Origin of the sequence: Dolichospermum sp. UHCC 0406 (genome assembly GCF_009712025.1) — a bacterium.
GTDB lineage: Bacteria > Cyanobacteriota > Cyanobacteriia > Cyanobacteriales > Nostocaceae > Dolichospermum > Dolichospermum lemmermannii.
Genome location: NZ_VILA01000010.1, coordinates 109,578 through 167,248, shown reverse-complemented (window position 1 = coordinate 167,248; position 57,671 = coordinate 109,578). Strand labels below are relative to the sequence as shown.

The following is a 57,671-nucleotide window of genomic DNA, read 5'->3' as shown; positions in this document are numbered from 1 at the left end:
CAGCTACAGCCCAAAAGGTTGATAATACAGACAAAAATCCCAGTCCCCAAGGATTAATTTGGGCGGGAATGCCAAATCAATTGTTAGTGATTAACCAAAAAGTGGTATTGTATTACGGTCTGTAACTCCCCTGCGCGGACGTAACGTGACATCAGTTAAATTTGCCAGAGATTGACAATTATCAGTTGACAATTAACAATTGACAATTATCAATTATCAATTATTTATGGCAGTTACTACCCAACAATTAACTCAATGGAAACAACAGGGAAGGGCGATTGTTGCGTTAACTGCCTGGGATTATGCGATCGCTCAACTTTTGGATCTAGCTGGTGTAGACTTGATCTTAGTTGGTGATTCTCTTGCCGTCGTCCTTGGTTATGAAACTACCTTACCAATAACTTTAGATGAAATGATCCATCATGCTAAAGCTGTGCGGCGTGGTGTCAAAAATGCTTTAATAGTAGTTGATTTACCATTTTTGACCTATCAAGAAAGTATTTCCCAAGCTATGCACTCCGCCGGTAGAGTGTTGAAAGAAACGGGGGCGCAAGCGGTAAAATTAGAAGGTGGCTATCCCGCAATGGTAGAAACCATTACCCGGTTAGTGCAGTCGGGGATTCCGGTTATGGGTCATGTGGGATTAACACCCCAGTCAATTCATCAATTAGGGTTACGACAACAGGGAAAAACCCAGGAAGAAGGTGAGAGAATTTTTCATGAAGCGATCGCTCTCGAACAAGCCGGGGTTTTTGCTATAGTATTAGAACATATTCCTGCAAAACTAGCGCTGCAAATTACTCAAAAACTCCGTATTCCTACAATTGGAATTGGTGCAGGTTCTAGCTGTGATGGTCAAGTATTAGTCACTTCTGACATTCTCGGACTTTCGGAAAAACAACCACCATTCGCCAAGGTTTATACAAACTTACGAGAAACAATTACCAAAGCTGTCCAAGATTACGCTGTGGAAGTGCGAGAAGGAGAGTTTCCTAAATGAGTTTGTTGGGCTTCGCCCCGCTTCGCTAACACGCTCCAGGCGCAGAGTCTCAGAGAGTGAGAGTTTGAGAGAATGTAGAGAAGTTTCAATGAACGTCTCTACATGAGTTTTGCAAAACTCCCAATTAAACCAATTTCAAATCAGGATATTCAGCAAATAAATCATCTGATGTGAGAGTATCCCCTGACGCTTGGGGAGTCCACAAAATTTCAATTGCTAACAGTTGTTCACCACCAAGACTACCAATTTGACGTAAAGCTTGACGCAAATCATCAGCATTATTAATAGCGGGAATTTCACATTTACCCAAAGTTGCTGCTAATAAAGTGACAATAATATATTCTCCTGGCCCTTCACTAATCAAACGAGTCGGGTTATCTTCACCAGATAAAGCTTCTTTATTCAGAACAGCCTTGAGTTGATTATTCACATTAGAAAGAGTTTCTTCGCTAAATTTACTGCGTTCGGCTAAAGATAACCGATTAAATTGGGATTCTGCGGAATTTAACTTTGCTTGTTGAGTTCCACCACCTGCATATACCCAATATTCAGGGTGACGCAATAAAGCCAAACTAGCTTCTTGTAAAACTTCGCTTCTTCCCGCTGGGCTATTGGTATCAGCAGTTTCCGCAATTCGATTGAGTTCGGGTTGTAAATCTCTTGCTTGGGCTAGTAAACCAACTTGTAACCGGGTGACAGACACCGAAGGGTTGCTGCTATAGCTGACTTCTTCCGTTTCTCCACTGGTAACACGGCGAAATGTTTGGACTAAAAAATTCGCCATGGCAAAAAAGATCAAAATCCCAAACAACCCGCCAAAACCGCCACCAAAACCCCATAAGGGCAAAAGAAACGGAAATCCGAAACCACCGCCATAGGGAGCATAGTAGCCGCCATTACCGGGCATACTTGTCCGGGGTGTGTAGGTACGGCTAGAAGGCATTCTAAAAGAACCACCACCAATTCTGCCACCACTGCGGGCTGCTAAGGCATCATTAGCATGACTGAACGCCAAAGTTAACACTAAGCTGAGGATAAAGGCGGTTTTAAATAGGGGTTTGAGGAATCCTTGTAGTTTTTTACTCATAAGACATTTATTGTGACAACTGTATTTTGATGATGACTTCCCCTGTTTTGAAGAAGTAACGCTGTCTATAATCTACCGTGTCTTATCTTTAATTAGGGAGGAAATAGGGAGGGATTTCTAGAGTTGATAACCGTACTCAGTCAATTTCTCCAACAAAATCTTTCATCAAATCTCACAATTCAATCTGATCAATCATAATTTATTGAGTTTTTGAAAAAATTGGTGATTGTTTTTCTCTTTTTATTACCAGTTGCAAAAACTCAGATTTCTCACAACTGAAATAATTTAATATTACCAATTTTGAACTTTATTTATGACTGTCAAGTAAATCATGGTGAGAGAAAATTCCCTTCAATTTTAAATTAGTGAAGACATTTATAGAATTTACTAATTCTCGTTGTTGAGAACTTAAATTTAATGCTTCTAAAGCTTGATCAATATTATTACCATTATGTAATTTGTGAGCAAGCAAGTTACGTTGAGATAAATCTAAAATTGCGGCAATTTCTTTATTTCGACGCTGACGAATCGCCTGTAGTTCTTGATTTTCTTGGGGAGTAAAATCATATTCAGATAATTTGATATTATCCCTAATTTCTCCAGAGTTAGTAAAAAAGTGATCTGCGAAAGCAAAAGGAACTTCCCAGGAGAAAAGGACAACAGCAAAAATAAGAGCCAAAGTCAAGAACCGTTGTATCAATTTATTGATCATGTTGATTTTGATGTTAATAACAGCTTAAATTAAATTCTAACCAGGGAAAGATTAGCCTAGACAATTTTCCTATTTCTGGGTACGACTTGCCAAAGAGAAACAAACATTGATCAGCATTTATTCAATAGAACAAAGTTACTAGTTGTTAAATGGCATAAATCCTGAGTTCAAGACAGTGACAAGGAAATCAGGCTGTTTCTATATTCGAGGTGAGCTAAAACAGATAATGTTTTCTCTATGACTAAATTCAGAAATTGATCATCAGGATAATTATTTTGCCGATAGATTGTAAAAAAATGTAAAGCCTGTATATTTAAATTAGATAATACATATTTTTGCCAGTTCATCATAAATTAGAAGTTTCAAAATTCATATCATACACATAGATTTTTAACTATTCATTCCGTCAACTTGTTATCAGTCATGTCATTACCTGAACCTCAAACCGATATTAAAGACATTTCTCCCTCACCTCCCAAGTCAAATCGGTGGCTGCGGTTGGTATTAGCCGCACTGTTATTGATTGGGGGTGTCAGCGGGATAGCATGGAAATTGCTAAATCCTGAAAAACCAACTCCAGCAGTGGCTAATGCGCCACCTCCAGGGGTTAAAGTTAAACTATCACCAGTGCAAACAGGTACAGTTGAAGATAGTACGGAATATATAGCCAGTTTAGAATCGCGGCGTTCAGTCAATCTCCAACCGCGAATTCAAGGTCAAGTTTCCCAAATATTCGTCAAATCAGGAGATTCAGTTACCTCCGGGACTGCGATTCTGCAAATAGATTCTCAACAACAACAAGCCGCACTTAGTAGTTTATCTGCTGCTGGTCGAGGTTCACAAGCGCAACTAGAAAATGTTCGCGCTACTCTTAAATCTTTGCAAGCAGAACGGTTAGCAAATATCGCAGATGTGCGTTTAAACCAACAAGATTATAATCGCTATTCTGAATTAGCTGCACAAGGGGCTGTATCTCGTCAGACTCAAGATTTATATGCTAACAAACTAGCGACGGCAAAAGCCCAACTAGGGGCGATAGATTCCCGTATTCAAGCTCAAATAGCTACCATATCCCAGGTAGAAAAATCCTTAGTCCAAGCTGATGCCAATATTAAACAACAACAAATTCAACTTCAGTATTACACAATTACTGCTCCCTTCACTGGAACTGTTGGTGATATTCCCGTTAAAGTAGGGGATGTTGTGAATACTTCCACACCATTAGCAACTATTACCCAAAACCGACCTTTGGACGTTAAAATTCCTGTCCCTTTGGAAAAAGGTACACAATTACGTCCAGGATTACCAGTTGAATTAATTAACGCTCAGGGTAAAATCATCGGCAATAGTAGTATTTTCTTTATTTCTCCCAATATTACAAATAACTCTCAATCAATATTAGTTAAGGCACTTTATAACAATGACAATGGGCAACTACGAGCCGATCAATTAATTCGGGCTAAAGTGATTTGGAATCAACGTTCTGGCGTGCTAGTTCCCACAACAGCAATATCTCGAATTGCTGGGGAAACCTTTGTATTTGTAGCCGAAACTGGAAAATCTCCTCAAGGTGTTTCTCAATTAATAGCTAAACAAAAACAGGTGAAGTTAGGCAAGATTAAAGGGAATGATTATCAAGTAATTGAGGGATTACAACGGGATGAAAAATTGATAATTTCAGGAATACAAAACCTCAGAGATGAACTTCCAATAATTCCTGAAAATTGACAATAGCAAGATCCCCGACTTCTTCAAGAAGTCGGGGATCTTTTTAATCACCAATTACCAATTACCAATTTATGTTTGTTAACTTCTTTATTAAGCGACCTGTATTTACCAGCGTCTGCGCTATTATCATTTTACTTGTTGGTGCAATCAGTATTCCCACATTACCTACAGCCCAGTATCCAGAAATTAGTCCCACGCAGATTATCGTCAATTCTAATTATGTTGGTGCTAGTGCGGAAATTGTTGAAAGTACCGTCACAACGATTTTAGAACGGCAAATTAACGGTGTCGAAGGCATTAAATACATGACTTCGAGTAGTAGTAATGATGGCAGTAGTACGATTACTGTCACATTTGATGCTTCGCGGGACAAGGATATTGCTGCCGTTGATGTGCAAAACCGTGTTACTTCCGCTCAACCGCAGTTACCAGATACTGTGAAGCAAACAGGAGTGACTGTGAGTAAACAGTCTAACAATATTTTGTTAGCGATCGGTTTGTACAGTGATAATAAAGCCTTAAATAATGTCTTTTTAAGTAATTATGCAGATTTATATCTGGTAGATGCCCTCAAACGGATTAAAGGTGTCAGTGAAGCGCGGATTTTTGGGGAACGTCGCTATGCAATGCGCCTATGGCTTGACCCGAATAAATTGGCTAGTCGGAATTTAACTACTGGTGATGTTATTGATGCCCTGAATGAACAAAACCTACAGGTAGGTGCGGGACAAATTGGACAACAGCCAGCCGTAGATGGTCAAATGTATCAAATTGACTTGAGGGCAGTTAGTAGGCTGACGGAAGTTGAGGAATTTGACAATGTAGTCATTAAAACCGCTGGTGACGGTAGTTTGATTAAGTTAAAAGATGTGGGAAGGGCGGAATTGGGAGCGCAAAACTATAGCTCATTTCTGCGGTTTAAGGGGAATGAGGGTGTGGGTTTGGGGATATTTCCGGCACCAGGAAGTAATGTTTTGGACGTGGCTAATTTAGTCAAAAAGGAAATAGCGCAATTGTCGCAAAGCTTTCCGCCAGGGATGAAATATCAAGTGGCATTTGACACCACTACGATTGTAGAAGAATCTTTGGCAGAAGTGGTAAAAACTCTTTTAGAGGCGATCGCTCTGGTAATTCTCGTTATCTTTATTTTCCTACAAGATTGGCGGACTACGTTAATTCCTGTGATCACCATTCCTCTATCCTTAATTGGTACTTTTGCCTTCGTCAAAGCCTTTGGATTTTCTATCAACATCTTGACCATGTTTGGTTTAACCCTGTCCACTGGTATGGGAGTTGATGACGCAATCATTGTGGTAGAAAATATCTCCCGCTTAATTCAAGAAGAAGGAATGTCAGCCCGTCAAGCTGCTTTAATCTCCATGCAAGAGCTATTTGGGGCTGTAATTGCGACTTCTTTAGTATTAATGGCGGTATTTGTCCCTGTCGCCTTTTTCCCTGGATCAACTGGAGAAATTTACAAACAATTTGCCCTGACGATCGCCTTTTCTATCGCCATTTCCACATTTTTGGCTCTCACCCTCACCCCTTCTCTTTCCGCCTTGTTATTACGGCAAAGACCCGCACCTAGAGGGATTTTGGGTTGGGTATTTGGTATAATTAATTGGTTTTTAGAAGTCATGGGTTGGGGATATGAGCGCTCTTTAAAATTTTTGGTAAAAATAAAAGCGATTGTTCTCCTGTTATTTATCGGTTCATTAGGTGTCACTGCTTGGCTGTACATGACCGTACCCACAGCATTTCTCCCCGACGAAGACCAAGGTTATTTCATTACCATTATCCAAGGGCCAGAAGGTTCTTCACTCAAATACACCAGTAAAGTCATGAGTGAGGTAGAAGCAACAATCCTCAAATTACCAGAAGTTACAGGAACATTTGCAATTGGTGGTTTTGGTTTTAGTGGTAGCACCGCTAACAGTGGCATAATTTTCACAACTCTCAAATCCTGGGACGAACGTAAACAACCAAATCAATCAGTCCAAGCAATTATTGGTAATTTAAGAAAAAGCTTTTCAGGAATTACCGAAGCTAGAGTTTTCCCGGTTAATCCCCCCGCAATTCGCGGTTTAGGTAGTTTTAGTGGTTTCCAATTTCAGTTACAAGATATAGCGGGAACTAACAGCTTAAATTCCATGCTGCAAACCGTTGGTCAGTTCATGATGCAGGGAAATCAAACCCCCGGACTGCAAGCTGTATTTAGCACCTTTACCGCCAATACACCGCAAATCTTAATTGAAGTTGACCGGAATAAAGCGAAATCTCTGCAAGTTTCCATTGACGATATTTTTAAAACCCTGCAAACTTATTTGGGTTCACGATATGTCAATGATTTTAATTTTCTTTCTCGCACATATCGGGTGTATGTTCAAGCAGATGCTCAGTTTCGTTCCAATCCTGATGATATCGGTTTATTAAATGTGCGTTCTCAGACTAATCAGATGATTCCTCTGAGTAGTTTAGTGAAATTAACGCCAACAACAGGAGCGCAAACTATTAATCATTATAACTTATTGCGTTCCATTGAAATTAATGGTTCTGCTGCTCCTGGTACTAGTTCTGGACAAGCAACTTTAGCTATGGAACAACTAGCTAAAAAGATATTACCCACAAGCATGGGATATGAATGGTCGGGTATTGCTGCTCAGGAAAAAGAATCCGGTGGACAAGCACCAATCATTTTTGGTTTAGGTTTACTTTTCGTCTTTTTAGTATTAGCTGCTCAGTATGAAAACTATGTTGACCCTTTGATTATTATGTTGTCAGTTCCCTTAGCTATTATGGGAGCTTTAGCATCACAATCATTAAGAGGTTTAAATAATGATGTATTTTGCCAAGTTGGGTTAGTCATGTTAATTGGTTTAGCCAGTAAAAATGCAATTTTAATTGTCGAATTTGCTAACCAGTTGCAAGAACAGCAAGGTTTATCAATTACCAAAGCAGCAGTAGAAGCAGCACAAGGTCGGTTACGTCCCATTCTCATGACTGCTTTTTCGACTTTGTTGGGAATTTTTCCCCTAGCAACTGCTACAGGTGCGGGTGCTGCGAGTCGTCAATCTCTGGGTACTGCTGTATTTGGGGGAATGTTTGTAGCGACTTTCTTGAGTTTGTTTATTGTGCCAATTCTCTATATCATCATTGGCAAAATTCGTCAACGTTTACAACCAGTTCATCATGCTCCCCATTTAGAAGTGCGTGAAGAAGATCATGTTTCCATAAGATAGCATTCTCTCGTTCCTAGTCTAGAACACCGTAAGGGCGAAGCATTCGGGCGATAACCTATGGTTCAAACCATTGATTTTCTGTCCGTAAGGGCGAAGCATTCGGGCGATAACCTATCGTTGAAACCATTGATTTTCTGTCCGTAAGGGCGAAGCATTCGGGCGATAACCTATCGTTGAAACCATTGATTTTCTGTCCGTAAGGGCGAAGCATTCGGGCGATAACCTATCGTTGAAACCATTGATTTTCTGTCCGTAAGGGCGAAGCATTCGGGCGATAACCTATCGTTGAAACCATTGATTTTCTGTCCGAATGCTTCGCCCCTACTAATTGATAAGTAAGAAAAATATATCAGACCTATAAAGATTATGTTCTTTTATATTTCCCAACTCCAGGCTATCATCAAAATCATAAGCAAAGGTGATAGTCATGACCGAACAGATATTAGAAAAACAAATAGATCACAATAACGGAATTGATTTAGAAGCAGCTTTCCAAGAATCTCATATCCAAGAAATTTTGGATAAGTTAGACCAGGAGTTAGTTGGATTAAAGTCCGTCAAAAACAAAATTAGAGAAATGGCGGCTTTGTTATTGGTTGACCGTATTCGTAAAAGCTTAGGTTTGAATGCAGGTGCGCCCAGTTTGCACATGACATTTTTAGGTAATCCTGGTATGGGTAAAACCACTGTAGCAATGCGAATGGCAGAAATCCTCTACCGGCTGGAATATATCCGTAAAGAAAATGTCATGTTGGTGACGCGAGATGATTTAGTTGGTCAAGGTATGGGACAAACAGCGCCCAAAACCAGGGAAGTATTAAATAATGCCATGGGCGGAGTTTTATTAGTTGACGAAGCCTATACTTTATACCGTCCAGATTATCCTGGGGATTTTGGTTTAGAAGCCATAGAAATTCTCATGCAGGTCATGGAAAACCAAAGAGATGATTTGGTCGTTATTCTTGCTGGTTATAAAGACCAGATGGACAGATTTTTTCATAGTAATCCAGGGATGAATTCCCGCCTTGGATTACATATTGAATTTAACGATTATGGTGTTGATAGTTTAATGACTATTGCCCAATCTATAGTCACAGCCCAAAACTATTGCTTTAGTCCAGATGCCGAAAAAGCCTTCCGCGAATATTTAATTAAACGGAAGACTATGCCCCATTTTGCCAATGCTAGAAGTGTGCGTAATGCTATAGATAGAGCGCGTTTACGTCAAGCAAATCGGTTATTAAGTAGTGGTAAACTGTTAAATAAGCAGGATTTAATTACCATTGAAGCAGTAGATATTCTCGCTAGTCGAGTATTTAGAGAAGGTGTTCCTGATTGCGAAACTGAAAGTTGATTAAATTCAGATTTTCAGATCCCCGACTTCTTGAAGAAGTCGGGGATCTTGTGATTTACTTTCTCATTTTGTTAATTTCTGCTTGTAATTTTTCAATTTCTTTTCTGAGTTTTTCCGCTTCATGATCAGGTGTTTCCGGTGTCACATCAACCGAACCATCAGCAGAACGCTGATAATTACCCCTTTTAATTTCCTGGTATTCTTCTGATACTGCCCAACTGCGTAAATAATGCAACCGTTCCACAGGAAAAGGATGACTCAGCATCATTCCTTGTGCGCCATTGTATAATAGAAACTTATATACTTGATTCAGCCCATCATCATCTAGTGCCTGATATTTTTCCGACTGCTGAATAAACTCTTGTAAACTACATTCATGGGCATATTTGTTACTACCTCCAGACAGTTTCATCATGGATGACATGACTGGGTTTAAATCATCCATCACTAATAAAGCCGCTCTATCTGCTGATAACTCAGCTTTGCGTCGCCACTCAAAAAAGGCATAAATCAAGGCTTGACTGACAAAATTACCTAAACCGAATGTTAGTTCACCAATGACGGAAGCGGCATTCATCGCCCACATCGCCATTTGAATTAAAATGGTATGACCACATTTAATATGTCCCAGTTCATGCGCTAAGACCGTCCGTAGTTCGGTTTCATTGAGTAACTCCAGTAACCCAGTGTTGACGACTATATAAGGATGTTCTTGTCCTAAAGCATAACTATTAACTTGGGCATCTTGAGCAATAAACAATCCCGGTTCACCGCTGATGTCCAAATCTCGAACACATTCCCGGAATATCTGGTAAATCGTGGAATATTGCCGCGGTCCGACTTGAATGGAGTTACCCATTAAATAGACAAATTGGGGGCGTTCATAGACAAATTCTACAAATTTACGGGCGATTAAATCAAAGCCGGGTAAATTGCGTAAAGCTTGTTCTGCTTGACGGTCTAAGGGATGTCTGAAGGCTTCGCTGGAAATTCCTGGGTAAGTTGGCATAATTTAGGAGATTGGTGATTGGTGATTGGTGATTGGTGATTGGTCATTGGTCATTGGTCATTGGTAAAACAACGGACAACGGACAACGGACAACGAACAACTGTACGGGCGAAGCATTTGGAGAACTATTTTTGGCAATGACCGATAATTTATCTTCCAAATGCTTCGCCCCTACTGACAACGAACAACGGACAACGAACAACTGACAACGAACAATTTTTATGGAATTAAAAGCACGTGATTGAAGCTGAAGTTCATTTATCATTACATAACTTCCTGCGATCGCAGGACGGGTTTCCTTCCTGGCCTCATCATTTAACGATGGCTAGGTTAGTGGCACGTGCTTTACGGTTGGGACGTAGTGCCTTAATCCAAGTAGGGGCGGTTTGTGGACATCAAGGGCGATATCGCACCAGTTTTATCGCTTCTGCTTTAATGTGGCATGGTTCTATAATTATTGTCGCTTCCGAAACTGTCCAGCAACGGTTGTTAAAGGTAGAAATTCCCCGACTCCAGCAGTGGCTACCAGCGAATAAACCCATTAGAACCGGTGACACTTGGCCAAGTCCTGATTTTCAGGGTTTGTTGTTGACTTCCCCTGAAGCTTGGTTAAAAGGACAATTGGCTGATAACAATCCATTTCCTGCGAATATTCCCACAATTATTGATGGTGTTGACGATTTAGAAGATTGGGTACGTTCTCAACTGACTCAAAGCATTGAACCCCATGATTGGGATCAATTAATGCTGGCTTATCCCTATCAAGCAGATTTAATTCGGGAAGTTAGGGTAGAACTAACATATAAATTATTTCAGCATCCAGAAAATCCCTACTCCTGTTATCTGATTTCTCAACCAGAAATTGAAATTTTACAAGAGTTATATTTAGCTTTAGATAAAAACAATCTTCCAAATGTTTGGCGAAATTTTTGGCAACAATTCCCAAATTTGGAAAATTCTTCTTACCCTACTTTATTTTGGTCAACAATTTCCCGTCGTCAAGGTTTATTTTCTTTATATTATGCTCCAATTGAATTGGGTAAAATCCTCGCCCCAATTTGGCAACGTCAACCTGTAGTATTAATTGGTAGTGCTTTAGAACCGCAAGCGGAAGCACCTCTTTTCCATCAACGTTTGGGTTTAGAGGATGTTACTTGCTTGAAATTTGCTGCTGATAGTCAAGGGGAAGCAATTCAACTTTATATTCCTTATAAGTTGCCTTTACCAAATACACCGGAATTTCAACAAGCATTAATTCATCAAGTTCGCACTTTGGTATGTTTGAGTGCAACTGCACCAGGAATGACGGTAATATTAATTGGGGATGTACCGCTAAAAGCCAGAGTGGGGACAATTTTGGCTTCTGAATTTGGTTCACGGGTGCAGGTAGAAAAAACTTGTTTAGATGAAAATGGGATTTTAATTACTGGTTGGGAATTTTGGCGCGAAAATCAAAGTGTTTTACCATCACCCAGATTGTTAATTATTGCAACTTTACCTTTACCATCTTTGGAAAATCCTTTGGTAGCTGGTAGAGTGGCTCATTATAAGCGATCGCACCAAGACTGGTTTCGACTATATTTATTACCCACAGCCATGAACGAATTACAAAGAGCGATCGCACCTGTCCGCGAAAATCAAGGTATAGTAGCTTTACTAGATAGTCGTGTCGTTAACCGCAGCTATGGCGTGCAAATCCTCTCTGCACTTAGTCCCCTAGCCCGCTTAAACTATCTCGATCCTAGTTTGTTTTCTGCGAATAATGAAGATGATTCTGCTTAATTAATTTCCATGACGAATTTCTATTAAAATTTAAATTGAACTCAAAAAGAAACTAAATTATTAAATTATGGGTGAAGCAAAACGCCGTAAACACTCCCTAGGTGAAGAATACGGACAAGACACTACTAGAATATTACCTTGGGTTCCCATCAATAAAACCCAAGCTTCACAATTTGTGGCTATCACTACTCGTGGTGCATGGATAGGTATTGGTAGTATGGTTGTCGCGTGGGTAATCATCCGTTTTATCGGTCCTGCTTTCGGTTGGTGGGAAATTGTTGGGTAATTGGTAATTGGTAATTGGTAATTGGTGATTGGTGATTGGTGATTGGTTGATTTTCTTTCTTCTTCTTCTTCTTCCTTCTTCCTCCTTTCTTTCTTTCTTTCTTCTTTTCTTTCTCCTTTTCTTTCTCCTGACTCCTGACTCCTGACTCCTAAAAAACAATGCTCTTACATTTAAGCACTTGGCCGGAAGTTGAAACTTATCTGCAACAATCTCAAGGAATAATTTTACCCATTGGTTCAACGGAACAACATGGACCCACGGGATTAATTGGGACTGATGCAATTTGTGCAGAATCTATATCAAAAGGTGTCGGGGAAGCAACCCAAGCAATGGTAGCACCAACTATTAATGTGGGTATGGCATTACATCATACTGCTTTTCCCGGAACAATTAGTTTACGTCCTAGCACTTTAATTTTAGTAGTTAAAGATTATTTAACTTGTTTGGTAAAAGCTGGTTTTACCAAGTTCTATTTTATTAATGGACATGGAGGAAATATTGCGACTCTCAAAGCTGCTTTTTCGGAAACTTACGCTCATTTAGAAGATTTGCAAATTCCCAATTCCGCAAAAGTGCAATGTCAAGTTGCTAATTGGTTTATGGGTGGTTCTGTGTACAAACTTGCCAAAGAATTATATGGTAATCAAGAAGGTTCTCATGCTACCCCTAGCGAAGTAGCTGTTACCCAATACGTTTATCCAGACGCAATTAAAAAAGCATATCTTGATCCAGAAGTTGCTAGTGGACATAAAATTTATAGTTCCGTTGATTTTCGTTCTCGTTATCCAGATGGGAGAATGGGTTCAAATCCTGATTTAGCAACCCCAGAACATGGGAAGCAGTTTTATGATTTGTCTGTGGAGGAATTGAGTAAGGGGTATTTGGAGTTTTTAAAGGGGGAATAGAGGTTTTTTCTCCGGCTCCAGATGCAGAAACGGAGAGTAGAGCTATTATACTCTTATTTTAGCCACCACCAACTATAGTGACTACTTCTAAGCGATCGCCATTTTTGATTTGAGTTTCAGTCCAAAATTGACGATGTAAGATTTCACCGTTATATTCTACTGCGATTAAGCGCAGATTAAAACCCAACTGTTGGAGTAATTCTGGTAAAGCAGTTGGGGATAAACAATTGCGAGTTTCTCCATTGACTTGGAGATGAATTTGATTAGACATAAAGCGGGAAAAATTTTGAATTTAGGACTTATGAAAATAATAATGTAGTCAGAATCAGGATGTCTGGTTACTGAGCGAAGTCGAAGTACAGGATTAAAGGATTAACAGGATGAAATAGGGATTTTATCACCAATTGTCAATTGTACATTCTTGAAATCTATTTCGTTGTTGAAATTAGCGGCTTCAGTTGGCACTGGAGATGTATCAACTATACTAATTGGAGCAACAATAATATTCACAGTTATAGTTACTGTCAGCACCCTTTATTTATTTGATGCGGTGCAGTTGGGAAAGAAAATACTGAGTTGCTAGGGTCGGTTGATCTGATTCGATGAGCGATCGCACTACAGCTACCCAATCCCTTCTTGAAGTGTGGATTTTGTTTATGTAGCTGCGATTTCTAGTCACCAGAGTTGGTATAAATTTAGACTATAAATCTTGCTCTTTTAATAACTCATTTACCCAAATCAAATCAGTTTCTTGAATTGGGGGAACTGGTTCGGAATTATAATCTATTGCTAAATCTAAACCTGCACGATCAAATAAATCTTGAATCACATTTTGTAAATCTACTAAGGGTTCTATATCTTCTTTTTGTAGAGGTAAGAAAAAGGCGGGAATTGCTTCTGATAAATTAAAAGGATATAATTCTGCTCTAGGTCGTAATTGACTACGACTAACTAAAATTTGATAATCTGATTTAATATTATTATCTAATATGGGCATAGATTCACCAGCACGTAATAAATCTATTTCGACTAAATGTGTAGAACTTCCTAATATTTGTAATCGTTTAGTTTGATATGCTTTTCTTCCTTCTCCTTGACGTTTATTTTTAGGTGAAAGTAATTCAATTACTGTGATCACTTCACCTGTAGCAACTTCTCTCACTTCTAAATAAGTTTCTCTAATTTCTTCTGGTATGGGGATATTTACTGTTACGGGTTTAACAGGTGGAGAAACTACAGCAATGTTAGATGATTTCTGAGTTGTAGGTTTTAAAGAACGGGCGATCGCCACATCAGGAATACCAATTAAAACAGAGTTGCGATCAGTATCATGATAAACTCTTTTTTCCACTGCTACTCTGTATTTTGGTCGCAACTGTGGTATCAATGACTCAGCTAGTAATGTCAGAATCCAATGATGTACTTCTGGCCAGAGTTCAGGATTTTCTAAGTAGGGGTTCATTCCTGGAAATGGTGAAGGCATAATAAATAAATTATCGGTTAAATATCTTTTAACCTACAGCATAGCAAAATTTTTTCCTGAAATTGATTTCATAGTTTAATCCGATTTTTCTTCTTTTCTATTTAATTCTGTGCAGTTGCGAAAGAAAATACTGAGTTGCTAGGGTAGGTTGATCTGATTCGATGAGCGATCGCACTACAGCTACCCGTTGCGCCCCTGCCTTCATCACATCATTAAGATTACTCATATCTATTCCCCCAATTGCAAACCAAGGAATTTGACAATTTTGAGAAACATACTTCACATACTCTAAACCCGCTGCGGCTTTACCTACTTTAGTCGGTGTTTCATACACAGGCCCCACACCAATATAATCCGCACCTTCGGCAATTGCCCCTTGCATTTCTTGGGGATTTGTGGTAGAGCGTCCGATAATGCGCTGATGTCCCAGTAATTGACGCGCTACAGCAATGGGTATATCCTGTTGTCCCAAATGGACACCATCAGCATCTACAGCCAAAGCTAAATCTACCCGATCATTAATAATGAATAAAGCCCCATAATGGTGACATAATTCACGCAGTCTTATCGCCCGTTCTAAGCGGACTAAATCATCAGCGGTCTTTTCCCGGTACTGTAACAGAGTTAATCCACCTTGAAGAGCCGCTTCGGTAATTGCGAATAAATTATCTGCGGGAGATGTTACCAGATATAAATGCGATCGCCATAATAACTGATGACGCTGATAACCCATCAAATTACTTTCTAGGGTATAAACCTGATAACGCATTTGTTTACAAGCTGCTCCCATATTCCCATGATAAAGCTTGCCATATTCTTCTAATACGCGCAAAGCTTCCTGCACCCGGCAAAAATTAGCCTGCAATAGCGATGTAATATCAGCCCGTTGTTCCTCTTGGGGATGACTCAAATCCGTTCCTGGATCACCCTGTGTATCTCGTGCTGCGCGGATTTCTGCCGTATGCCAAGTACCCAACTCCTGACGCAAGTGTTTACATATACCTGAAAACTGGGCATTATTTAAACCAAACCGACACCATTCTTCAATAATTCGCAACCCTTCACGAGCGCGATCTAAATTAGCATCTAAAATGCGATAAACAGTTTGTTGTGTGTGACTATGGGCTGAAACCATTACAAAACCTCATTTTTAATGCTTTTATAGTAATAGCCAGCCTGATTCATATTTTAATATTTTAATTATTAAATACTTGCTAACTAATCGTGGTCAATTTGTCAAGATACAAGTAGCATCGTAGACATACTATCATGAAATAGTATAAAAATTAATTGTATAACAGTTGATATCCAGTCTCAGATCCAAATAAACTTTCAGTGTTGTTGCTATAAATTTTAGAGGAGTTTTATAAAAAATGATAGTCCCCCAAAAATCTGTGAACACCCGAAAAAACTCCCTGAGTTGCTCAATTTTGAGTTTAACAGTTGGTTTAGGAGTGACGAGTACAATACTCTTCATAACCAGTGCAAGTAGTGTCTTCGCTCAAATTCCGACGGTCGGCGAACAAATACTTCAAGGTGAAAAAACAATCTCTCAGATTAACCAATCATTTGTCAACCCCAGTACAGGAAATGACAAAACAGGTAATGGTAGTATTAGCGCACCTTGGCGGACAATTAGCCAAGCCCTAGAAGCATCACCATCTAATAGTGTAATTATCCTCTCTCCCGGTACATATAGCGTCCAAAGTGGAGAAGTATTTCCTTTAATGTTGAAACCAGGTATAGCCATTCAAGGCAACATTAACAATAAAGGCCAAACTGTGACAATTACTGGTGGTGGCGAATTTCTCAGTCGCAAGTTTGGTGGTCAAAATGTGGCTATTATCGGTGCTAACCAAGCTAGTTTAAGTGGTGTCACCGTCACTAATACCAATCCTCGTGGTTATGGATTATGGATTGAATCCAGTAATATTATAGTTCGGGAAAATACCTTTACTAATAATACCCAAGATGGAATTGCTGTCGCTGGTGATGGGACACCCAGTATTAGTAAAAATGTTTTTGTTCGCAATGGTGCTAATGGCATAACTATTTCTGGAAATGCTCGCCCCGAAATCAGGGAAAATATCTTTCAAGAAACTGGTTTTGGGATTAATATTGCCCAAAATGCGTCTCCTGTGGTGGTAGCTAACCAAATTCAGAATAATAGATCGGGGATTATTGTCCAAGCAAATGCTACACCAATGTTAAGGAATAATCTGATTCAAGGTAACAGAGAAGATGGTCTAGTAGTAATTGCCCAAGCTAGACCAGATTTAGGTAGTAGTTATGACCCAGGCAAGAATATCTTTCGCAATAATGGTCGTCATGATATCAACGCCCAAACTGCGAAGTTGGTGATTTCTGCGGCAGGAAATAATTTGGTTAGCGATCGCATCAGTGGTAAAGTGGATCTTCAAGGTACAACCGCATCTACAGCCAGAAATCCTGGTGCTAATTCTTTATCAACAGAAACTTCAGCCCGCAGGCCAATCACATTTTCTGCCCCCACAGTTCCCAATGCTCCTCATCAAAGAACGGTAACACCTTTAAAAATTAAACCCGTTTCTAATCCCAATCAATTGCCACGAGTACCAAATAATCTATCTAATCCATCCCAATTTAATTATACTCAACTTGATTCTGGTGCTATTGAATTTGTAGCTCCTCAAGCAGCCACAGGGGAAAATATGCAAAATTCAGCCCCAATATCAGACCCTCAAATTTATACAGCTACTGGGCAAAATGTCAGTTACCGGGTGCTAGTGTTGGTTGCAAATCAGCAGCAACAGAATTTAGTCAGTTCTCTGGTTAATGATGCTTTTCCCAAGGTTTGGCAAGGCCGCAGGGTGATGCAGGTGGGAGTTTTCAATAGTCAAGAAAGTGCCTCGGAAATGGTTAACCTCTTCAATAGCAAAGGTTTCAAATCAGTGGTTCAGGCTGTGAAATAATTGGGGATTGATCTAGGGATAGCTTATTTGTTTGGCTGCAATATTCCCGCCCGGAACTTAAGTTCCGGTCTCAAAGCTAAAGTGCGTTAAAACGCACTCTGGTTAACTCAAAATCAAAAATTATCCTATTTATGCCAAAGTAGTCGGTTTTAACCGACTTTAGCTTTTAGACAGGGAATTTATTCCCTGGCTTGAAGGGACATCAATTTACGTTAAGTTGATACCAATAAGCTCTTGCTTTACCCCTACCCACAGAATCAAATGAATCAGCCGTGTTGAGTATAATAGGGAAATATTGATATTTTTCTTGACTCTTGCCTCTTGCCTAAAATGCCAACTCCAATCTTTCACTGGTGAGGGCTTTGAGTTTGGATGTGAAGGATTCGGTGCGATCGCTCTTTTGTGGCATAAACTGACCAATAGGGGGATGATTGACCGTTGCTGGTAGCATTAACTGTTGGGCAGGTGGGGGGGAAATTTCCTCAATAATTTGCTGTTGTCTGATATTTGCTGTTAATTGATCAGAAGGAGATGCTGGGACTGGATTTTCCGGCTCAAAGTCCCGTTTCTCTGCTGTTGGCTGTAAATTATTATTTATTTGATACTTATAACTCACTGGAGCAGGTAATAGACGAAGATTTTTATATTCTTCCATCCTGATTTCCTGTTTAGTGGGTGGTAAAACTTGTAGAGAGGGAGAAGTGAGACGTTCAGGGAATTTGCTACAAATCATGCGCTCAAATTCCATATTGAAATGGTAGGTTGTCTCACCCTTTCGTCGCCAAAAGTTCAAGATTTGCTGTACAGATACGGCTTTATAACGACCTTGATACAAAGCTTCAATAACTGCTAAATGTAACCAATGCAGGGGATATTCAGATTGCCATTGGTTAACTAGCTCACTAGCATTGTGTCCGTTGAGATCAAAGCTGTAGTGAGTTAATAACTTAGCTGCTAGTTCGGCAGGAGGTGCGAAAGTTTGAGTGACCGGGGCTGTTGTTAACATGGGCTGTGAGTTATAGGCAATAGGTATAAACATTTCACCCATCGCATCTAGCCTAACGTACTTTTAGCTACATGAGTAGTTTTTCTCACCAGCAGCAAAAGTCATAGGCAGTGTTTTCCATTCTACTTGTCAATTGCTGATATGCAAAACAACATAAGGTGAATTAATAACTTTTGTGCGTTGACTGGTGACTAATGCCTGATACACCATGGCTGCAACTTCGGCACGGGTGGCTTCCCTCGTGGGTGCTAGTAAATTGGGATCTGGATAATTAACAATAATTTTTTGCTGGGTAGCGATGGTAACTGCTGTGCGGGCATATTCGGGAATTTTATCTTGGTCAATGTAGGTTAAGGTTTTTTGAGCAGTTGCCAAAAGTCCCAGTCCGTTGACCAAGGAGACTATGACTTGTAGCCGTTGGACGTTTTGGGTAGGACGGAAGGTGCGATCGCTAAATCCGCCCACAAAACCGCCTCTGGCTGCAATTTCAATGGCGTTAGCTGCCCAAAAATCCTTGGCTATGTCTGTAAATTCTGGGGACGGACGTTTGGCTGGGGGATTAAAAGCCGCAGCAATTAAAGCTGTATATTGAGCGCGGCTCATGGCTTGATCTGGTTGGTATGTGCCATCAGCAAAACCCTGGGTTAAGTTCATACTAACTAATGCCCGAATAAATGGTTCGGCCCAATGGCCAACAATATCGGAAAAAGAGGGAATCTCTGTCTCTGGTTTGACAATATAGGCAGAGGGAAGGGGATTTTCTTGTCCTGTGGCGACTAATGCCTGATAAATTAGGACTGCGACTTCAGCGCGAGTAATTTCCCGCAATGGTTCTAATTGATCTGGTTGAGGATAATTGACAACTAATAGTTTTTGCGTAGCCACTGTCACTGCACTGGTAGCGTAACTGGGAATTTGAGCGCGATCGCTGTATACCATCAAGACGTTAGGATTACCACCACTCAAGTTTAAACCGTTGACAATGGAGACTAGGGCTTGAATTTTGGTTAAGTTATTTTCTGGTCGAAATGTGCCATCGGGAAAGCCTTTTAAAAAGCCTCTATCCCCAGCACTGGCTATGGCTTTAGCCGCCCAAAAGTCGGATTTGACATCTTTGAATTTATCTAGTTGATTACTTTCCGGTAGTTGAAATGTCTTCGTCATCAAAGCTGCATATTGAGCGCGGGTAATGGGTGTGGCTGGTTGAAAAGTGCCATCAGGAAAACCACTAATAATATCTTTACTGACTAGGGCTTCCACGAAGGCTGCCGCCCAATGTCCTTCTAAATCAGCAAATCTACTGCTGACTCCGATTTGACTGGGGGTGTCAGCGGTAGCAGCGATGAAATCTATCGCCCCAATCACCTGGGGAAGACTTAATTGATTACCAACGGAGATGATTTTTTGATCTGTAACATTTTGTAAATCAAATTTACCCTGTTCTCGAAAAATGTTGTCTGCTGGGTCTTGGGGACTGCCTAAGTCGGGAACGGCATTACCGACGATTAAAAGACCACCTTGGGTGTTACTAGTGATGAGATTCCGCCGTAATACTGGTTTAGCATCACGGGAAAGGGCGATCGCTGTGCCATTGGCAGAAAGTTGATTATTTGCTACTAAAGGCGCGGCAAAATCACTAATGGCTATGCCCAAAGCATTATTTTCAAATACATTCCGCAGCACTTCCCCTTTGCTGTTCTTAGCTATGACTAATCCACACACTTTATTGTTAATAAACAAATTATCCACAATCCCCGGTTTCGCATTCCCAGTTATGAAAATTCCTTCTCTGGTACAGTTCTTAAATGTACTGTTGGCCACGGTAGGTATTGATGATTCAATCCACACGCCAGTACCTTTTGCGGCAGGATTAATCACCGTCACACCTAAAAGACTCGCATCACTTAGTAAAAGAAAAGTGATATTCTGTACCCCGAAACTAGGACTTTGATATTCACCACTGCCAGAAATGATCATTTCCTGGCCTTTATTTGCCTCATTTCCTACTACCAACACTCCCGGTGGAATGGTCAAGGGAAATACCTCCCCATTGGCTGTGCTATAAGTTCCACTAGCTAACTGAATAATTGTTGATGCTTTTGCCTGTTTCAGGGCGCTGGTAATACTTTTTAGGGGACTAGGACGAGAACCCGTATTAGCATCATTTCCTGTAGCAGGATTAACATAGAGTGTGGCAACAAGACTAGAATTAACCATTGATTGTTAAACGAATAAGGTTTTAATGGTGACATCCATAATTAACCATACTTTTGACACACTCAATATTTCAAGTCGGTAATAAATAAAAATTCACACAAAAGTATCACAGCTTGAGGTGTTTGCCACTCTCAAGAAATTACCTGTCTCCACCACTATATGAACCTGACCAAACAATAAACCACAAATTACGACATCTTCCATCAATAAAGTTTAAGTTAATACCCGTATAACTTTAAGTTAAATTGCGTATTTAGAGGATGTTTTAAAAGTTTTTCATGTGTAAACAGACCCCTCTCCAAACCTCTCCCCTACCAGGGGAGAGGCTTTAAAACCCCCATTCCCTTGTAGGGAAGGGGGGTAGGGGGGTTAGGTTTTTGGAGATTATGGGTTTCATATAATACTTTTCAAACAACCTCTTAGGTAAAAGACAAGAAAAAATTGATAATCGACAATTTAAAACTGGTTTTCACAAGTATTTAAACATGGCAAAATAGATCGTAATAACATAGCCAATGTTCAGGTAATGAACTTAAATAGTAGGAAATACCAAAAGCACATATTACTAAAAGTACAGGAACAACTGTAGTAAATTCTAACTTGCCTTTTTTGATCACTTCTAAGCAAGAGTTAACAATCACTAAAGGCCATAAAATAGTGATGATCACAAACATGATCAAGGATAAAAATTTCTCCTGTGGGGAAGATGTAGGGTGACGAAGAGAAAATGTTAACCAATTAGTAAAAAAATAGCCAGTCATGAGAACATAGCTAATAACTAAAGTTAATTGGATTTGATTCACTGAACTACCTACGCCTTTAATAATATAAGTTCTCAAAAATATATCTATTGAAGATATGTTTTAAGTGAATGCTAAAAACAAATTAAGAAGTGATCATGCCATACTTTAAAGTTCAGTTTTAAAGTCTGTTATGTCTATTAATGTTAATTAGCTGTTTCTACACTTGTATAGCACAGATACGAGAAAAGTGTCAAATAAAATTCAGGATTAAATCCTCTCAAATTATTTTAATTTGAGGTTGGGATAATATCTTAGCAGTCGGGAATAAAACCCTATTTTAGATGGAGTTTTATTTTATGATCAACTAATGCCCTCACCAGTAAGGTGGTTGCGATAAAATTGCAAAAAAAGGGAGGAAAATTTATATATTGGGAATTTAAACTTGGTAATTAGAAGAAGTCCGATAACTATACCCGATAGTAGAATCTTTTTGAATGTGTTGTTTAATACTATCAAAATCTATAAATTCATCAGCCACATCAATTAGGTGATTTCTAGAACGCGCTTCACTATCGCTAGTTGTTGTTTGCAAGCCAATTACTTCTACTCTAGCGCCCACATTACTAACTGCATGAACAGCATAGGATAAATCTCCGTCGCCACTAACTAAGACGGCTGTATCATAATAGGGTGCTAAAGTAATCATGTCAACGGCAATTTCTACGTTCAAATTTGGTTTTTTGTAATTATCGACAACTACACTCATATCTTTAGTAACTACACGATAGCCGTTACGACGCATCCATAAAAGAAATCCCTGTTGCTTTTCGTTGCCACTATCCATTCCTGTGTAAAAGAAAGCACGTAATAACCGAGAATTTTTTGTTAACCGACAAAGCAATTTTACATAATCAATTTCAATTCCCAATTGTAATGCGGCATAAAATAAATTTAACCCGTCAATAAAAATTGCTACTCGTCCACGATTGTCATCCTCATTAAAGCTGATATTATTAGCTGGATTAGGTTCTTTAGGCTTAATATTGCCTTTGGTTGCTGGGCTTTGCCAATGAGGTTTTTCTTTAAGTTCTTTATATTCGTTTGTTTTTTTGCTAAAATTGTCAAACTGCATTGATACCTCTGAATATTAAAGTGGGGATGTTGTTGTAGGTAAACTGACAATAGCTGAATTTTGACTAATTTGTTGCCACAGTCTTGGTTGAGTTAATACCTATCAGGTAGATTTTAGCCGATTTCTTCTAAGTGAATATGATATTTTGCCGTTTACCTGCATATACTTTACACAAAATGCCCACTTTTGGGCGAAATTCACTATTTATATCCAAAAATTATCTTTTAGTTTTATGGGTAAAGTCTGCTGTGTGAGCTTACAAGCAAATATTTTTAAATCAAACTTAGTTACTGTTGGGGAATGGAGAGAGAGGGATTCGAACCCTCGTATACATTTCTGCATAACAGACTTTCCAGGTCTGCGCCTTCAACCACTCGGCCATCTCTCCAGGTGTCTCGTTTTGCTATATTACAATAGGATTGAAAAAAAAGCAACCATTTTGGAAAAGATATTTTCTATGGCTAAGGACAGGCTGCGCTATCATCACTCCCTGACCTGAAAGTGCAGAGTTTTCAAGCAATCTTCTTTTGACACTCTCCGCGTCTTTAGACGCGGAGATTCTATAGAGAGTTTCAGTCTATATCCCTCAGTTATCCCAGTTTCAGGCAGGGTTCCTTAAATATTTGGGTTCTTGCCCTGATTTCGTTTGCCCTGGCGGGCGAAATCATATCTGACAAGCGTAACTTTCCGAGAGTCCCTCGGTAGCTTTTTATGTCTTTAGTGACAATTTAGTTGTATCACGAATATGGATTAAAATTTGAAATAATTTCAAATTTTCAAATTAACGTCAATGCAGGATAAAGGAAAGCCTCTAGCCTTCATCCCTTGTCTAAAGCCCAAATGTGGCTTCCTGAGTCAGCCACATTTTCAAGGGTTTTCGGCGTTCTTCCTTATAATTAAGTGTGAAACTCCAAATCCGCAAATCTAAAAATCAAGATGGTTCAAACCCACACAATTAAAGTTTACAATCGCCAAACTGGGACATCACATACTCTCGAAGTTCCTGAAGACCGCTATATCTTACACACCGCTGAACACAATGGGACAGAATTGCCCTTTTCTTGTCGAAATGGGGCTTGTACAACCTGCGCTGTGAGAGTTTTATCAGGAGAAATTCATCAACCAGAAGCCATTGGGCTTTCTCCTGATTTACGTCGCCAAGGTTACGCTTTATTATGTGTAAGTTACGCTCGTTCTGATTTGGAAGTGGAAACACAAGATGAAGATGAGGTTTATGAACTTCAGTTTGGGCGGTTTTTTGGTAAGGGCAAAGTTAAAGCGGGTTTACCCTTAGATGAGGACTAAGATTTTTTGTGTGTTCATGTTAATTAATTTGATAGCGAGGATGGCTACTGTAGTAGTCCGTCTTCGCGTTTTTGTAACGAGAATAATTATATTAGCTAGTTTTTTACTGTTGGTGAGTTGTCAAAGCCACAACAATTCCTCAATCATTCCCGCTAATGTAAAAATAGCACGGGTTGTGAGTGGACAAAGTTTGGAAGTTTTGGGAATGGAAGCACAACCCAATTTAATTTCCCAAGTCCGATTAATTGGTTTAGATGCACCAGATATCCGCCAACTTCCTTGGGGTGAGGATGCAAAACAATTAGTAGAAGGTTTAATTGGTGGTGCAAATCAAGCTGTCAATCTGGAATTTGATTTAGAAGCTAAGGATAAATTTAACCGAACTTTGGCTTATGTATGGAAAGATAAACTGTTGTTAAATGAAGAAGTTGTCAAACAAGGATATGCTTTATTTGTAGCGCGATCGCCTAATCACAAATACGACCAACGCCTAGAACGCGCCCAACAATGGGCAAGAATCATGGGAAAAGGCATCTGGAATCCCGATAAACCCATGCGAATCACCCCCGGAGAATTTCGCCGTCTCTCTCGTTAAAAAACGACAACTGACAACCGACAACCGACAACTGACAACTGACCACTGACAACCGACAAATATGCAAATTTTTCTAGATATTGCTACAGAAGCAGCTTTAGCCGCAGGTGTAGTTTTACAAGATTATTTAGGTAAATTAGAAGACGCAATCACCGAAAAAGGCCGTCCTGGTGATTTAGTTACCGCTGCTGATAAAGCTTCTGAACAGGTAATTTTAGAAGTATTGCGTCGCCATTTTCCCCAACATTCTATCCTGGCTGAAGAGTCGGGAAAACTGGGAAATCAAGATAATGAATTTCTCTGGGCGATTGACCCTCTCGATGGTACAACCAATTACGCCCATCAATATCCCTGTTTCGCTGTTTCTATTGGTTTGATGATTCAAGGTGTCCCCAAGGTGGGAGTAATTTATGACCCTTTTCGGGATGAGTTATTTCGGGCTGCTGCTGGTTTAGGTGCAACCCGTAACCGTCGCCCTATTCAGGTTTCTCAAACAGCGGAATTAGGTAAAAGCCTGTTAGTCAGTGGATTTGCCTATGACAGACGGGAAACCCCTGACAACAATTATGCCGAGTTTTGTCATCTTACCCATCTTACCCAAGGTGTGAGACGTGATGGTGCAGCAGCTTTGGATTTAGCTTATGTAGCCTGTGGTCGAGTTGATGGTTATTGGGAAAGGGGAATTGCGCCTTGGGATGTTGTGGCTGGGATAATATTAGTCCAGGAAGCGGGAGGAAATGTGACTGCTTATGATGGGACTCCGATCAAAATTGAGTCGGGAAGAATTTTAGCTACTAATGGTTATCTGCACGATAGCCTCAGTCAAGAATTGATGAAAGTTCCCCGTTTAGCAAGTTGGACGTAATTTTTCTATGATGTTTGTGGGTTAGAAACTTGCGTTTTTTCATGAGTCGGTTTTAACCGACTTTTGCTATTAGACAGGGAGTTTATTCAGGGGAAACGCATCTAATTTTTTTTGACAAAATACTATGTTAGTGAATCAATTTGTAAAAATATCTAATTTCATTCAAAAATTGATTAATTTCTTGATTAAAATTCTAAAAATTTAATAAATTTAGGGTAATTATTTATTGTTAATAATAAATTTATTTTGTTCATTTATATATATTAATATACTCAAAACGGTTGGGACATGGACTTTTGTGAAATCACGAAAAACCTAGATTTGTAGGAGTTTAGCATTGCTAAACCCCTACCCGCTTAAATCAAATAATTAAGGTGTGTTGAGTATAAACATCCAGTCATATCTAATACTTTAATTAATTCGGGTATTGCTGTTATCTCATTTGATTTTTCTTCTACCCCAGAAATTACTGCACAAATTATTTGTTCCTTGGGTTTATTTTCAGGACAACTGACAACTGTACGGGCGAAGCATTTGGAGAACTATTTTTGGCAATGACCGATAATTTATCTTCCAAATGCTTCCCCCCTACTAACAACTGTACGGGCGAAGCATTTGGAGAACTATTTTTGGCAATGACCGATAATTTATCTTCCAAATGCTTCCCCCCTACTAACAACTGTACGGGCGAAGCATTTGGAGAACTATTTTTGGCAATGACCGATAATTCATCTTCCAAATGCTTCGCCCCTACTAACAACTGACAAATTAAATTAATCCCAGTTCGCGTTTTAATAAATTAATGGACTGTGTGCCGATATAATTTTCACAGCGAATGAGTTTAGGTGGACGAATTAGGTCTTCTAAGACTGTTTGCATAGCTGATTGTGCGGTAGAATAGCTGACTTGATCCGTACAAAAGATAATTTCTGAGCGTTTGACGATAGCGTGTAGTTTATAAGCATCCTTGGGTTGGGCAGTCATTACCAATAATTCATCCCCGCGTAAACCGTGTAAAATGACTTCTGTGGCTCTGAGAATGCCAGGACTAAGGCTAACTATGCCGATACAACTAGATTTGGCTAGGCTTTTAACTACAGCGAGTTCCTTGCTATAATCGTGAATATCTAAGGGAATCACCCGGACAGCTTTTGGTGCGGCGATCGCTTCCACTTCTCCGATAAAATAACGACTGGTGACTAATGTTGCTGAGGTAGTTTGGTCGAGGACGCTGATAAGTTCTTCCATTGCTACGAGTTGGACTGGGATTTGCAGGGATTCTTCCAACTCATTAATCATTAATTCCCCAGCCCCAATATCTTGAGATGGGGTTACTACTAATACTCTGGCACTACAACGCAAACGCCAGTCAACTTCTGCTAAAAATATTTCCCTGGCTTGATTGAGAGAACAGCCTTGACTAAGTAACTCATCTAGGGCTTGTTCCACTACCTTATAAGCCTCAGGATGTTGTTTAAGCATGGGTGACTGGGATTTACTTCCACCCTCATGACCTTGGGCGCGGACATAGATTCCTGAACCTGCTAGACTTTCAACAAATCCTTGTTCCTCCAATTGGCGGTAAACTTTACTAATGGTATTGCGATGTAATCCAGTTTGCATTGCTAAAGCTCTGGTACTGGGCAGTTTATATCCAGGTGTATATTGCCCAGAAGCGATCGCAAATCGGATTTGATTAAATAGTTGATTAGATGCAGGAATTTCACTATCTGGCTGAATACGAAATTGAATCATTACCCATCCTGCTCCATAAGACTTATCCAAATGGCCATAATTTACCTGTTAAATATATGATTGATAAGTTAGTTTGCTTTGGAAAATATTACCACAGAAGAATACACCGATTTAGGAGTAAACAGTCAGAATGAATGAAGTAGGTTGGCCGCTCCGCCAACAGGGCTAATAAATATTATTAATTCTCGCCTATTCCCTTACTACCAACTTAATTATGACAGAGCCAACAATAAACACTTCAACAATTCAAATTTCTGAAGATAATTTGCAAATCGCCGCTTATTTAGCTAAACCAACAGCAACCGGTTCTTATCCAGGAATTGTGGTTTTACAAGAGATTTTTGGCGTTAATGTGCATATTCGGGATGTCACAGAACGGATTGCTAAACTGGGATATGTAGCAATTGCTCCAGCACTGTTCCAGCGTCAAGCCCCTGGATTTGAGACTGGTTATACTGCCGACGCGATGGAAACAGGTAGAAATTATGCCTCACAAACTACAGCATCAGAACTTTTAAGCGATATTCAAGCAGCTATTAACTACCTGAAAACTTTACCCCAAGTCAAACCAGATGGATTTGGTTGTATTGGCTTTTGTTTTGGTGGTCACGTCGCCTATTTAGCTGCTACTCTCACTGATATTCAAGCCACTGCGTCCTTTTATGGTGCGGGAATTACTACCCGGACTCCTGGCGGTGGAAATCCCACGGTGACGCGGACATCAGAGATTAAAGGCACTATCTACACCTTTTTTGGTGCGGAAGATGCGAGTATTCCCCCAGAACAAGTGGAAGAGATTGCCGCCGAATTTGCAAAATATAACATTTCTCATCGGCTGTTTCGCTACGATGGATCTGATCATGGGTTTTTTTGTGACCGTCGTGCCAGTTATAATCCTAAAGCTGCGGCGGACGCTTGGGCGCAAGTCCAACAACTTTTTAGCCAATTGTCCTGACAACTGTACGGGCGAAGCATTTGGAGAACTATTTTTGGCAATGACCGATAATTTATCTTCCAAATGCTTCGCCCCTACTGACCACTGACCACTGACAAATAACAAATAATAATTTATCTTCAACCGTCATGAATTCCGAATCTAAACTTTCTCAAACAGCCAATTCGTCTTTTTCAATGGACGATTTTGCCAAAGCACTGGAAAAACACGATTACCAATTTCAAAAAGGACAAGTTGTTCGTGGCAAGATATTCCAAGTTGACCACGACGGTGCTTATGTTGACATTGGTGGTAAATCGTCGGCGTTTCTTCCCCAAGAGGAGGCTTCTTTGAGAGCAGTAACTGATTTGTCGGAAATATTACCGATGGATGAGGAACTAGAGTTTTTAATTATTCGGGATCAGGATGCTGAAGGTCAAGTTACCATTTCCCGTAAGCAATTGGAAATGCGGCAGATTTGGGAAAAACTAGCAGAAATACAAGAGAATTCCCAAACTGTTCAAGTGCGGGTAACAGGTGTTAATAAAGGTGGTGTCACTGTTGATCTTTTTGGTTTACGAGGTTTTATTCCGCGATCGCACCTGTCCGAACGTGATAACCTAGATGCACTCAAAGGTCAAAGTCTCACTGTGGGTTTTTTAGAAATTAATCGGGAAACCAATAAACTCGTTCTTTCTCAACGTTTAGCTGCTCGTTCTAGCAACTTCAGTTTATTAGAAATCGGTCAATTAATCGAAGGAAAAATCACCGGCATCAAACCTTTTGGTGTATTTGTAGATTTTAATGGTGTCAGCGCCTTACTACACATCAAACAAGTTAGCCAAAAATTCATTGAATCTTTAGACAAAGTCTTTCAAATTGGTCAACCAATCAAAGCTGTAATTATTGATTTAGACGAAGGTAAAGGTCGAGTGGCGATTTCTACCAGAGTCTTGGAAAACCACCCTGGTGAAGTTGTGGAAAACTTTGCAGAAGTCATGGCTTCAGCCGAATCTCGTGCTAATCGTGCGGCTAATAAAACGGCTGAATAGGTGATTGGTAATTGGTGATTGGTGATTGGTAGTGCGGGCATCTTGCCCGCTATAATAATATTAGAGAACTCCACAAAAAAGATGATCCAATTGAACGCAGATAAACGCAGATAAACGCAGATGAAGAGGGATAAATTAATTAATGGATTTCATGTTTCTGTGCAGCCTGATGTAAAATTGGTATAAGCTAAATATTAAAAAATCAGTCCGTAAAGAAATAAGATATAAAACTTCTATTTATGGATAATTTACCTGAAAATAAATCTAATTGCAATGCAGGTGGTGGTTTACCTGTCATCCAATACTGGATAGAAAAAACTCTGTCACCCCAAGGTTTACAATTATGGCAAACTCTCAATCATAAAAGTGCTTGTTTATCCTGTGCTTGGGGTACGGGTGGACAAAAGGGAGGCTTTGTAAATGAAGCGGGAGAATATTTACAACGTTGTGCTAAAAGTGTGGAAGCAATTGCAGCAGAATTGCAACCAGGAATTAAACAAGATTTTTTTCAAAAATATAATATTAGTGAATTACAACAACTGACTTCTCAAGAATGTGATGATTTAGGGAGACTTAGTTATCCTCTCATTCTCAAATCAGGTTCATCTCATTATCAACGCATTAGTTGGGAAGAAGTTTACCAAATTGCCACAATAGCTTTTCAACAACTACCAAAAAAGATTGCTAGTTATAGTTCTGGACGTTCTGCCAATGAAGCTGCTTATTTATTACAGTTATTAATGAGATCGCTTGGTAGTAATAATTTAGCAGATTGTTCTGATTTATGTCACGCTCCCTCAACCATCGGCTTAAAAAAAGTTTTCGGTTCAGGGACATCAATGGTAAGTTTAGAAGGCTTACAACATAGTGATTGTCTAGTTTTAATTGGTTCTAACGCACCGGCAAATCATCCGCGATTAATGAACGAATTAATCCAATTGCGGGCAAGAGGCGGTAAAGTAATTATTATTAACCCCCAAATTGAAATCGGTTTAGTTAAATTTGCCTCTCCTGCGTTTCCCGTCAAATCTTTACTCACAGGTGGTTCAGATATATCTTCTTTATATTTACAACCGATTCCTGGTAGTGATGTGGCGTTATTTGTGGGGTTGCAAAAATCTCTAATTGAACAGAATTTAATTAAAAGAGAATATCTCGCGTCTTCCACTAAAAACTGGCAACAAATTATAGATTATGCAGAAAATATATCTTGGGATAATATCACTAATACCTGCGGTTTATCTCAAGAAGAAATTACAGCCACAGCTTATCTAATTGGTAAATCAGAAAGTGTAGTATTTGCTTGGGCTATGGGAATCACCCAACAAGCCAACGGTGTAGATAATGTTTTTAGTATCGCAAATACAGCCTTAATTACAGGTAACGCTGGTAAAATTGGCGCAGGAACAATGCCCATTCGGGGACATTCCAACGTGCAAGGATTTGGTTCAATGGGTGTCACCGTCAATTTGCGCGAAGAAATCAAACAAGCATTATCAAAACTATTAGGAAAACCCGTCAGTGAAACTCCTGGTTATCATACCCGTGATTTAATAGCAGCAGCAGAATTAGGAAAGATCAATACTCTCTTTTGTTTAGGGGGAAATTTGTATGCAGCTAACCCCGATTTACAGCAAGCAAAACAGGCTTTATCGCAAATTGAAACCATTTTTTATGTAGCGACAAAACCGAATTTAGGACATTTTCACGGATTAGCTAAACAGCAAACTTTAATATTACCTGTATTCAATCGCTTTGAAAATCCCCATAGGACGACAACGGAATCAGGTAATAATTTTGTCAGATTAAATGATGCAGGTAAAAGTCATTTACAACCAGATAATTCCGATTTGATTTCCGAAGTTGAATTAATTACAGAAATTGCTCATCGGTTACATGATGAAAATCCGATTAATTGGCGTAAATTACAAGATACAGTTTATGTCAGAGAATTAATTGCTAAAACTATTCCTGGTTATGACAAAATAGGTAAAATTGATCAAACTCAGGAAGAATTTACTATTACAGGGCGAATTTTTGAAGAACCAAAATTTCCCACTTCTGATGGTAAAGCGCAGATGTTTGTCACACCCTTACCCCAATTATCCTTACCGCATAAATCAGCTTTTGGTGTTGAGGAAAATCAGTCAGGAATTGTCCTAATATTAGGAACAGGACGTAGTTATGGACAACATAATACAGTAGTTTATCGCAGTGAAGATAAATATCGCAATATGCCCCATCGTCATTGTATTTTAATGAATAGTTTGGATATTAAAAAAGCAGGATTTCAGGAACATCAACGAGTTACAGTTAAAGGAAATGCGGGAGAATTAGAGAATATTGAAATTATTTGTGGTGCAATTCGTGAAGGTGTAGCTTTCATGTTTTATCCGGAAAGTAACGTTTTATTTAAAGCAGAAATTGATCCAAAAAGTGGGACACCTGCTTATAAAAGAGTTCCGGTTTTTGTGTTAAAATAATAATGTTAAAAGCTCCATAAAGTAGATCACTTGGTGCTATTATTGTTATAATCAATCCTCAGTCACCATAAAAACAACTCAAGAGCCAATTTATTTGCAAACAGATGTTATCTAAATTAAGAGTTCAACACTACAAAAGCCTCTTTGATACAGAAGTAGATTTAGAACCATTGACTGTATTCATCGGTCCTAATGGTTCTGGAAAATCTAATATTTGTGAAGCATTAGCTGTATTATCTGATTTTCTGAAAAGACTGATAGATAGTACAAGTAATATGGAAATTATCAATTTTTTTTCAGAATCCTTAAAAACTATAAGCACAAATCAGCAGAGACTTGAATCTAAATTTTGGCATGGAAAGCTAGATTATCTTGGATTTGAAGTCAGTACATCTCCTACAGCTTTTTTTGCAAAAAATAGAAATTTCTTAGATACAAGCATATTAGTCTGTCTTAATTATGATCGAAAAGAGATTTTTATTGAAGGAGCGAATTTTAGAAAAGATTATGATCCGAGTATCTATGAATATAACGATGAAAACTCTAATACAATCGAAAGTCGAAGAAGAGAGCTTGTATCTAAAAAATATTTAGATTCTGATCTGTACAAGTCCTTGAAAAAAGTTAATATTTATGACTTTGCGCCAAGTTCTCTGTCCAGCAAAGCCTCATTAAATGGCAATATGGAGAGAACTGGAGAAGGAATTGCTTACGCACTGGTTGATATTCTGCACACTAATCGTCAAAGCTTTGATGAATTAGAAGAACGTTTAACAAGGCTAGTTCCTAATATAAAAAAGGTTATATTGCCTCGTGGAGAAAATCAAACTTTTTTACTAGAATTAGTTGATAGATATTCAGAACATCATATTCCTTCATCTGATATATCAGATGGAACATTGAGAATTTTGGCTTTTCTAACTGCGCTGTATCAAGAAAATACTCCAAGTATTATTTGCTTTGAAGAAATAGAAAATGGAGTTCATCCTTGGTTACTGCACAAAATGATGGAGTTGCTAAAAATTGTTTCCACTGAAGGAATAACTGGTAAACCTGTTCAGGTTTTAATTACAACTCATTCTCCTCTTTTATTAAATTATGTTGAACCATATCAAGTCCGTGCGGTTGAATTAGACAAAGAAGGTAAAACTCAAGTTCATAAATTACCTATAGATTCTCTGCGATTTCAAAAAGCTTTAGAAGCTTATGATGGGGCATTAGGTGAACTTTGGTTTACAAATGTGTTTGGAGGCAATCCAGAATGAGTCGTCGGATTCGGATTGGGCTAATTGCCGAAGGGGAAGCAGAATTGGGTGCAAGTATTCCTTACATTAAACCAGAAGATGGCGGGAAAGTAATTGAAAGAACAAATGAGGGCGCACTCCATACTTTAATTAGACGAGAATTAGAAAATGCTGGATTACCTGATTGTGATTTCATCCAAAGACATCCATCAGTTAAAGAAAAACAAAAACTTACTTTACGCACTGGCCATTCAATTTTAGACCTCAAATATCTAGCACAAATTGTTATTTTGTGGAAACCAGAGGATGTAGACATGATCCTCATTGTGGTTGATGCTGATGATAAACTAGAACAAAGACAAATTGATTTAGAACGAGCTTTAAATAAAATTCGTGATAATCATTTAGATATTAACGAGGAAGTTATTAGCGATCGCTCTGCCGGAGGTTTAGCAATTAGAAATTTCGAGACATGGTTACTTGCTGATACTCAGACTGTTTCAACTATTTTAGGTGTAGAGTTAGAAAAACTGGAAAATTTAGAAGATTTAGAGAATACAAAGGATATTTTGGAGAATGCAATTGCCAAATCAACGTATTTATCTGAAGACACTAGCAATCAGCGTCCGCTACAAATTCGTTGGAACTTAGGTAAACAGATTGATTTAGCAATAATCAAAACTGGCTGTCCACAAGGATATGCTGCTTTTACACAATCTTTACTGGTAGCGGTTGTGAATTGCTAACTGAAACGACTTAGTAGGGTGGGCATTTAGCATTACTACTGTCAACTTAAGCTACAAATGGCTTATTTGTTGGGTTCAACACCCACCCTGAAATAAATTTCATTGCTCATAGCTAAAGTTTACTAAAGTAAACTGGGGATTTTTTAGGATTTTTAGTCATCTTTAGATGACTTTTGCTATGAGACTGGGAATATGGCTTACGCCACGCTACGCTATCATTCCCAGACGGGCTATGGGTTTTAGATTAAGTTGACACTCGTGAGCATTGCTAAACCCTGACAGTGCGTATAATATGGGAGGTAAGATAAATCTGCTACCTGCTAAGATTATGAGCCTGTGCATCAATCCTAACTGCCCAAAGTCGCAAAATCCCGACAATATCCTATTTTGTGAAGCTTGTGGCTCAGAATTGCTATTAGAAGGTCGCTATCGAGTGATTCGTCAATTAGGGGAAGGTGGCTTTGGTAAGACTTTTGAGGTTAGCCAAAATAACACCCTCAAAGTGTTAAAAGTATTGACCTTAGATGACCCGAAAGCAGTATCCCTTTTTCAGCAAGAAGCACGAGTATTAAGTCAGTTAAATCATCCAGGAATACCGAAAGCAGAAGTATATTTTACATTTATACCCAGAAATAGCCAATCACCTTTGCATTGTTTAGTGATGGAAAAAATTGAGGGGTTGGATTTGTCCCAATATATGGAACAAAGAGATAATCGCCCCATTGATGAGAAATTAGCAATTTTATGGTTAACTCAACTAGCAAATATTTTAAATGAGGTACATAAACAAAACTTTTTTCATCGAGATATTAAGCCATCAAATATTATGCTTAAAGCAGATGGACATTTGGCATTAATTGATTTTGGTACAGCAAGAGAAGTCACAAAAACTTATTACCAAAAAGCAGCGGGACAAAATATAACGGGTATTATTTCCCCAGGTTATACACCTTTGGAACAAGCAAATGGTAAGGCTGTACCACAATCAGATTTTTTTGCTCTTGGTCGAACATTTATTTATTTGTTAACTGGTAAATCTCCTGATGAATTTTCTGAAGATTCTCAAACAGGTAAGTTAATATGGCGAGATAGTGCTTCACAAGTATCTAAGCCATTAGCGGGTTTGATTGATTATCTAAGCGAACCTTTTTCGGGAAAACGTCCACAAAATACAGAAATGATTTTGCGGTGTATATCTGATATTAATAATTTATCATATTTATCTTCTACCTCAGCTTCAACAGTACCATCTACGTTAGTAAAACCACCTCAACAGCATACACAACATAAAACAGTTTCCAGTTCTCAACAGCAATCATCAAAGAATCAAACAAATGAATCATCTCAGCAAATTTATCAAGGTATTGGAGCATTAATTGGTGGAGTAATATTAATATTTTTTAGATTTGGTTGGAAAGATATTAGTAAGATTTTTCGACCTCAAGCTAGTCAACCAGTTGCAATTTCACAACCAACTGAAATACAGAAGAAAAATAATCCGAAGAAAATAAATTCTCAACCTCCGGTTTCAAAACCAACTAAAATACAGAAGAAAAATAATCCGAATAAAATAAATTCTCGACCTACGAATCAAGCACCTCATGTTTCTAATAAAAACACATATCCACAAATTCCCTATGGTTGGAAAAAGTTTCAGGGTGGAGGTGCATCATTATGGTTGCCTCCAAATTGGCAAACTGGTGATATAAATGAAAAGTTATATAAATTTATGAATAACGCAGGAAGTCATAATCCACAACTGGAACAGTTTGCTCAATTAGTCCAACAAAATCCATCAAACTTTCCTATTTGGGCTTTTGAGCCTAATGATCCTGACTTACAATCCTTTAATACTGTCATGGTTGGCTATGAAAAATTACCACATCAAGTGAACCTAGAACTTTATATGAGAGAAACGGCGGGAAACTCGACTATATTAGATATGGAGACATACTCAGTTAAAGGACATCAAGTAGGACGAATGATTTTATTAGGTGTAAATAGCAAACAACTATATTATGTAATTAGGGATAATGACACAGTTTGGATAGTATTGTTTTCCTGTAAAAAAGAACAATTTGGACAAAATTTTTCTATTTTTCAAACAAGTATTAACACATTTGTATTTTAATATAACTTTTTAATTAAAATCTACTCAAATACAGACAAAAATCTTTATTTTAGTTAGGTAGCTTGGATGAGAAGATCCAAGAGTAAATGACAATAAACATCCGCTTTCTACCATTTTTTCAAGCTTTACCCGCCAATATTAGCGATCGCACAACAAAATAATTCTAAGTCAATTTATACATAATCTATTTTATACATTATTTGCAATTTAAAATAGCAATCATTAATTCAATATGCAGAATTTAACCTCCAGAGTTGGTTAGCAATGGTATCATTCGAGTATTACAAAAAGTAAAGGGCAATTTTACTATGACCAAAGCACCTGTTGCTCCTGTGGTGCTAGTCATTCTAGATGGATGGGGCTACTGTGAGGAAACGCGAGGAAACGCAATTACCGCTGCCAAAACTCCGATTATGGACAGTTTATGGGCAGTCTATCCCCACACCCTCATTCGCACATCAGGAAAAGCCGTAGGGTTGCCAGAAGGACAAATGGGCAACTCGGAAGTTGGTCATTTGAACATTGGGGCTGGTCGAGTCGTACCCCAAGAACTGGTACGGATCTCAGATGCTGTAGAAGACGGTTCTTTAGCCGCAAACCCAGCCCTTGTCAAAATTTGCCAGGAAGTCCGTGCTGCTAATGGCAAGTTACATCTAGTGGGGCTTTGTTCTGATGGCGGGGTGCATTCCCATATTACCCATCTATTTGGACTACTTGACTTAGCGAAGGAACAGCAACTTTCACAAGTTTGTATCCACGCCATTACTGATGGTCGTGACACTAAACCGACAGATGCTATCAACGTCATTCAGCAGTTGGAAGACTATATAGATCAGGTTGGCATCGGTGAAATCACTACTATCAGTGGTCGCTATTATGCAATGGATCGTGATAACCGTTGGGATCGAGTCCAACGTGCCTACGATGTGATAACAACAGATAGTGCGGGCAATGGACTCACGGCTGTAGAGACATTGCAAGCAGCTTACGCTGAAGGTGTGACTGACGAGTTTGTTCTTCCCGTCCGTCTGCAACCAGGCGCGGTAGAATCTGGTGATGGGGTTATATTTTTCAATTTCCGCCCTGACCGGGCTAGAGAACTAACTCAAGCCTTTGTCAGCAACACTTTTAACGGTTTTGCAAGACAGCCAATTCAGCCGCTTTCCTTTGTAACTTTTACCCAGTATGATCCAGAATTACCTGTTTCTGTGGCTTTTGCGCCGCAAAATCTGAGTAATATTCTCGGTGAAGTTATCGCTAATCGTGGTTTAAAACAGTTTAGAACTGCGGAAACTGAAAAATATGCCCACGTTACCTACTTCTTTAACGGGGGACTGGAAGAACCCTGTGAGGGAGAAGACCGGGAATTAGTCAGTAGTCCCATGGTGGCAACTTATGATCAAGCCCCGGCGATGTCAGCACAAGCTGTGACAGATGTGGCGATCGCTGCCATGAGAAAGGGCATTTACTCCCTAGTCGTGATGAACTATGCTAACCCAGATATGGTAGGGCATACGGGGCAAATCCCAGCTACTGTGACAGCGATTGAAGCAGTAGATAAATGTTTAGGTCGTCTGATTGATGCTATTGGTAAAGCAGGTGGTACAGCAATTATTACTGCTGATCATGGCAATGCTGAGTATATGCTAGATGAAGGCGGTCATCCGTGGACAGCGCATACTACTAACCCAGTTCCGTTAATTTTGGTAGAAGGTGAAAAAGCCAAAATACCCGGATATGGAACAAATGTGGAATTAAGAAATGACGGCAAATTAGCCGATATTGCCCCAACTATTCTGGATATTTTACAGATATCCCAACCACAAGAAATGACAGGGCGATCATTACTTAAAGCCGCAGAATATGATTTACAACTAACTCGTACTCCTGTACAAATAGGTTTGTAAAATCGTAAAATGGTAGGGGTAAAGCAAGAGCTTCATTGATGTCAACTTAACGCAAAATCTTGATCCCGCAAGGAACTCAAGTTCCTTGCTAATAGCGAAAGTCATCTAAAAGATGACTAAATACTAGGAAAATTTATTAGTCCGTTTTAACGGACTTGAGCTATGAGACAGGGAATTTATTCCCTGACGGGTGTGGAAGCCAAACAAATAAGCCACTTGTACTGAGCTTGCGATGCCCTGAGCCTGTCGAAGGGTCGAAGTATCTGTAACCTAAGTTGACACCAATGAGCATTGCTAAACCCTTACGAGATTGATAACTTCTTATAACCAACATTTCTAAATATGGCAATTACTAACATCATCCAAGGCATTTGGGCATTTTCCGCTCTCGGTTTGATTATCCTCGTTTTGTTACATAGTCCTAAAGGTGACGGTATTGGCGCTATTGGTGGACAAGCACAATTATTTACCAGTACCAAAAGTGCCGAAAATACTTTAAATCGAGTTACTTGGGCATTAGTTGTAGTTTTTCTGGGTTTAACTGTGGTTTTAAGTGCTAATTGGTTGCCTAAATAATTGAAACTGAAAATGGGAAAAATTACCCAAAATCAAAACTTTTGGCGAAGATTAAAAGCAGTTCTGACTTTAGCAATAAGTACAGGACTGCTAGTTATTTTGAGTAACTTTCAAGTAAATGCTGGTGTGAGGGAACAGGAAAGAAACTCCCAATTTATCCAAAAAACTCATCCTTTACCAGCGACTCTGGCACAATGGCAAGATAAAACAAATAGTGGTGATTATTTTGATCAAATCAAATCTACGAAAGTTGGTTATTTGATTTGGTCAAGTTTTCCGGTAAAGGTGAAGATAGAAACACCAACAGATATTAATGAAAAGCAGTCACAAATATGGGTTAATAGTGTTTTCCAAGCTGTTCAAGAATGGAATATCTATTTACCTTTACAGGTAGTGGAAAAATCGGCTATTGCTGATATTACAATCTCCCGAAAAGCACCGCCTTTGCAACGTGAACCTAATGGTAAAATATTGCGGGCGCGTTCGGCTTTAACTAGTTATGATTTATATACTGAAAATAATATTTTATCTCACCGGTTTACAATTCTGTTGAGTCCTAGTCAAACTGGTGATTATGTCTTATCAGCAGCCCGTCATGAACTTGGCCATGCTTTGGGAATTTGGGGTCATAGTCTTCTGCAAACTGATATTATGTATTTTTCTCAAGTTCGCAAACCGCCGTTTATTTCGATTAGAGATGTGAATACTTTAAAACGGGTTTATGAACAGTCTACAAGTTTGGGGCAGAATTAAACTTAGCTCACGCAGAGACGCAGAGGCGCAAAGGTAAGACCAGTTGTGCTTATGCGATAAAGATAGTTCTTCCTCGTCGTTTCTATGATAACAAATTTTCTGGTCGGTGTCAATAGCTTTCACTCTATTATTGCGAGGCTGTGAAAATAACAAATAAATTTGATTTTCGACAGCCTCATGATTTAATTAAACTCGACGCAGATTCATGAGCTCTTGAGGAGAAGCAAGCATATCAATCGCTACGAAGAAGATTTGTCCTTCGGGATTGATTAAAAACCGCCAAGAAATATTCATACCAACTGTGACACCAAACCAAGGAGTTTGCACTACTCCTGTGATTTTCAGTTGCTTAGAACCGTCTGGTTGAACTTCGCAGATACCTTGTTGTGGCATCATGTTAAGTCCTTGTGCTTCTTCGCGCATATATTTAGCGATCGCTTCCCGGCCAACAATGGGCTTTTGGAATGGTGGTTGTAGCGCACCGTCAGTAGTGAATAGCGCAATAGCAGTATCAAATTTATCTGCATTCATGGCTTCAATGTAGCCTAAGACAGCGGGTTCTGTAATGCCGTCAATTTTCACTGAAGATATAACAGGGGTTGTGCGTTGGAAAGCTGGTTCTGCACCTGCTTTAGGATAACTACTAGGACCAAGGTCAGAAGTATCAAACCCCATATCTACTACAGTATTCCGCAATACGGTGATTTGCTGACCTTGATCAAGTTTTTGTGTGGCTTCTAATACAAATTTTACACCAGGAGACATTTGATAACCAACGGGGACAGGAGTGATGATTCCCTGTTTCATCAATTCTCCTAACTCGAACCAGAAAGCGAGTTTGGTATTAACGCTAAAGAAACCATAGGAACGGCTAATAGGAGTATCAGCACGGCTGGCTAAATCCCGCATGACTTTTGTTTGCTCTTCACGAGACATTTGCTTAATTTGGGTCAGCAAACTTTCAGCTAGTTGCAAGCGTGCTACTCCAGGTGCGGCAGGAGTAATGGTTTTACCCATTTCGGTGTAAGCATACCAAAGATATGCTAATTGATCATCAACGTTAAGTTGATCGAACAATGCTATAGTTGCGGGAATAGGACTAGGAAGTTGAGTATTAGAAAAAATAGTTTGAGCGGACTGGATAGTTAAAGCCACAGTCGGAATCTCCAAGATTATGTGTTAATTAGTCGCTGTGAAGACTTAAGCTAAAAATGTTTATGATGAACTTATGTCTTATGTAAAATAATGTAATAAAAATCTTAATTTTTGTAAAGAATAGAAATTGCGAATTGACAAAATGGATTAAATATGGTATGTTGGCGTTGAAAATTGTCGTCATAGCACTAGGCAAGAGGCAATACTTCGACTTCGCTCAGTAACCAGAGGCAAGAGTAAAGAAGTTTTCAGCGATTTTACATTTCTTTACACAGTTTGGTTTTATTGTGTTCACCTACTTATTCAATTCTGAATAAATAGACAATAAAAATCTTCCTCATCCAGAAATAGAGAGAAAGATTTATTGGTTATAGCTGTTGAAAATACGCTAAATACCCCAACTCAGTGTTAAAGGACGTTGTGCAAGAACTTGGCTATAAAGCTCTTCTAATTGGGTGATGTTATCATTCAGGGTATAGCGTTCTAATACTCGCTTTCTGGCTTTTTCTCCCAACAATGTGGTTAACTCTGGATGATCTTGAAATAGTGGTAAGAGGGTTTTTAACTGCGATCGCACACTGCTTGTATTAATTGCCACACCCGCACCCTTTTCTAAAACTTCTCCATCTGCACCAACATCAGTAGCCAAACAAGCTAAACCACAGGACATTGCCTCTAATAGAGACAAGGATAAACCCTCTACCAAAGAAGGTAAAATAAATACATCAGAACCCCGTAAAATTTCGATGCGGCGATCTTCATCAGCGATGAAACCTAACCAGATGATGCCATATTCTCGTCCATAAAATGATTCTAGAGAAGGCTTTAATGGACCATCTCCCACAATCAATAATTTGGTATTAACGCCCATATGTGATTGTTTCCAAGCACGTAAGAGAGATTCAACGTTTTTCTCTTGAGCGATTCTCCCTTGATAAACAAACAAACGTTCAGCGCCAAATTCAGCTTTCACATGAGAAACACCGGGAGAATACTTAACAGGATCTACACCATTAGGTATAACAGCAATCTTTTTTTCCCTCACACCCATACCTGATAACAATTCCCGCTGAATTTGGGAAAAGATAATTACCCGATCATAATGATCCAAAAAAGGAGCGTAAAGTTGATAAGCTAAAAGTTGGGTACTCGATAATAATTTTGCCCCCTTACCTGCAAATGGAGTGTGGAAAGTGGCAATTAGGGGCAAATTTAATTCTTCGCAAATTTCTGGTAGAACAAAGTCCAAAGTTGATAAAGTCAGAGAAGCGTGAACTATATCCGGCTTAATTTCCCGCAAAGAATCTTTCAAAACCTTAGTTGCTTTGAAAGAGGGAATTGTATAAACCTGGGACTTGTAAATAAATGGCAAAGGAACTTCCTGAAAATTAGGCCAATTGTCAGTTGTCGCTTCTTCTTGGGCAAAGTGCAGAAAACTAACTTCGTGTCCCCTGTCTAGGAGTCCGTTGGTAATTTCTCGACTGTAGGTGACGTTACCGCAAAAGGGTGTTTTTTTTCCAATCCAAGCTATACGCATTCTTAGGTTATCTATAAAAAAAGCGAGGGTAAAATATACTGTTTTTATTATGAAGTTGTTATAGCTGAATTTTTGATATTCACAAAAACTCAGATATCTCTAACTTTTAAACCTAAATAATCTTGGTAATTAAAAAGTCAATAAATGGCTTTATTGATGATGCTCATAATTTATAAATCTTTTAACTTGATTACAAATTAATATGCTGATTATTTAGTTGATTCCCAGCAAGTATTTTGCATCTTGCTGGATTAAGTTTAGCACAAAACCCAACAGTTTGATGCAGTTTTTGGCTATTTGCCATTTGAGGATTCACCAGAATTATACCAGGTAAACAGACCGCCAATTAAGACAATGGCAGCTAAGGTAAAAAATACTGCTTTTAAGCCGATAAAAGTTTCCGCTACACCAGCTAAAGCCAGAGGTAGAGAAAGGGCAATATTAATCACATTATTTTGCAGACCAAATACCTTACCTCGCATATCTGGGGGTGTTTCGGTTTGGATTGCAGTTTGCATGGGGATACCCACCAAAGCCCCAAATACTCCCACTAGGGCAATGAAGAGCAGCACAGGCAAGAGTTGGGTTGTAAACAATGATAAACCAATTAAAGATCCTGCCATACCTAGACAACCCCAAAAACTCAGTTGTTTATAGGAAAAGCGTTGTCCAAATTGTCCGAGAATTGTCGCCCCAAGCGCCACACCCACACCAGCAGATGCTAATAAAAAGCCGAATTGAGAGGCTTTCATATTCGGAATAATTTCTGCCATGCGAACTGCAAGCACAGTCAGGGCTGCAAAGACAGAAAATAAGATAATTAGTTGTAATAAAGCATTGCGGATACGATGATTTTCTTGGAGATAACGTAACCCGTCGCGCAAATCCGAGAAAACATGGGGAAATTCTGTTTCAGGAGGATGGGGTTTTTCGTTAGTTTGGAGTAAGAATAATATTAACCCAGCGATCGCATAACTGCCACCCACCAGAATTTCCTTACCCAATCCCCCACTACCACCTAATTGCGTCCACAGTCCATCTGCTAAGGCCAAAACTGGTTCTCCTACGGCAAAACCGACAATTACCGAAGCCATCATTGTCGTAGTGTAGAGAGAATTAGCCGAAAGCAAATCCTGTTCTTTCACTATTAAAGGAATAGCCGATTGTTCTGCCGGTGCGAAAAATTGTGTTAAGGTAGAAACCAAAAAAGTCACACCTAAAATAATCAAAAAACCCACGGGTAAAACTCCCACAGGCTGCCAATCATGGGTTAACCATAACAGCGAAGGAATGAGCAATACCAGAATCCCGCGCCAAATATTTGATGCTACCAAAACAACTTTTTTTGACCAACGATCTACAAAAACTCCAGCTACAGAACCAAATAATACGGCGGGAATAGTAAACGCCATCATTAAAGCGGAAACCCAACCACTAATACTTTGATCACTAGCTTGAAACTGACTATTAATCAAAGCAATCATTAATACTAAATAAACCTTATCAGCTAATTGACAGAAAACTTGACCTGCCCAAAGAGCGAGAAAATTCGGATTTTTCAATACAGGTAAAAAACCCACCTGTTGATTATTTTCCGAATCTGCACCTCCCGAACCAGCATCTATTAATGGTAGTGTTTCCGGTGTTAATTCCGTTGTAGTTGGGACATTTTCTGAAACACCATTAATTTTGCCATTTATCTGCGGAATTTCTGATGGTTTGAGGATATCAGTCAAGGGAATTTCTGATGTGCAATTCCCATTTTCAGAAACATCCTTGAGTGACATTTCTGGACTATGAATATGACTAACTTTAGGGGAAGAAGCAACATTATGATCTGATGCTTTATGCTTTTTTTTAGCGTCGCTAGGTGAGTGAGTTCGGCCTTTTTTATCTAAATCAGACGATTGCATCATGGTTGGTGGCAAAATAGGAGTCAATCAAAGTGGCAGAGCGAATAGGTTGTCCTAAATGATACTGGACATACTGGCGCAAAATTTGCTCAACAGCTAACCATCCAGAATCTGAAGCTGCATCTATTTGTATTATCTCTGTTTCCGACAGATATTGAAGCATAACCAGTTGTTTCCCATTCAAGCGACGAGAAATAATTGGTAACTCCTGCTGATGAAAAACTGTTTCATAGCTAGGGTTAGAGGCACAGGATTGGGGATTGGGAACACTTTTCTGTGTTGTTTCCTGCATTTCCCTATTTTCCCGGTTTTCCTGCTCTATTTCTGTTCGCAGGCTTTTCCAAGCATCTAAACAAATTATCCCACCAGAAGGAATACTAAATCCCACTTGCCAATGGGGATTTGTCCAGTCTGGAGTTAAAAGCCGTTGGGTTAAGCAACAGGATTCTACTTGTGGTGTCAGTCCTGCTAAGGCTAAAAGCTGAAATACACCTTGGACTAAATGGGCAACTACACATTTTATTTCAGTTTTGGGTATATCATTTAGGCGTTGAAGATGTTCATTAAATAACTCATAAAGTTCTGTTTGGGGTAGTTCGCTTAACGCTTGACACAAAACTATTTCCGCTAAATATTGACTAGCAGCTAATTTACCTAAATCTTTAGATAAACCGGGATAAGTTTTTATAGTTTCAGCTTGAGTAATTCTATCGAGATTTCTACCTTGGGAAATTAGTAATTCATTGACGATAAACATCCCCATTCTCCCACCCAAGCTGGAGTTTTGTTTCCGCGCTCCCGTAGCAACTGCCCGAATTAGCCCAAATTCTTGAGTTAAAATTGTGACTATTTTATCTGACTCACCCAGTGGTTGCGCTTTGAGATTAATACCAGTTGCTTTGTAGGTTTTACTCATTTTTAATCATTAGTTAGTTGTCAGTGGCAAAATAAATTACAACTGACAATGAGCAACTGACTACTCACTCTTTTCTTTTTCTGGGTTATGGCGTTGACGAAGTAAATCCACACCGCGAGATGTGCCTAATCTAGTCGCACCAGCCATAATTAAATCTAAGGCATCGTTGTGAGTGCGAATGCCTCCTGATGCTTTGATGCCTACCCTATCTTTTGCTATTTCTTTCAAAAGCTTAACATCTGCTACAGTTGCGCCACCATTCCAACCTGTACTGGTTTTTAAGAATGCAGCACCAGCATCCATAGCTAGTTCCGCAGCTATTTGTTTCTCTGTATCCGTGAGGAGGCTAGTTTCTAAAATTACCTTGACAGGTTGTCCGGCTTCTTCGCAAATTGTGGCAATTTCCCAGTGAACTTCCTCGGTTTTCCCGGCTTTTAGCCAGCCTATGTTAATAACTACGTCCAACTCAGTAGCGCCATTGTCTACGGCTTCTTTGGCTTCATATAACTTCACGGCTGAAGTATTTGCACCATTGGGAAAACCAATGACTGTACAAACTTGAGGATTTTTTTTATACAGTAGTTCTGCTACTTGCTTGACATAACAGGGATTCACACATACCGCTGCAAAGTTATATCTATATGCCTCGTCGCACCATTGACTAATCTGCTCTGGGGTAGCAATTGGTAATAGCAGAGAGTGGTCAATAAATGGCGCAATATCAATGTTGGGATAGTCTGCTGCCATCGTTTTTGCTTTTGGTGTAGAGTTTATTAAACTTGATGAAAATTAAAGTATTTCTTATATATTAAACCACAATACCCCCAGATCCCCGACTTCTTTGAGAAGTCGGGGATCTTAATTTTGCGAACCAGTGTTTAAAAAGTCAAGAATAGTTTGCGCTAATGCCTTTGCTGCTAAGTATGGAACTCCATTTCCAACGGTTTTAAACATATTCGTAAGTGACATATTTTCTGGAAATGAAAAATCTTCAGGTAAGGATTGAATTGCTAAAGCTTCGGCTACAGAAATACGTCTAATTTTGTAAGGATGTAAATGGACTTCATTATTACCATAACAAGCTGTGGGAGAATAACGCCACCGGTGCAGACGTTTAAAAGATTTTTTAGAATCATCTCCTTCTTCAATAGTAGCAAATTTAATTTTACCTGCTCGTGGTTGAAAATGATGTTTAGCATTGGGATGGTTGAGAACATCATTTTTTCTAAACCAATATTCAACAGTGAGTTGTTGAGGCATATTTTCAGGACAAGGAATTATGGAATCTTCTTGAAATGGTTCAGACTTATTCCAAGGATAAGCAAATACTTGATATTGAGGATATAAAATATGTTTTTCCCAAGGAAAGATAAATTCATCTTTGATTTTTATGTCTTTGAGAAAATTATCTTTAAGGCCTATTAAAATAATTCTCTCTCTATCTTGGGGTACACCATATTCAATAGAGTTAATTAACCGTTCTGTTAGAATATAGCCTGCTTGTTGTAATTTGATTTTTAGTTCTTCAAAAAATAAACGGTGTTTTGTGGTTCTCCATAAACCTTTGACATTTTCAAATAAAAAGAAATCTGGTAAGTTTTGACAAATTAATTCAATATAAGCAGATGATAGTTTACCATTATCGCCTAAATGTCCTTTGTTTTTGCCACCAACCGAAAAATCAGGACAGGGTGGACCACCAATAAAGCCTATTATATTATTTGATTTACGGGAATCTTTGACTAATTCATTTAATCGTTGTGCTGGTGTTCCTGTTATTAATTTACTTACGTCTGCGGCTTCTCCTTCATGATATCCATATTCAGGTTCGGGGAGGTTGAGTTTTTCCCGTGAATAGCGATATGCGGACATGAATGGGGGGAAGATTTCGTTGATATAAGTGATGTTATAGCCGCTAGTTTCAAAGCCTAAATCGAGGAATCCTGAGCCGGAGAAGAAGGAGAAAATAGTGGGATGATTGATCACTGACATAATATACTATTTAAGGAAAATTTTATTTAATTATTGCTAGTATAACTTATATTAGTTATTCGTTAATATCATTTTTGTGAAAAAAATAAATTTATGTTTGTTATATTCTAAAATTATTCTGCCAGGGAATTAATTCCCTGTCTAATAGCTAAAGTCTACTAAAGTAGACTAAAGATTTATTTTCAGTCCACTTGAGTGGACTTTGGCTGTTAGCCTGCGATTTTAATCGTAGGCGGTTTAGTTACGTAGTGAAAAATTTGAATCTTGCCATTAATCAATATATTCTATATTGTGTAATCATCTGAATCATAACCAAAATGTATAAACTACAAAGAATATTCAGCGGATTTATATTATTATCGGTACAAGTAGTATCTGGGATAATTAATTCAATTCTTGATATTAAATACTTTTACCAAAAACGTGTAGCACTGGCAAAATATCAGGAAATTCTCAATTGGGTGAAAACTCAAAATCTCCCCTTAGATACTAGCGAAGTCTTGAAATTACCTAATCATCTCGTAAATATCAGTCATGATGGGTTAGTTCAAGTCCTGCATACATCAGATGATACCTACTGCGTGGCAATCATGATTAAATATACCCCAGGTGCGACACAAAGAGTTGAAGGTATATTTACCTGTGATTTTCCCTTAACTCCCAGATATTTGACGAAAATTCCTGATATTTGTCACCGTATCAATATTTTAGGAGAATACCAAAAGCCATATAAAGTAGCTTGGGCATTTACAAATCTTGAAGTTGACAAGCAATATAATGATTGTTTATTTGCAGTTCATTGTCATTTGAACTAATTAGCTTATAATCAGAAGCATATATTTTTTACTCTGACTAAATTTATATCTAAAAATATACCAATCACTAGATGCTTTATACTTAGGTAGACTTCACTATAATTTAAAGCATATTTTTAGGGAATGGTGAACTATAATCTGATGTGCAGTTAAATAAATTAAAAATATATTGTCTAGAATATTTAACTAGAATCAGATAAAACAATACCTGATGGATGAAAATTATCTAATCACTAAAAATTCAATTTACTACTAATTTAGGCATGATTGTTGAGTATTAACTGGCTATAACTTGAGTTGAATAGAGTGCAAACTACATGAGTCAAGGTTTTTTACAAATTGCTTTAACGCTGTGTATTGTCGTATTCATTACGCCCATACTAGGAAAATACATAGCCCGCGTTTTCTTGGGAGAAAGGACAATCCTAGATCCTGTTATGAAGCCAATAGAGGCAATAATTTATATTTTAGGGGGTGTGGGTAAAAAAAATGATATGACGGGTTGGCAGTATATCCGCGCCTTACTATGTAGCAATTTAGTAATGGGTGTGATAGTTTATGCCCTTCTCTATTATCAGAAATTTCTGCCCTGGAATCCCAATGAACTGGGACGAATGAGATGGGATTTATTACTACATACCACAATTTCCTTCCTGACCAATACCGACCAACAACATTACGCCACAGAAAATACCTTTAGTTATTTTAGCCAAACCTCGGCTTTAGGTTTTTTGATGTTTACGTCTGCGGCTAGTGGTTTAGTAGTGGGAATTGCCTTTATCCGAGGATTAACAGGGAGAAAACTGGGGAATTTTTATGTAGATTTTACCCAGGCTATCACTAGGATATTATTACCTTTATCTATTGTGGGGGCGATCGCTCTAATTATCTGCGGTGTACCCCAAACCTTAGCCAAAACCCTAGTAGTAGAAACCTTAGAAGGCAGAATTCAGTATATAGCTAGAGGTCCAGTAGCATCCTGGGAAATGATCAAAATGCTAGGGGAAAATGGTGGTGGATTTTTTGCAGCTAACTCCGCGCACCCGTTTGAAAATCCCAATGGCGCTTCCAACTTAATCGAAATCATCGCCATGTTGGCCATTCCCACATCCTTAATTTACACCTACGGAATATTTGCCAACAACCTCAAACAAGCCTGGTTATTATATTGGATGGTGTTTATCATCTTTGTCGTTCTCATTGGCGTTACAGCCACAGGAGAATTACAAGGAAATCCTCTGATTAATAATGCTTTGAGATTAGAATTACCCAATCTAGAAGGCAAAGAAGTCCGATTTGACTGGGCGCAAACCGCATTATGGGCGATTACAACTACCGCCACCATGTGCGGTGCTGTCAACGGAATGCACGATTCCCTCATGCCTAATGGCACATTTTCCACCTTATTCAACCTATTTTTACAAATAATTTGGGGAGGACAGGGAATAGGAACCGCTTATCTCTTCATTTATCTGATTCTGACCGTCTTTATCACTGGGTTAATGGTAGGGCGCACACCGGAAATTTTTGGCCGCAAAATTGAAAAACGAGAAATTGTCCTGGCTAGTGTAGTGTTGTTAATTCACCCGATGATGGTTTTAATTCCCAGTGCTGTAGCTTTAGCTTATCCTATATCTTTGTCAGGAATTAGTAACCCAGGTTTTCATGGTATTTCCCAAGTAGTTTATGAATACGCCTCAGCCGCAGCTAATAATGGTTCTGGCTTAGAGGGATTAAATGACGGGACGTTATGGTGGAATTTAAGTACAACTGTCAGTATTTTTGCAGGACGTTATCTACCAATTATTGCCCTGCTCCTTTTAGCTGATAGTATGTCTGAAAAACAAGTAGTCTGTGAAAGCCGGGGAACTTTGAAAACTGATTCTTTGCTATTCACTGGGATTACCGCAGGTGTCACCCTAATTTTAGGAATCCTGACATTTTTCCCAGTTTTAGCTTTAGGACCAATCGCCGAAGGTTTTAAACTCGCTGCTGGTAGTTAGCAGTAGGAGAGGAGGAGAGGAATTTTCTTCTTCTTTCTTTATCCTGACTCCTGACTCCTGACTCCTGACTCCTGCTATATCAATTATCAATATATGAACTCAAACGGAAATAACTCTAATTCTAAAACACCCCGTCCTCGTTATCGCCGTAAGAAACTTAGGAAAACGCGAGTAACTAACAAAGGACTGTATTTTCGGGCAATAGGCGATGCTTTTAGGAAACTGTATCCCCAATATGCCATTAAAAATCCGGTAATGTTTTTGGTATGGATAGGAACAATTATTACTCTCTTCCTAACCATTTATCCCGAATTATTTGGACCAACAAATCAAAAAAATCCCTATCTGTTTAATGGGCTGTTAACAGGAATTTTATTTTTCACAGTTCTATTTAGCAACTTTGCTGAAGCCGTAGCGGAGGGACGAGGTAAAGCCCAAGCTGACACTTTACGTTCCACCCAGTCAGCCACCAGCGCCAAAACTATCAGCGTTAACGGCACAATTACAGAAGTTCCCTCTGGCAGTTTGAAACAGGGCGATACTATATACGTCGTTTCCGGTGATATTATTCCCGCAGACGGTGAAGTAATCATGGGTGTCGCGTCTGTGGATGAATCAGCGATTACAGGCGAATCTGCCCCAGTTCTCAAAGAATTTGGTTCAGATGTTGCTAGTTCAGTTACAGGTGGTACACGCATCCTTTCCGATGAGTTGATTATTCGCGTCACGGCTGAACCAGGTAAAGGCTTTATTGACCGGATGATTGCCTTAGTGGAAGGAGCAGAACGCACTAAAACACCCAATGAAATTGCTTTAACAGTATTATTAGCGGTTCTGAGTTTAGTATTTTTATTCGTAGTAGCAACCCTGCCCGCCTTTGCCTACTATGTGAATAGTCCTGTTAGTGTGCCGGTTCTCATTGCTCTCTTGGTAGCACTTATACCCACAACTATCGGCGGTTTGCTGAGTACCATCGGCATTGCCGGCATGGATAGAGTGGCACAATTTAACGTCATTGCCACTTCTGGCAGGGCAATAGAAGCCTGTGGAGACATCAATACTCTCGTTCTTGACAAAACCGGGACAATCACCCTTGGCAATCGTTTAGCAGAAGAGTTTATTCCTATCAATGGCCACTCAATCACAGAAATTGCGAATGTGGCTTTGGCAGCTAGTATCTTTGACGATACTCCCGAAGGTAAATCTATTGTCCGACTGGCAGAAAAGTTAGGTGCAAATTTTGATTTAGACCGCAAACGAGCACAGGGGGTAGAATTTTCGGCAAAAACCCGCATGAGTGGCACTAATTTACCTGGTGGTAGGGAAGTGCGGAAGGGCGCAGTAGGAGCAATTAAAGGCTTTGTCCTCTCTCGTCATGGACAGGATACCCCGGAATTAGATGTTGCTTATGAACAAGTTTCTCATCAAGGCGGTACACCTTTAGCCGTATGTCTCGATCATGAAATTTACGGTGTTATCTATCTCAAGGATATTGTGAAACCTGGTATCCGCGAACGATTTGACCAACTCCGACGCATGGGAGTCAGGACAATCATGCTCACGGGAGATAACCGAATTACTGCTTCTGTGATTGCTAAGGAAGCTGGAGTAGATGAATTTATTGCTGAAGCGACACCAGAAGATAAAATCAGTGTGATTCAACGGGAACAGGCTGAGGGTAAAATTGTAGCGATGACGGGGGATGGAACTAATGATGCTCCAGCTTTAGCACAGGCTAATGTAGGTGTGGCGATGAATACGGGAACGCAAGCAGCTAAGGAAGCCGCTAATATGGTGGATTTAGATTCTGATCCCACCAAATTAATTGATATTGTGAGTATTGGTAAGCAATTGTTAATTACTCGTGGGGCATTGACAACGTTTTCTATTGCTAATGATATTGCTAAATATTTTGCGATTATTCCGGTACTTTTCACTGCTGCTAATTTAGAAAGCTTGAATATTATGAAGTTGAGTAGCGTTAATTCGGCTATTCTTTCGGCATTGATTTACAATGCTTTAATTATTCCGGCTTTGATTCCTCTAGCATTAAAAGGTATTCAGTTTCGACCTTTGACTGCTAATCAACTTCTGCAACGGAATATTTTGATTTATGGCTTAGGTGGGGTAATTGCTCCATTTATTGCGATTAAATTCATAGATATGATGATTACGTTTGTGGGTTTAGCGTAAACAATTAAATCAATAGGTAATTTTGGTAATTCTTGCCTTTTGCCTTTTGCCTTGCTATAACGACAATTTTTAACGCCAACCTACTTAAATGTTGTTTTACATAAAGGGAACGGTAGAGTCATAATTCACAAATTAAAATAAAATTCAAGATTAAATTATGTCTATTATTCGAGAAATTATCAAAGCAGTGAGAATAACTTTAGTAATGTGGTTATTAACCGCAATTATATATCCTCTTTTTGTGTTGTTAGTAGGTCAGTCAATTTTCCCAGTTTCAGCTAATGGTAGCATGATGTTAAATGTCAGAGATCAACCTATTGGTTCAAGTTTGATTAGTCAAGGATTTACATCAGACCGTTATTTTCATGGTCGTCCGAGTGCTGTTAAATATAGCCAAGGTAGAAAAGCTCAACCGACTGGTATCTCTGGAGGCAGTAATCTTGCTCCGACCAATCCAGCACTCAAGGAACGCATTCTCAAGCAAGCAGAAGAATTTCAGAATGAGAATAAACAACCTGTGGCCGATTTGATTTATACATCAGGTTCTGGTTTAGATCCCCATATTTCTTTGAAAGCAGCACGACAACAGATAGAAAGGGTAGCACAAGCGCGGGGGATTAGGGAGGATGACATCATTCCGTTAATTAGTAAGTATATTGATGGGAGATTTTTAGGCGTTTTTGGGGAACCAGGGGTAAATATTTTACGCTTAAATTATGCTCTGGATTTGCAAGATATGAATCGTCAGCAAAATTAGTTAGTTATACTTTATAAGGTCATAACTTGCGTTTTTAGATCCATATACCCTTTTTGTTTTGACATGGGTAATGGGATCAATTACACTACGATCGCAAATCCATAAGAGTATTTGAGTCAATGCAACGGACTCGCGTAATTGGTTTAATGAGTGGTACGTCTGTAGATGGGATAGATACCGCTTTAGTCGAAATTTCTGGCAGAGAGTTGGATCTGAAGGTGAAATTACTCGCAGGGGAAACATATCCCTACCCCCCGCAACTCAGAGAACATATTTTAGAGCTTGGGGCTGGTACTGCTGTATCCATAGCCGAATTAGCAGCAATAGATGATGCCATCGCTCGGAATTTTGCTGAAGCTGCTCAACATATTCAAATTGGTCATCAAGGAGCTACCTTGATTGGTTCTCATGGTCAAACTGTTTATCATCGTCCACCCCAGGGATTAGGAGAACTAGGTTATAGTTGCCAACTAGGTCGGGGGGCGTTGATAGCCCATCTCACTGGTATTAATACTATAAGTAATTTCCGAACGGCAGATATAGCTGCTTATGGTCATGGTGCGCCCCTTGTTCCGAAAATAGATGCCTATTTACTCAGTCATCCCCAGGAAGAGCGTTGTATCCAAAATATTGGTGGTATTGGTAATGTCACTTGTCTCCCCGCCCGTAGTGATGATTGGTTGTCGCAAATTCGCGGTTGGGATACAGGCCCAGGTAATAGCCTATTGGATTTAGCTGTGCAACATTTTACAAATGGGGCTAAAAGCTATGATGAAAATGGTGATTGGGCTGCTAGTGGTACACCCTGTTACCCCTTAGTAGAACAATGGCTCAGTCACGAATATTTCCATTTACCACCGCCTAAATCGACTGGACGGGAGTTGTTTGGTGTCACTTACTTGTATGATTGTTTAGAGAATGCCCAAGCCTACCAACTCAATTCCGCAGACTTTTTAGCAACCATTACAGAATTGACAGCAGCTTCTATTGTTTATAGTTATGACACTTTTCTCTCCAGAAGACCACATCGGGTATTATTATGTGGTGGTGGTAGTCGCAATATTTACTTAAAAAATCGGCTAGAGTTACTGTTAGGGAATGTTCCAGTTTCAACTACAGACGAGTTTGGCTTAAGTGCGGCTTTTAAAGAAGCGATCGCCTTTGCCGTTTTAGCATACTGGCGGAACATCGGTATTCCTGGTAATTTACCCGCCGTTACAGGAGCATCTCAAGAGATGCTTTTAGGGGAAATTCACGGTAAATATAGCTAATTAACCCTAAATTTGCCACACTTCCTCTTAAAATAAGTAGGTTAGCATTGAAAATCGTCGTTATGGCACTAGGCAAGAGGCAAGAGGCAAGAGGCAAGAGTGGGGAAGTTAGAAGGAAGTTAGAAGAAAACCAACATCCCCAGCTTTTTTCCTATTGAGAAATGAGTCCCGGAGACAGAGTTAATAGTAAATAACTCTATGCCATATTCGCACCTGAGTCTAGACCCCAGCTATGTTTAAGCATTTCTTGATAAGTTGCTTCACGCACAACCATCTGCTCATAAAGCTTGACTAAAAAATCTTGAGCTTGTTCGTGGCTCATGTGTTGGACTTGTGTGGCAAAGGAGCGAATGCTAAATTGCTGTTCCAAAGATAGTTCAGTTCCTTGATTCATAAAACCTCGCGGTAAGTGGGAAACTCAGCGTCTTTAGACCTGAGAGGGAAGCGACACTATGGCTTACGCCACGCTTCGCTATCGACAAGCTCAGTGACCGCAGGAGCGGTTAAAACCGCTGTGGATGTTAAAATTGAAACCAGATTTTTGATTGGAATCTGGAAACCAACTCCCATTTCTGGGGTAATGTTAGCCTTGACCTGTTATAAGAGCTTGTTAGGCTGAAAGCACTGTTCCAGTGACCTTAGAACTGTTTAACTTACAGCGACAGAGCGGGAAACTGGCTACGCATTTCGAGGTGTCGTGACTCAAATAACGGCTACCCTTAGACTCCCTTCGACTTCGCTCAGGGCAAGCCGCTTAGGGTGGTCTGGTCAGTACAGCTTGCAAGAAATTGCAAGCTCAGTCCCTTTAGGGCTGGGTTACTGACAATCAACTCCAAAACAAACAACGTGTAAAATCGAAATTGATCACAGAATTGAAAACTTGGAAGTTAGCGGTTAAAAGTAAAATCGGCTTTTGCTGATTACTTAAATTCTTTACTTCCTTTGATTGCAATCTGCTTAATTACGTCAAATTCCTAATAAGCAATTCCTGGGCTAGATTTTGCCTGACATTTATTTCTCTATATTAAGAAAGATAACAAGTGTTTGACAATTTGCCCATCTTTTTGAATTTATTTTTTCTGAGGTATGAATTGGTAATGAATCTACTGGTATAGGAATCAACTCCACTGAAAGCGGGTTTGTCCAAATTGGAATAGTTTAATTTTGGTGAAGATTCTTTAAGTAGCAGTAGTTATGGAATGAGAAATCGAGAGGAAGACCAGTTTGATACTTGGTTTTTATCTAGATTCTCTGATTGATTAACCCTTTATTTGCTGTTTATTTAAGACACACTACAAAGTAGGATATGTCAATTGTGGAAATTATAGAAATTTAAGCTCCTGTGGTAATTTCTGGAGATTAAAAATATTTTTATCAAATTGTTAATATAAAAAATGCTCAATTTGAACAAATCGTTAAGTATATTTACTTTTTTTAGGGAACAGGGAACAGGGAACAGGGAACAGGAAACAGGGAACAGGGAACAGGGAACAGGAAACAGGGAACAGGGAACAGGGAACAGGGAAGCAGGGAGCAGGAAACAGGGAACAGGGAACAGGGAACAGGGAGCAGGGGAGAAATTCCATTCTCTATTCTTCAATTTCTTTCTCCTGAACTCCTGAACTCCTGACTCCTGACTCCTGACTCCTGACTCCTATTAGGTTTCTACAGACACAAGGACGACGGTAATATTATCGTGTCCACCTTGTTCTTTGGCGGCTTCAACTAGGTCATGAGCAGCTTTTTCTAAAGAAGGTGTGTCCCTGATGTATCCAAGGATTTGTGGATTTATAAGTTCTTCTGTAAGTCCATCACTACAGAGCAGTAAGCGATCGCCATTTTCCAGAGTTAGTTGCTGAATATCAATGTGGTTGAGGTCTTCCCTACCTAAACAACTGGATAAAACATGACGATAGGGATGAACCCTAGCTTCATCAAGAGTAATATCACCGATTTTCATGGCTTTGGCAATCCATGTATGGTCTTCTGTAATTTGTTCTAATTGTGATTCTCGCAGACGGTAGAGACGGGAATCACCAACATGACCGCATACAGGTAATTCATCTGGACGGATAACTACTACTACGGCTGTAGTTCCCATATCAGCACGTTCAGGATGATTGTGCTGATCTTGAACTATGGCTTTATTTGCAGTGGATAAAGCTTGTTCTAGGAGTTTTGAGGAAGATTCGGGGGATTGCCAATTTTGCTCTAGATATGCACAAATTTCGGCAGTAGCGATGCGACTAGCCTCTTCTCCTCCTGCATGACCACCCATACCGTCAGCAACTATAAAGAATCGCCCTGTGGGATCAATATAGTACGAATCTTGATTATAAGCACGAATAAGCCCCGGATCTGTACAACCGGTAGATTCAAGTTTCATAGATTTTTCGTGAACAATTAATTAATACATCCGATCATAACGGTCGAGGCGTAAAAGCAACCGAATCAGCATGAATGAAACTGATGCGGCAATTAAACCAATAAAGCTTGCTAACCAGACATAATGGCTAACTAGGAGAATTGTGCCGGCAATTGTAAAACCACTGATAATAAGAGCATAACTTATTGCCAGTTGTATATTACTCTGTCGCCGGATCAGGCGTTCAGTTTCGACGGAGCGAACTCGCAGCCGGATATCACCACGTTCTATTTTATCTAGGGTATCTTCTAATCTTCGTGGTAATCCTAAAGCAGTGCTACTGACTTGGACTGCTTGACGACTTAATTCATTCAAGAAACTATTCCCCTCAGAACTACTGTTATCTGTCATAAGCTGCATTGCATAAGGCTGGGCAACTTCCATAAAGTTAAATTCTGGATCTAGACCTTTACCAACGCCTTCGAGGGTAGAAAAGGCACGCATGACGAAGGTAAAAGTGGCTGGAAATCTAAATGGTTGATCATAAGCGAGTTCATACAAGTCTTCACTGATGGCTGCCACTGATTGATTTTCAAAGGGCTTATCCATGAAGTGATCCAGCATAAACTGGACTGAACGACGGACTGGTCCCATGTCATCAACTGGGGCAAGCGCTCCTAAATCAACTAGAGATTTTACCACCCGATCGCCGTCTTTTTGGGCGATACCAAATAACGTTTCCATTAATCCTTCGCGGACATTGGATTTAATTGTTCCCATCATCCCGAAGTCGTAGAAAATCAAAGCCCCGTCGGGACTAACTGCCAGATTACCGGGGTGGGGGTCAGCGTGGAAGAAACCATTGTTGAGAAGTTGATGAAGATAGGCTTGTGCGCCATAGCGAGCGATCGCTTTTCTATCTACACCCGCAGCATCTAAAGCATCATACTGACTAACTTTAATCCCCGGCACATACTCCAAAGTAATTACTCTAGAAGTAGCATAACGCCAATAAACCCTCGGTACTTTCACCCAATCATAAGGGCGGAAATTCCGGCGGAAAGTATCGGCATTGCGTCCTTCATTCAGATAATCAATTTCTTCCCAGAGAATGCGACAACATTCTTCATATATACCCATCCAATCTCTGCCGCGTCCCCATTTGGGATGATTTTGAAAATAGCGAGCAATACCTTTAAGAATGCCTAAATCAATTTCAAACAGCTTTTTGAGTCCTGGACGTTGGACTTTGACAACTACGGACTCACCAGTATACAAGGTGGCCTTGTGGACTTGACCCAAACTAGCAGCAGCGAGGGGAACAGGTTCAAAATCTTGGAAAAGTGTGGGAACAGTCTTACCTAATTCCTGCTCAATAATTCCTTCTACCTGTTCATAACTAAATGCTGGGACTCTATCTTGTAACTTAGATAACTCCTCCACATATTCAGCAGAGAAAATATCCGCACGAGTCGAAAACAATTGTCCAATCTTAATAAAAGTCGGACCCAAATCTAAAAACGTGGTTCTAATCCAGATTGCTTGGGCTTTACGTCTAGCTGCTTGCTTAGATTCTGTTACACCACCGGAGTAACTCCAATCTTTGTTATAGCGCCAAATTTTGAACATCAAGGTCAAGACAAAAGACCAAATATCCACAAAGCGGCGTTTGCTAGAGTATTCTTCCCGATTCCAACGGTATGCTTTGTCTGAGTAACCTTGTTCCATATTTTTCTTATACCGTCGGGTTGTTGCGGAGGCAGGGAGTAAGGGA

49 protein-coding genes, 1 tRNA gene and 1 pseudogene are annotated in these 57,671 nt (G+C 39.3%); 26 read left to right on the top strand and 25 right to left on the bottom strand.

Annotated elements, in window-relative coordinates:
• Positions 1-41: 41 nt before the first annotated feature.
• Positions 42-172: pseudogene (locus FJR09_RS09515) on the top strand (transcriptional regulator); the annotation flags it as partial.
• A gap of 54 nt (positions 173-226) precedes the next feature.
• Positions 227-1,000, top strand: coding sequence for a 3-methyl-2-oxobutanoate hydroxymethyltransferase (gene panB / locus FJR09_RS09510; protein WP_168653188.1), 774 nt, complete (start codon positions 227-229; stop codon positions 998-1,000).
• Between the two features lie 124 nt (positions 1,001-1,124).
• Here the strand turns inward: panB and FJR09_RS09505 are convergent, their stop codons facing one another.
• Positions 1,125-2,087 (bottom strand): DUF1517 domain-containing protein, encoded by a 963-nt coding sequence (locus FJR09_RS09505; protein WP_168653187.1) that lies wholly within the window; start codon positions 2,085-2,087, stop codon positions 1,125-1,127.
• 307 nt (positions 2,088-2,394) lie between these two features.
• The gene (locus FJR09_RS09500; protein ID WP_168653186.1) at positions 2,395-2,799 is read right to left on the bottom strand and encodes a hypothetical protein; all 405 of its coding nucleotides are present in this window, start codon (positions 2,797-2,799) and stop codon (positions 2,395-2,397) included.
• A 423-nt stretch (positions 2,800-3,222) separates the two neighbouring features.
• Between FJR09_RS09500 and FJR09_RS09495 the strand changes: the two genes are divergently transcribed.
• Positions 3,223-4,527 carry an efflux RND transporter periplasmic adaptor subunit gene (locus FJR09_RS09495; protein WP_168653185.1) on the top strand — a complete coding sequence of 435 codons (1,305 nt, stop codon included), beginning with the start codon at positions 3,223-3,225 and terminating at the stop codon, positions 4,525-4,527.
• Positions 4,528-4,598: 71 nt separating this feature from the next.
• Positions 4,599-7,766 carry an efflux RND transporter permease subunit gene (locus tag FJR09_RS09490; protein WP_168653184.1) on the top strand — a complete coding sequence of 1,056 codons (3,168 nt, stop codon included), beginning with the start codon at positions 4,599-4,601 and terminating at the stop codon, positions 7,764-7,766.
• A gap of 55 nt (positions 7,767-7,821) precedes the next feature.
• Here the strand turns inward: FJR09_RS09490 and FJR09_RS09485 are convergent, their stop codons facing one another.
• On the bottom strand, positions 7,822-7,977 hold the full coding sequence (locus tag FJR09_RS09485) for a hypothetical protein (protein WP_158310510.1): 156 nt from the start codon (positions 7,975-7,977) through the stop codon (positions 7,822-7,824).
• A gap of 216 nt (positions 7,978-8,193) precedes the next feature.
• Here FJR09_RS09485 and FJR09_RS09480 point away from each other — a divergent pair, with 216 nt between their 5' ends.
• Complete coding sequence (locus FJR09_RS09480; RefSeq protein WP_168653183.1) at positions 8,194-9,120, top strand: AAA family ATPase; 927 nt, start codon at positions 8,194-8,196, stop codon at positions 9,118-9,120.
• Between the two features lie 55 nt (positions 9,121-9,175).
• On the opposite strand, the gene FJR09_RS09475 is transcribed toward FJR09_RS09480, so the two are convergent.
• Together FJR09_RS09475 and FJR09_RS09470 are read right to left on the bottom strand one after the other, a co-directional pair.
• A complete protein-coding gene (locus FJR09_RS09475; protein WP_015079268.1) occupies positions 9,176-10,129 on the bottom strand; it encodes a M48 family metallopeptidase in 954 nt (317 codons plus the stop codon).
• A gap of 43 nt (positions 10,130-10,172) precedes the next feature.
• Positions 10,173-10,394, bottom strand: a complete 222-nt coding sequence (locus FJR09_RS09470; protein WP_168653180.1) for a hypothetical protein — start codon at positions 10,392-10,394, stop codon at positions 10,173-10,175.
• On the opposite strand from FJR09_RS09470, the gene FJR09_RS09465 reads away from it, so the two are divergent.
• The 3 genes from FJR09_RS09465 to FJR09_RS09455 all read left to right on the top strand — a co-directional run bounded on the left by FJR09_RS09465 (position 10,367) and on the right by FJR09_RS09455 (position 13,102).
• Entirely contained in the window at positions 10,367-11,911 is a 1,545-nt protein-coding gene (locus tag FJR09_RS09465; protein WP_168651235.1) for an ATP-dependent DNA helicase, read from the top strand. The two genes, FJR09_RS09470 and FJR09_RS09465, sit on opposite strands and share 28 nt — an antisense overlap.
• Before the next feature lie 67 nt (positions 11,912-11,978).
• Positions 11,979-12,197, top strand: coding sequence for a DUF2839 domain-containing protein (locus FJR09_RS09460; RefSeq protein ID WP_041457777.1), 219 nt, complete (start codon positions 11,979-11,981; stop codon positions 12,195-12,197).
• A 158-nt stretch (positions 12,198-12,355) separates the two neighbouring features.
• Complete coding sequence (locus tag FJR09_RS09455; RefSeq protein WP_015079265.1) at positions 12,356-13,102, top strand: creatininase family protein; 747 nt, start codon at positions 12,356-12,358, stop codon at positions 13,100-13,102.
• Between the two features lie 58 nt (positions 13,103-13,160).
• On the opposite strand, the gene thiS is transcribed toward FJR09_RS09455, so the two are convergent.
• The 4 genes from thiS to FJR09_RS09440 form a co-directional block, all read right to left on the bottom strand.
• On the bottom strand, positions 13,161-13,373 hold the full coding sequence (thiS, locus tag FJR09_RS09450) for a sulfur carrier protein ThiS (protein ID WP_015079264.1): 213 nt from the start codon (positions 13,371-13,373) through the stop codon (positions 13,161-13,163).
• A gap of 267 nt (positions 13,374-13,640) precedes the next feature.
• Complete coding sequence (locus FJR09_RS24635) at positions 13,641-13,781, bottom strand: hypothetical protein (protein WP_158310509.1); 141 nt, start codon at positions 13,779-13,781, stop codon at positions 13,641-13,643.
• A gap of 21 nt (positions 13,782-13,802) precedes the next feature.
• The gene (locus tag FJR09_RS09445; protein WP_168651233.1) at positions 13,803-14,585 is read right to left on the bottom strand and encodes a DUF4058 family protein; all 783 of its coding nucleotides are present in this window, start codon (positions 14,583-14,585) and stop codon (positions 13,803-13,805) included.
• Between the two features lie 97 nt (positions 14,586-14,682).
• Positions 14,683-15,720 (bottom strand): thiamine phosphate synthase, encoded by a 1,038-nt coding sequence (locus tag FJR09_RS09440; RefSeq protein WP_015079262.1) that lies wholly within the window; start codon positions 15,718-15,720, stop codon positions 14,683-14,685.
• A 238-nt stretch (positions 15,721-15,958) separates the two neighbouring features.
• Between FJR09_RS09440 and FJR09_RS09435 the strand changes: the two genes are divergently transcribed.
• The gene (locus tag FJR09_RS09435; RefSeq protein ID WP_168653182.1) at positions 15,959-17,536 is read left to right on the top strand and encodes a DUF1565 domain-containing protein; all 1,578 of its coding nucleotides are present in this window, start codon (positions 15,959-15,961) and stop codon (positions 17,534-17,536) included.
• Positions 17,537-17,861: 325 nt separating this feature from the next.
• Here the strand turns inward: FJR09_RS09435 and FJR09_RS09430 are convergent, their stop codons facing one another.
• The 5 genes from FJR09_RS09430 to FJR09_RS09410 all read right to left on the bottom strand — a co-directional run bounded on the left by FJR09_RS09430 (position 17,862) and on the right by FJR09_RS09410 (position 23,022).
• On the bottom strand, positions 17,862-18,542 hold the full coding sequence (locus tag FJR09_RS09430; protein ID WP_168653191.1) for a hypothetical protein: 681 nt from the start codon (positions 18,540-18,542) through the stop codon (positions 17,862-17,864).
• Between the two features lie 129 nt (positions 18,543-18,671).
• Positions 18,672-20,759, bottom strand: a complete 2,088-nt coding sequence (locus tag FJR09_RS09425) for an S-layer homology domain-containing protein (protein WP_168653181.1) — start codon at positions 20,757-20,759, stop codon at positions 18,672-18,674.
• 479 nt (positions 20,760-21,238) lie between these two features.
• A complete protein-coding gene (locus tag FJR09_RS09420; protein ID WP_015079258.1) occupies positions 21,239-21,562 on the bottom strand; it encodes a hypothetical protein in 324 nt (107 codons plus the stop codon).
• Between the two features lie 376 nt (positions 21,563-21,938).
• Complete coding sequence (locus FJR09_RS09415) at positions 21,939-22,634, bottom strand: NYN domain-containing protein (RefSeq protein ID WP_015079257.1); 696 nt, start codon at positions 22,632-22,634, stop codon at positions 21,939-21,941.
• A gap of 301 nt (positions 22,635-22,935) precedes the next feature.
• Positions 22,936-23,022 (bottom strand) — tRNA-Ser (locus tag FJR09_RS09410).
• A 548-nt stretch (positions 23,023-23,570) separates the two neighbouring features.
• Here FJR09_RS09410 and FJR09_RS09405 point away from each other — a divergent pair.
• From FJR09_RS09405 to FJR09_RS09395, 3 genes are all read left to right on the top strand, one after another.
• A complete protein-coding gene (locus tag FJR09_RS09405; protein ID WP_015079256.1) occupies positions 23,571-23,939 on the top strand; it encodes a 2Fe-2S iron-sulfur cluster-binding protein in 369 nt (122 codons plus the stop codon).
• Between the two features lie 40 nt (positions 23,940-23,979).
• The gene (locus tag FJR09_RS09400) at positions 23,980-24,534 is read left to right on the top strand and encodes a thermonuclease family protein (protein ID WP_235081966.1); all 555 of its coding nucleotides are present in this window, start codon (positions 23,980-23,982) and stop codon (positions 24,532-24,534) included.
• A gap of 61 nt (positions 24,535-24,595) precedes the next feature.
• On the top strand, positions 24,596-25,399 hold the full coding sequence (locus FJR09_RS09395; RefSeq protein ID WP_015079254.1) for an inositol monophosphatase family protein: 804 nt from the start codon (positions 24,596-24,598) through the stop codon (positions 25,397-25,399).
• A 478-nt stretch (positions 25,400-25,877) separates the two neighbouring features.
• On the opposite strand, the gene FJR09_RS09390 is transcribed toward FJR09_RS09395, so the two are convergent.
• Positions 25,878-26,159 carry a hypothetical protein gene (locus FJR09_RS09390; protein ID WP_174783280.1) on the bottom strand — a complete coding sequence of 94 codons (282 nt, stop codon included), beginning with the start codon at positions 26,157-26,159 and terminating at the stop codon, positions 25,878-25,880.
• Positions 26,160-26,167: 8 nt separating this feature from the next.
• On the bottom strand, positions 26,168-27,154 hold the full coding sequence (locus FJR09_RS09385) for a GntR family transcriptional regulator (protein ID WP_015079252.1): 987 nt from the start codon (positions 27,152-27,154) through the stop codon (positions 26,168-26,170).
• A gap of 214 nt (positions 27,155-27,368) precedes the next feature.
• Here FJR09_RS09385 and FJR09_RS09380 point away from each other — a divergent pair, with 214 nt between their 5' ends.
• The 9 genes from FJR09_RS09380 to FJR09_RS09340 all read left to right on the top strand — a co-directional run bounded on the left by FJR09_RS09380 (position 27,369) and on the right by FJR09_RS09340 (position 38,980).
• Positions 27,369-28,109, top strand: a complete 741-nt coding sequence (locus FJR09_RS09380; RefSeq protein WP_168652195.1) for a dienelactone hydrolase family protein — start codon at positions 27,369-27,371, stop codon at positions 28,107-28,109.
• 128 nt (positions 28,110-28,237) lie between these two features.
• A complete protein-coding gene (locus FJR09_RS09375; protein WP_015079250.1) occupies positions 28,238-29,140 on the top strand; it encodes a S1 RNA-binding domain-containing protein in 903 nt (300 codons plus the stop codon).
• Between the two features lie 239 nt (positions 29,141-29,379).
• Entirely contained in the window at positions 29,380-31,623 is a 2,244-nt protein-coding gene (locus FJR09_RS09370; protein ID WP_168653864.1) for an FdhF/YdeP family oxidoreductase, read from the top strand.
• A 104-nt stretch (positions 31,624-31,727) separates the two neighbouring features.
• Positions 31,728-32,888 (top strand): AAA family ATPase, encoded by a 1,161-nt coding sequence (locus FJR09_RS09365; RefSeq protein ID WP_168653863.1) that lies wholly within the window; start codon positions 31,728-31,730, stop codon positions 32,886-32,888.
• Positions 32,885-33,613, top strand: a complete 729-nt coding sequence (locus tag FJR09_RS09360) for a hypothetical protein (protein WP_168653862.1) — start codon at positions 32,885-32,887, stop codon at positions 33,611-33,613. Before FJR09_RS09365 ends, FJR09_RS09360 begins: the two co-directional genes overlap by 4 nt.
• A 328-nt stretch (positions 33,614-33,941) precedes the next feature.
• Positions 33,942-35,744 carry a serine/threonine-protein kinase gene (locus tag FJR09_RS09355; RefSeq protein WP_168653861.1) on the top strand — a complete coding sequence of 601 codons (1,803 nt, stop codon included), beginning with the start codon at positions 33,942-33,944 and terminating at the stop codon, positions 35,742-35,744.
• Between the two features lie 308 nt (positions 35,745-36,052).
• Positions 36,053-37,651, top strand: coding sequence for a 2,3-bisphosphoglycerate-independent phosphoglycerate mutase (gene gpmI, locus FJR09_RS09350; RefSeq protein ID WP_015079246.1), 1,599 nt, complete (start codon positions 36,053-36,055; stop codon positions 37,649-37,651).
• 342 nt (positions 37,652-37,993) lie between these two features.
• Positions 37,994-38,227, top strand: a complete 234-nt coding sequence (secG, locus tag FJR09_RS09345; protein ID WP_015079245.1) for a preprotein translocase subunit SecG — start codon at positions 37,994-37,996, stop codon at positions 38,225-38,227.
• A 12-nt stretch (positions 38,228-38,239) separates the two neighbouring features.
• Positions 38,240-38,980 carry a peptidase gene (locus tag FJR09_RS09340; protein WP_168653860.1) on the top strand — a complete coding sequence of 247 codons (741 nt, stop codon included), beginning with the start codon at positions 38,240-38,242 and terminating at the stop codon, positions 38,978-38,980.
• A 186-nt stretch (positions 38,981-39,166) separates the two neighbouring features.
• On the opposite strand, the gene FJR09_RS09335 is transcribed toward FJR09_RS09340, so the two are convergent.
• From FJR09_RS09335 to FJR09_RS09310, 6 genes are all read right to left on the bottom strand, one after another.
• Entirely contained in the window at positions 39,167-40,135 is a 969-nt protein-coding gene (locus FJR09_RS09335; protein WP_015079241.1) for an orange carotenoid protein N-terminal domain-containing protein, read from the bottom strand.
• A 388-nt stretch (positions 40,136-40,523) separates the two neighbouring features.
• A complete protein-coding gene (locus FJR09_RS09330; protein ID WP_015079240.1) occupies positions 40,524-41,672 on the bottom strand; it encodes a glycosyltransferase family 4 protein in 1,149 nt (382 codons plus the stop codon).
• Positions 41,673-41,965: 293 nt separating this feature from the next.
• The gene (locus FJR09_RS09325) at positions 41,966-43,585 is read right to left on the bottom strand and encodes an MFS transporter (RefSeq protein WP_371416447.1); all 1,620 of its coding nucleotides are present in this window, start codon (positions 43,583-43,585) and stop codon (positions 41,966-41,968) included.
• Positions 43,572-44,501, bottom strand: a complete 930-nt coding sequence (gene recO, locus FJR09_RS09320) for a DNA repair protein RecO (RefSeq protein ID WP_015079238.1) — start codon at positions 44,499-44,501, stop codon at positions 43,572-43,574. Before recO ends, FJR09_RS09325 begins: the two co-directional genes overlap by 14 nt.
• A gap of 60 nt (positions 44,502-44,561) precedes the next feature.
• Entirely contained in the window at positions 44,562-45,248 is a 687-nt protein-coding gene (deoC, locus tag FJR09_RS09315) for a deoxyribose-phosphate aldolase (protein ID WP_015079237.1), read from the bottom strand.
• A gap of 111 nt (positions 45,249-45,359) precedes the next feature.
• A complete protein-coding gene (locus FJR09_RS09310) occupies positions 45,360-46,493 on the bottom strand; it encodes a DNA cytosine methyltransferase (protein ID WP_168653858.1) in 1,134 nt (377 codons plus the stop codon).
• Positions 46,494-46,810: 317 nt separating this feature from the next.
• Between FJR09_RS09310 and FJR09_RS09305 the strand changes: the two genes are divergently transcribed.
• The 5 genes from FJR09_RS09305 to FJR09_RS09285 all read left to right on the top strand — a co-directional run bounded on the left by FJR09_RS09305 (position 46,811) and on the right by FJR09_RS09285 (position 53,532).
• A complete protein-coding gene (locus FJR09_RS09305; protein ID WP_015079235.1) occupies positions 46,811-47,308 on the top strand; it encodes a hypothetical protein in 498 nt (165 codons plus the stop codon).
• A 317-nt stretch (positions 47,309-47,625) separates the two neighbouring features.
• Positions 47,626-49,311, top strand: coding sequence for a potassium-transporting ATPase subunit KdpA (gene kdpA, locus FJR09_RS09300; RefSeq protein ID WP_015079234.1), 1,686 nt, complete (start codon positions 47,626-47,628; stop codon positions 49,309-49,311).
• A gap of 93 nt (positions 49,312-49,404) precedes the next feature.
• The gene (gene kdpB / locus FJR09_RS09295; protein ID WP_015079233.1) at positions 49,405-51,504 is read left to right on the top strand and encodes a potassium-transporting ATPase subunit KdpB; all 2,100 of its coding nucleotides are present in this window, start codon (positions 49,405-49,407) and stop codon (positions 51,502-51,504) included.
• 157 nt (positions 51,505-51,661) lie between these two features.
• A complete protein-coding gene (kdpC, locus tag FJR09_RS09290) occupies positions 51,662-52,261 on the top strand; it encodes a K(+)-transporting ATPase subunit C (RefSeq protein ID WP_015079232.1) in 600 nt (199 codons plus the stop codon).
• Between the two features lie 119 nt (positions 52,262-52,380).
• Positions 52,381-53,532, top strand: a complete 1,152-nt coding sequence (locus tag FJR09_RS09285) for an anhydro-N-acetylmuramic acid kinase (protein WP_015079231.1) — start codon at positions 52,381-52,383, stop codon at positions 53,530-53,532.
• 196 nt (positions 53,533-53,728) lie between these two features.
• Here the strand turns inward: FJR09_RS09285 and FJR09_RS09280 are convergent, their stop codons facing one another.
• From FJR09_RS09280 to FJR09_RS09265, 3 genes are all read right to left on the bottom strand, one after another.
• On the bottom strand, positions 53,729-53,926 hold the full coding sequence (locus tag FJR09_RS09280; RefSeq protein WP_015079229.1) for an NblA/ycf18 family protein: 198 nt from the start codon (positions 53,924-53,926) through the stop codon (positions 53,729-53,731).
• Between the two features lie 1,263 nt (positions 53,927-55,189).
• On the bottom strand, positions 55,190-55,918 hold the full coding sequence (locus FJR09_RS09270) for a Stp1/IreP family PP2C-type Ser/Thr phosphatase (protein WP_168653857.1): 729 nt from the start codon (positions 55,916-55,918) through the stop codon (positions 55,190-55,192).
• A gap of 21 nt (positions 55,919-55,939) precedes the next feature.
• Positions 55,940-57,625 (bottom strand): AarF/ABC1/UbiB kinase family protein, encoded by a 1,686-nt coding sequence (locus tag FJR09_RS09265; RefSeq protein ID WP_015079227.1) that lies wholly within the window; start codon positions 57,623-57,625, stop codon positions 55,940-55,942.
• Positions 57,626-57,671 lie beyond the last annotated feature (46 nt).

Coding starts and splice junctions, on each gene's coding strand:
- thiS (WP_015079264.1), bottom strand. CDS start 13,373: ATGTCTAATCAAATTCATCTCCAAGTCAATGGAGAAACTCGCAATTGT.
- kdpC (WP_015079232.1), top strand. CDS start 51,662: ATGTCTATTATTCGAGAAATTATCAAAGCAGTGAGAATAACTTTAGTA.
- FJR09_RS09470 (WP_168653180.1), bottom strand. CDS start 10,394: ATGATAAATGAACTTCAGCTTCAATCACGTGCTTTTAATTCCATAAAA.
- FJR09_RS09370 (WP_168653864.1), top strand. CDS start 29,380: ATGGATAATTTACCTGAAAATAAATCTAATTGCAATGCAGGTGGTGGT.
- FJR09_RS09490 (WP_168653184.1), top strand. CDS start 4,599: ATGTTTGTTAACTTCTTTATTAAGCGACCTGTATTTACCAGCGTCTGC.
- kdpB (WP_015079233.1), top strand. CDS start 49,405: ATGAACTCAAACGGAAATAACTCTAATTCTAAAACACCCCGTCCTCGT.
- FJR09_RS09360 (WP_168653862.1), top strand. CDS start 32,885: ATGAGTCGTCGGATTCGGATTGGGCTAATTGCCGAAGGGGAAGCAGAA.
- FJR09_RS09385 (WP_015079252.1), bottom strand. CDS start 27,154: ATGATTCAATTTCGTATTCAGCCAGATAGTGAAATTCCTGCATCTAAT.
- kdpA (WP_015079234.1), top strand. CDS start 47,626: ATGAGTCAAGGTTTTTTACAAATTGCTTTAACGCTGTGTATTGTCGTA.
- FJR09_RS09415 (WP_015079257.1), bottom strand. CDS start 22,634: ATGCAGTTTGACAATTTTAGCAAAAAAACAAACGAATATAAAGAACTT.
- FJR09_RS09375 (WP_015079250.1), top strand. CDS start 28,238: ATGAATTCCGAATCTAAACTTTCTCAAACAGCCAATTCGTCTTTTTCA.
- FJR09_RS09365 (WP_168653863.1), top strand. CDS start 31,728: ATGTTATCTAAATTAAGAGTTCAACACTACAAAAGCCTCTTTGATACA.
- FJR09_RS09500 (WP_168653186.1), bottom strand. CDS start 2,799: ATGATCAATAAATTGATACAACGGTTCTTGACTTTGGCTCTTATTTTT.
- FJR09_RS09425 (WP_168653181.1), bottom strand. CDS start 20,759: ATGGTTAATTCTAGTCTTGTTGCCACACTCTATGTTAATCCTGCTACA.
- FJR09_RS09395 (WP_015079254.1), top strand. CDS start 24,596: ATGCAAATTTTTCTAGATATTGCTACAGAAGCAGCTTTAGCCGCAGGT.
- FJR09_RS09310 (WP_168653858.1), bottom strand. CDS start 46,493: ATGTCAGTGATCAATCATCCCACTATTTTCTCCTTCTTCTCCGGCTCA.
- panB (WP_168653188.1), top strand. CDS start 227: ATGGCAGTTACTACCCAACAATTAACTCAATGGAAACAACAGGGAAGG.
- FJR09_RS09480 (WP_168653183.1), top strand. CDS start 8,194: ATGACCGAACAGATATTAGAAAAACAAATAGATCACAATAACGGAATT.
- FJR09_RS09265 (WP_015079227.1), bottom strand. CDS start 57,625: ATGGAACAAGGTTACTCAGACAAAGCATACCGTTGGAATCGGGAAGAA.
- FJR09_RS09305 (WP_015079235.1), top strand. CDS start 46,811: ATGTATAAACTACAAAGAATATTCAGCGGATTTATATTATTATCGGTA.
- FJR09_RS09280 (WP_015079229.1), bottom strand. CDS start 53,926: ATGAATCAAGGAACTGAACTATCTTTGGAACAGCAATTTAGCATTCGC.
- FJR09_RS09475 (WP_015079268.1), bottom strand. CDS start 10,129: ATGCCAACTTACCCAGGAATTTCCAGCGAAGCCTTCAGACATCCCTTA.
- FJR09_RS09455 (WP_015079265.1), top strand. CDS start 12,356: ATGCTCTTACATTTAAGCACTTGGCCGGAAGTTGAAACTTATCTGCAA.
- FJR09_RS09330 (WP_015079240.1), bottom strand. CDS start 41,672: ATGCGTATAGCTTGGATTGGAAAAAAAACACCCTTTTGCGGTAACGTC.
- FJR09_RS09485 (WP_158310510.1), bottom strand. CDS start 7,977: ATGCTTCGCCCTTACGGACAGAAAATCAATGGTTTCAACGATAGGTTA.
- FJR09_RS09405 (WP_015079256.1), top strand. CDS start 23,571: ATGGTTCAAACCCACACAATTAAAGTTTACAATCGCCAAACTGGGACA.
- FJR09_RS09435 (WP_168653182.1), top strand. CDS start 15,959: ATGATAGTCCCCCAAAAATCTGTGAACACCCGAAAAAACTCCCTGAGT.
- secG (WP_015079245.1), top strand. CDS start 37,994: ATGGCAATTACTAACATCATCCAAGGCATTTGGGCATTTTCCGCTCTC.
- FJR09_RS09380 (WP_168652195.1), top strand. CDS start 27,369: ATGACAGAGCCAACAATAAACACTTCAACAATTCAAATTTCTGAAGAT.
- FJR09_RS09400 (WP_235081966.1), top strand. CDS start 23,980: ATGGCTACTGTAGTAGTCCGTCTTCGCGTTTTTGTAACGAGAATAATT.
- FJR09_RS09340 (WP_168653860.1), top strand. CDS start 38,240: ATGGGAAAAATTACCCAAAATCAAAACTTTTGGCGAAGATTAAAAGCA.
- FJR09_RS09505 (WP_168653187.1), bottom strand. CDS start 2,087: ATGAGTAAAAAACTACAAGGATTCCTCAAACCCCTATTTAAAACCGCC.
- FJR09_RS09285 (WP_015079231.1), top strand. CDS start 52,381: ATGCAACGGACTCGCGTAATTGGTTTAATGAGTGGTACGTCTGTAGAT.
- FJR09_RS09430 (WP_168653191.1), bottom strand. CDS start 18,542: ATGTTAACAACAGCCCCGGTCACTCAAACTTTCGCACCTCCTGCCGAA.
- FJR09_RS09325 (WP_371416447.1), bottom strand. CDS start 43,585: ATGCAATCGTCTGATTTAGATAAAAAAGGCCGAACTCACTCACCTAGC.
- FJR09_RS09460 (WP_041457777.1), top strand. CDS start 11,979: ATGGGTGAAGCAAAACGCCGTAAACACTCCCTAGGTGAAGAATACGGA.
- gpmI (WP_015079246.1), top strand. CDS start 36,053: ATGACCAAAGCACCTGTTGCTCCTGTGGTGCTAGTCATTCTAGATGGA.
- deoC (WP_015079237.1), bottom strand. CDS start 45,248: ATGGCAGCAGACTATCCCAACATTGATATTGCGCCATTTATTGACCAC.
- FJR09_RS09355 (WP_168653861.1), top strand. CDS start 33,942: ATGAGCCTGTGCATCAATCCTAACTGCCCAAAGTCGCAAAATCCCGAC.
- FJR09_RS09445 (WP_168651233.1), bottom strand. CDS start 14,585: ATGCCTTCACCATTTCCAGGAATGAACCCCTACTTAGAAAATCCTGAA.
- FJR09_RS09440 (WP_015079262.1), bottom strand. CDS start 15,720: ATGGTTTCAGCCCATAGTCACACACAACAAACTGTTTATCGCATTTTA.
- FJR09_RS09495 (WP_168653185.1), top strand. CDS start 3,223: ATGTCATTACCTGAACCTCAAACCGATATTAAAGACATTTCTCCCTCA.
- recO (WP_015079238.1), bottom strand. CDS start 44,501: ATGAGTAAAACCTACAAAGCAACTGGTATTAATCTCAAAGCGCAACCA.
- FJR09_RS09270 (WP_168653857.1), bottom strand. CDS start 55,918: ATGAAACTTGAATCTACCGGTTGTACAGATCCGGGGCTTATTCGTGCT.